The following is a 57,267-nucleotide window of genomic DNA, read 5'->3' as shown; positions in this document are numbered from 1 at the left end:
CTGGCACGCCGTCTCGCCGGTGTGCCGAACGCGCCGCGCGGCTTGATCCGGATGCTCGCCCGCGACGAGGCGATCGACGTCGCCGGACCGGTGCTGACCTCCTCGGAGCGGCTCGCGGAGGAGACCCTGGTCGAGACCGCCAGCACGGCGAGCCAAGCGCATCTGCTCGCCATCTCGAAGCGCGCCGTGGTCAGCGAGGCGGTGTCCGACGTGCTGGTGACGCGCGGCGACCGCGACGTCGCTTTGTCGACGATCGCCAACCGCGGCGCCCGCTTCTCCGACGCCGGCCACGGCGTCCTGGTCGAGCGGTCCAAGGACGACGATGCGCTCGCCGTCGGCGTGTTCGCGCGCCACGACATCCCGCGCCAGCATCTCCTGAAGCTCCTCGCGGTCGCCTCCGACAACGTCCGTCGCACCCTCGAGTCGGTCGAGGGGCAGTCCGGCAAGGTGGTCCGCGAGATGCTGTCCGAGGTGGCCGGCCTGGTGCAGGCCTCGGTGCGGCGGCTCTCGCCCGACTACTCGGAGGCACGCCTCCACGTCGCCGAGCTGCGCCGGCTCGGCGCGCTCGACGAGGCGAAGATCCGCGAATTCGCGGCGACCGGCCGCTTCGACGAGACGACCATCGCGCTCGCCGAGATGTCCGACCTGCCGATCGACGCCTGCGAGCGCGCCATGGTGCAGCCGCGGCCCGAGCTCGTGATCCTGCTCGCGAAGGCGATCGGCCTGTCGTGGAACACCACCAAGACGATCCTGCGCCTGCGCGACGGCGCCGCCCACGACAGGTCCGGCGAGGCGCTCACCGCCTTTACCAAGCTGCGGCCGGAGACCGCCCGCAAGGCGGTTCAATTCCTCCGTCTGCGGGGGCGCGCCGGACAGGCCAAGGCGGACACGGTGCCGCGGCGTCGGTTCGAGTCGGGATCCTGAGATGCAGATCGGACGACCCGCCATGGAACCTCCGTCCCGGCGAGGTTTCCTTAAGCCTCCTCGGTTATTCTGGACGGCGAGGAGCTGGGTCGGGATGCGTCGATTGATCGGATCGGGAGCGTTGGACGGACGTCGCCGCGAGTCGCTGCCGCCCGACATTCACGCGGAGCTCGTCGCCGGCCTCTTCAAGCCGTTGCCGTCGCTGGTCATCGGCTGGGGCTGCAGCATCGCGATCGTCATCCTGATCGCCCTGCGTGGCGAGAGCGTCTGGCTCGTCGGCCTCGCCGTCGGGCTCGTCGTCGCCGCGCTGGCGCGCCTGTGGCTCGTGATCGCCTATCGCCGGCGGCCGATCGGAGCGCACACCGATCGGGCCACGGTCCGGCGCTGGGAGCGATTGTGGACGGCCGGCGCCTGGGCCTTCGCCGCGGTGCTCGGGGCTTCGTGCCTCGCCGCCGTCCTGATCACGACCGACCCGGCCGTCCATCTGCTGATCGTCGGCTCGACCATCGGCTACACGGCGGGGGCGACCGCGCACAACGCCCCGCGTCCGCGGATCGCGATCGTCCAGGCCGCACTGACGCTGGGGCCGGTCGCGCTCGGGGCGCTTCTGCACGGCGGCACCGTCCACCACGTCTTCGCCGTCGTCACGCTGCTCTACCTCGCCGCCGCCGCCGACCTCGCCGTCACGCTCGGCCGCCGCAGCCTGCGCGATCGCCTCGCCCATCGCGAGAAGGCCGCGCTCGCCCGGTCGCTGGCCGAGCAGAACATGCGGTTCGAGGCGGCGCTGAGCAACATGTCGCACGGGCTGTGCATGTTCGATCGCCGCGGCCGGCTGGTGGTCAGCAACTCGCGTCTGTGCGAGATCTACGGATTGCCGGACGGGTCGTTCCGGCCCGGACTGTCGGTTCGTGACATGCTCCTGCGCAGCATCGCGGCGGGCAACCATCCCGAAGGTGACGCGGCCGAGATGGCAGCCTTCTTCGAGAGCCGGCTCGCCGGCGGCGTGCCGAGCAGCTCGACCATGACACTCGCCGACGGTCGGACCATCCAGCTGTCCCAGTGGCCGATCGCCGACGGCGGCGCCGTGGTGCTGTTCGAGGACGTCACCGAGCGCGAGCGCGCCGTCGCGCGCGCCGAGTGGCTCGCCACCCACGACGAGATGACGGGCCTGCCCAACCGCGCCCTGTTCGGTCGCACGCTCGACGACGCCATCGCGGTGGCCCGCACGGCGCGCCGGCGCTTCGCCGTGATGTTCGTCGATCTCGACCGCTTCAAGTACATCAACGACACGCTCGGCCACGCGGCCGGCGATCTTCTGTTGCAGGAGGTCGCGGCCCGGCTCGCCGGCTGCATCGGGCCGGAGGACGTGGTGTCGCGTCTCGGCGGAGACGAGTTCCTGCTGCTGGTCAACAGCGTCACCGAATCCGAGGCGGTGGAGGCGATCGCCCGCCGCATTCTCGCCGCCGTCGCCGAGCCGATCGTCGTACTCGGCCAGGAGTGCCGCGTGACGGCCAGCATCGGGGCGGCGTTCTATCCGACCGACGGCCACGACGGCGACACCCTGACCCGCAACGCCGACGCCGCCATGTATCTCGCCAAGGACGAGGGCCGCGGCTGCGTGCGGCTGTTCTCGCCCGTGATCGAGCGGCGCTCCTTCGAGCGGCTGGTGCTGGAGACCGGGCTGCGCGGCGCGCTCGAGCGCGACGAGCTCGTGCTGCACTATCAGCCCAAGCGCCGCATCGCGACCGGCGAGATTTCCGGCCTCGAGGCGCTGGTGCGCTGGAGCCATCCGGCGCTCGGCCTCGTCTCGCCGGCCCGCTTCGTGCCGCTCGCCGAGGAGACCGGGCTGATCGTGCCGATCGGCCGCTGGGTGCTGGCCACCGCCTGTGCCGAGGCGATGGCGTGGCAGCGCCGCGGATTCCCGCCGATGCCGGTCGCCGTCAACCTGTCGCCGCGCCAGTTCGCCGACGGCTCGCTGCTCGCCGACATCGAGGCGGCGCTCTCCGGTTCCGGGCTCGCCCCGGAGCTCCTCGAGCTCGAGATCACCGAGAGCATGGTGGTCGAGAATCTCGCCAGCACCCTGCCGCTCCTCACCGCGCTGCGCGAGCGCGGTGTCCGGCTCGCGATCGACGACTTCGGCACCGGCTACTCGTCGATGGCGCTGGTCCGCCAGCTGCCGGTCGACACGCTCAAGATCGACCGCTCCTTCATCCGCGACGTCTTGGCCAATCCGGAGGACACGGCGATCGCCGAGGCGATCCTGGCACTCGGCAAGGCGCTCGACCTCACCATCGTGGCGGAGGGCGTCGAGACCGAGGCGCAGGAGTCGTTTCTGCGCGATCACGGCTGCCACGAGATCCAGGGCTTCCTGTTCAGCCGCCCGTTGCCGGCCGAGGATGTCGCCGGCTTCGTGCGGAGCTACGAGCTGTCGCGGCTGAAGGCCGTGGCCGGGGCCGGTGCCGGGGGCGGTGCCGCGAAGGGATCGTCGCGGCGAAGCCGGGCCGACGGCAAGCAGCGCAGCGCCGGCTGAGAGCGGATCATTGCGAGGTCGGCGACCCGGCCGTGCTTTCGCCGTCGCTTTCCCAGACGAAATCCATGCCGTCTTCGCCGATCCGGAACCAGCGTTTTCGATGCGGCGTCTCGAGCCTGTGGAATCCGACGATCACCTCGCCCGTGGTGCGGCTCACCGCCACCACGGCGGCCTTGGCGGCGAGCAAGCCGCAGACCAGCCCGGCGGCGCGGTGATCGTATCCCGATGTGCTGAGCGCGCGGTTCAACGTCGACAGAGCTTCCGCCTCGTCGCAAATGATCGAGGCGTGTCGAAGCTCCGGCGGGAGCGACTCCGGTGGGTGCGGCATCGCGAAGTCTCCGGTCGGCCACCCGTAAACACGGTCTGCGAAGGCTGCCGGGCCGGGTGCGGTGATCGCGGCCAGGACTTCGATGCGTCGGTTCGATGCTTCGACGGGGATTCGACTTCGCGTGCGAAGCAGCGAACACCGGACGAAGCGCGAGAAACTGATCTCGATCAAAAACAGCGCAAAACAGCGATCCTGTCGCCCGCCCGCGACAGGCATGTCCACGCGATGCCGCATCGAAGTACCAGTGCCGTATCGCGATCGCCTCCGCGATCGCCTCCGTGGTCGTCGCCGTGATCGCGCTCTCAGCCGCCGTCCGCCGGATCCCGGTCGGCGCGCGCGACGAGTGCGAGCACCCGATCCACCGATGCGCCGGCCGCGCCCGTGTAGTTCGCCGGATCGCACAGCCGGTCGATGGCGTCGGGATCGAGGTGCTGCGCCACCGTCGCGTTCTCCTTCAGGAGCGCGGCGAGCGGGCGGCGGCTGGCGAGCGCCGCGCGTGACAGATCGGCGACGAGATGATGGGCGTTGCCGCGCCCGAGCGCCGCTGCGAGTCCCATCTGCACGGCCTCGGCGGTGACGAGCCCGTTGGTGATCGCGAGGTTGGCCCGCATGCGCTCGGCGTCGACCGTGAGGCCGCTCACCACGCCGCGGGTGTGGGCCAGGATGCCGGCGGCGAGGCAGAAGATCTCGGGCACCACGATCCACTCGGTCTGCCAGGCGCCGCTCGCCCGCTCGTGGTCCTCGACCATCGCCTCGTAGAGGGTGGCGGCGAGCTGGCGCACCACCGGCACGGCCGCCTGGATCATCACGGAGGACACCGGGTTGCGCTTCTGCGGCATGGTCGAGGACGAGCCGCGGCCGGGCGCGGCGGCCTCCGCCGCCTCGGCGACCTCGGTCTGCATCAGCAGCGTCACGTCGCGGGCGAGCTTGCCGCAGGTGCCGGTGACGAGCGCCAGGAACCCGCCGGCCTCGGCGATGCGGTCGCGCGCCGTGTGCCAGGCGATCTCGGGCGCGGCGAGCCCGAGCTCGCCCATCAGGGCGGCGTGCACGGCCGGCCCCGCGTCGCCGAGCGAGGCGAGGGTGCCGACGGCGCCGCCGAACTGGCCGACCAGGAGCCGCGGCAGGAGCTGCGACAGGCGCTCGCGATCGCGCGTCACGGCGGCGAGCACGCCCGCCATCTTGAAGCCGAACGTCGTCGGGATGGCGTGCTGGAGCTGGCTGCGCGCCGCCATCACGGTGTCGCGATGGACGCCGGCCAGCTCGGCCAGGGCCTCGGCGATGGCGGCGAGGTCGGCGTCGATCAGTGCGAAGGCCTCGCGCATCTGAAGCACGGTCGCCGTGTCCATGATGTCCTGGGTGGTGGCGCCGTAGTGGCACCACTGGCCGAGGCCGTCGCGGCAGAGCGCGGTGAGCTGGGCGACCACCGGCTGGACCGGGGCGCCGATCCGCTCGGTGTCGCGCTTCAGCTTCTCCAGGTCGAGCTCGTCGAGGGCGCAATGGCGCTCGATCTCCGCGGCCGCCGCGGCCGGGATGACGCCGAGCCGCGCCTCGACGCGGGCGAGCGCCGCCTCGATGGCCAGATAGAGGGTCAGCCGGTGCTCGTCGGAGAAGATCCGGCGCATCGCCGGGGTCGCGAAGACGTCGCGCAGGACCATCGAGTCGAGGGCGGTGGCGGGCATCGGGATCCTTCCGGCGGAGCAGGGCGGGCGATCGACGGCGGGCGACTCGCGCGGGCATTCGGGTGGACGGTCGGCGGGCGGTCGCGGGTCCACGGTCGCGCCATGCCGGATAGGCTAGGCTAACAAGAGGTGTAGAGTCGCTCCATGCTCGACGTGTCCGACCTCCGCAGCAAGCCCGCGCCGCTGCCCGCCGTCCCCGATCTGCGGGCCGGGCCGGCGCAGCGTCCGGCGCCGCCGCCCGGCGGCGTCGTCGACGTGGCGCTGCCGGTCGGCGACAACATCGTGCCGCTCCGCCGCCCGTCGCCGGCCGCCGCCGAGCGGGCGGCGTCCCTCGGCCCGATCGACGCCACCCGCCGCCCGGCGCCGCTCGCCGCGGAGCGCCGCCGCGCTCCGATCGTCGCGGCGGCACTGGTCGTCTCGCTCGCCGCCCATACGGGCCTCTATGCGTGGCTCGACCAGCCGGTCGAGCCGCTCGCCAGCATCGGGCTCGAATCGATGTCGGTCGAGCTGGTGCTCGGCGACGATCGCCCCGCCGGGCGGGCCGTCGCGCCGAGTCTCGACGAGGCGGAGCCGTCCGAGGCCGCGACGCCGGCCGGCCCCCCGGACGCGCCCGACAGCGCGGTCGCGGAGCTCTCCGTTCCGGACGTCCCCGTGCCGGACGTCTCCGTTCCGGACGTCTCCGTGCCGGACGCCGAGGCGCCCGCGAAGATCGCGCGTGCGCCGGGGACGGCTCCGCCGGAGGTCGTCCCGTCGTCGGCCGAGCCCGCGACGGCACGGGACGTGCCGGGGCCGGCCGAACCGATCCTCGCTACCGTCGCGCCGGCGGTCGAGACCGTCGCCGCGCCGCAGCCGTCGGCCGTGCCGGACCGTCGCCGGCCGGATCCACCACCGTCGAAGCCGGCCGTCGCGCCGGCCGAACGGCCGCGCAAGCCGGTCGCCCGGCCGGCGACGCCGCGCGGGCGGGACGGCCGGGAGACCCGGGTGGCGGTCGCCGCACCGTCGGCCGGGTCGAGCGGCATCGGCGTCGGCCGCTCCGATGCGCAGTCGAACTATCCTGGCCTCGTGCTCGCGCATCTCGCCCGCTTCAAGCAGTATCCGGCCGAGGCGCGGGCGCAGGCGCGCGGCGGCGTCGCCCGGGTGCGCTTCACGCTCGACGGCGCCGGCCGGGCGACCGGCGTGGCCCTCGTCCAGGGCAGTGGTCACGCCGATCTCGATCAGGAGAGCGTCGCGGTGGTGCGGCGCGCCTCGCCGTTCCCGCCGCCGCCCGGGGGCCGGCCGCAGGCGTTCACGCTGCCGGTCCGCTTCGGCCTGCGTTGATCCGACGGTCCGTTCAGAACGGCGCTCCGGTGGAGCCCGCCCCTCCGGAAAAAATCCACCCGACGAAGAGGAGCCCGCATGGTCTCGATCGTTCCGGTGGCGAGCTGGCTCGCCGCGCTCGTCGTCGCCGCCGCGATGCTGCTGCGCCGCTCGCGGCCGCTCCACGCCGCCGATGTCGCCGACGCGCTGCTGCGCTGGATCCTGGTGTTCCCGGTCGGCCTCATGGGGTTGTGGGCGGCGCTCGGCCACATCGCCTTTCCGGTCCAGGCGGCGGCGTCGATCGGCTGGGCGCCGAGCCCGTTCCAGTACGAGGTCGGCGCCGCCAATCTCGGCCTCGGGCTCGCCGGGCTCTACGCGGCGTTTCGAGGATACGAGGCGCGGCTCGCCGTCGCCCTGATGGTGACGGCGTTCCTGGGCGGGGCGGCGGTCGGCCATGTCCGCGACATCGTCTCGGCCGGCAACTTGGCGCCGGGCAATGCCGGGCCGATCCTCGTCACCGACATCGCCACCCCGGCGGCCCTGCTGCTGCTCCTCGCCGTGGCCCGGCGCCGTGCGTGAAAACCCTTGCTGCGACAGCGGTTACGTATTCGACCGGAGCGCCGCGGCGGAGCCGGCGCCGCGTCCGCTTCAAGACAACCGTCAGACGAACTTGCGACGCGTTTGCAGGATTCGACCGGACGCGGCGATCCCAGCCGGTCGGCACCAGTTTTCGCTTGGCGTTTTCCTGACAATCTCATGTCGAATTCCGGTGCGTGGCACCGGTTAGACGCGTAGATTGGAGTCCTTCTCGGCAGAAGAATTGAGTAGGGGCGGCTCGAAATTAGCTCCGTAGACTGGAATATTTCTCGAGAACACATCAATTAGAACGATTTAAAAGAGCTTTTTTCTTTTGCAATCAAGTCGGGGTTGCCCTATTTCAGAGACCGAGCCCGCGTTCGCTGAACCATCCGTACCGGAAGCCGCGTCCGCCATGATCGTCTGCTCCTGTAATGTCCTGTCGGACCACCAGATCCGCGACGTGGTCGCGGAGCGCGGCACGCGGCTCACCAGCCAGGTCTATGGCTGCCTCGGCTGCAGCGCCCAGTGCGGCCGCTGTGCCCGCACGATCCGCAAGATCATGGACCAGGCGCTGCTCGCCTGCGGCAATCAGTGCGCCTGCTGCCCGGCCCACGAGGCCCATGCCCACCTCCCGGGTGAGGACGCCCATCCGCATGGCGAGGACGGGCACGATCGCGGGCATCACCCCCACGCCCATCCGCACGCCCATCCACACGCGCATCACCACGATCACGCCCATCCGCACCTGCATGCGCATGCTCCGGTCGCGGCGGCGCACGAGCACGACCACCCGGTCCGGCGTGCCGAGTCGGCCGCGCCGCCCGCCACGGCCGATCGCCTCTCGGTGCGTTCGGGCCACGCACAGCTCGTCCATCCGAACCCGGTGCACGGGGCGGCCGACTGACGGCGCGTCGGCATTTTCGGGCGACCAGCTCCCGGTCTTAAGATGGTGATTTGCAAGCCGTTCGCGCCCTTGCTTTGAGGGCCGGGTTCCCCCAGTTTAGAATTGCGCAAAGGAGCGCGACGCGCGGCATGGCGCCGGAGCGCCAGGCAGAATCCCGGCCGCCAGGAACGGAGCACGCAGGATGAAGGGCGACGCCAAAGTCATCGAATACCTGAACAAGGGATTGCGCAGCGAGCTGACGGCGATCAATCAGTATTGGCTCCACTATCGGATGCTCGACAACTGGGGCTTCAAGGATCTCGCCAAGAAGTGGCGCAAGGAAGCGATCGAGGAGATGGAGCACGCCGACAAGTTCGTCGACCGGATCCTCTTCCTCGAAGGCTTCCCGAACCTGCAGGTGCTCGACCCGCTGCAGATCGGCCAGTCCGTCAAGGAGGTTCTGGAAGCCGACCTCTCGGCCGAGCAGGGCGCCCGCGCGCTGTACCAGGAGGCCGCCGCCTACTGCAACTCGGTCAAGGACTTCCCGTCGCGCGACCTGTTCGAGGAGCTGATGGCCGACGAGGAAGGCCACATCGACTTCCTGGAGACCCAGCTCGACCTCGTCGCCAAGATCGGCGTCGAGCTCTACTCGCAGCACCACATCGGCGAGCTCGACGAGGACTGAGCCGCCGCCGTCGACCCGCGTCGTCTCTCGATCCGAGGCGCTCGCGCGACCGACCCGCCGTCTCGCGATATGGCCGGGCCTCGCTCGGCCATATTGCGTTTCGAGGGCCCGCTCGATGGCGTGGTCGGCGGTGTGAACACACCGGACACAATCCTCGCGTCGCGCGGGCGACCGAGCGGTTCTGCGTGTCGCCCGGTCGCAACGCAGGGCGGTCGATTCGTCGCCCGTCCGAAGGATGGCCCCGGGCCTGTCGTAATTGTAATGACGATCTTACGGACCGTCGGCTCTAGAATTGCCCGAAACGCAGCCGACCAAGACGGCAGACGGGCGGCAGCTCACCGGGCGCCGGTGGCGATCGCACGACCGGCGCACCCACCGAGACGATGAGTAGCATGGACCACGGCGCAGTGATCGACACCGGACGGCCCGGCTCCGGACGGGCCGGGCGTGTCGGCGCGCTCGCGCGTGCCCTCGCCGGCGTGCTCGTCACGGCGCCGCTGCTCGCCGGCTGCTTCGTCGACACCGAGAAGCCCGAGCTCGCCCTCGACATCCCGAACCAGTACAAGGAAGGCCGTGGCGCCGCCGAGACCGGCCCGGCGCTCGACTGGTGGCGCGGCTTCAAGTCGGGCGAGCTGACCGTGCTGATGGAGGAGGCGCAGACCTCCAATCTCGACATCGCCGCCGCGGTCGCTCGCATCATGCAGGCCGACGCGCAGGCGCGAGTCAGCGGCTCGGCGCTGCTGCCGAGCCTCACCGGCAACGGCCAGGCGACCCGCACCCGCACCTCGGCCGCCTCGTCGTCGGCCGGCATCGCCAGCGAGCGCTCCTCCTACTCGACCTATCTGACGGCGAGCTACGAGCTCGACTTCTGGGGCAAGAACCGCGCGACCCTTCTGGCCGCCCAGGAGAACGCGGTGGCGACGCGGTTCGACCGCGACACCGTCGCGCTCACCGCGATGGCGAATGTCGCGACCAACTACTTCCAGCTCCTCGCCGCCCAGGACCGGCTGCGCATCGCCAAGAACAACCTCGCCGCGGCGACCCGCATCCTCGGCCTGATCAAGGAGCGCTTCGCCGCCGGCACGGCCAACAGCCTCGACGTCTCGCAGCAGGAATCGCTCGTCGCGACGGTTCGCGCGAACCTGCCGGCCTACGAGATCACCATCCGGCAGAGCGCCGCGACGCTCGCCGTGCTGGTCGGGCGCACGCCGGAGCACTTCGCCGTCAAGGGCGGCTCGCTCGACACGGTCGCGGTGCCGCGCATCCCGCCCGGCCTGCCGTCCGATCTGATCAACCAGCGGCCCGACATCCGCGCCGCCGAGGCGAGTCTCGTCTCCGCCAACCATTCGGTCGAGGCGGCGCGTGCCAGCTTCTTCCCGTCGATCGGCCTCACGGCGCAGAACGGCGTGCAGAGCGCCGCGCTCGCGAGCCTGTTCGGGCCGGGCGCCTGGTTCTACACCGCGACCGCCTCGATCACCCAGCCGATCTTCGACGGCGGCAACCTGCAGGGTCAGCTCGAGCAGACCCAGGGGCGCCAGCTCGAGCTCTTGCAGACCTACCGGCAGTCGGTGATCAACGGCTTCGCCGACGTCGAGCGCGCCTTGATCTCGCTGCGTCAGCAGACCGAGCGTGAGCGCCTGCAGGCGCAGGCCGTGCGGGCCGCGCGCGAGGCGTTCGACATTTCCGAATCGCGGCTGCGCGAGGGCATCGTCGACTACGTCACGGTGCTCAACACGCAGCAGACCCTGTTCACGGCCCAGGACACGCTCGTCCAGGTGCGCCTGGCCCGGATGCTGGCCGCCGTGAGCCTGTACCAAGCGCTGGGCGGCGGCTGGCCGCCGCGCATCGGAGGCAACCGCGCGTGAAGAGCGCAACCGACGAGAGGACCGACGGCGCGGCATCGTCACCGCCGCCGCCGCGACCGCGCCGACGCGGCCGCACGGTCCTCGGCTATCTGATCACCCTCGCCGTGATGGCGGGCGTCACCTGGCTGATCGTGACGCAGTCCGGCTTCAAGCCGGGCGGCGGCGAGGGCGCACCGCCCGGTCCGCCCGGCATGATGCGGGGCGGGGCCGGCGGCCCGGGCGGCCGCATGGGCCGCGACATGGCCGTGCCGGTGCTCGCCGCCACGGCGAAGACCGCCGACGTGCCGGTCTATTTCGACGGGGTCGGGACCACGCGCGCCCTCAACATCGTCACGGTGCGCAGCCAGGTCGACGGCAAGCTCCTGAAGCTCAACTTCAAGGAGGGCCAGGACGTCGCGCGTGGCTTCGTGCTCGCCGAGATCGACCCTACCATCTACCAGGCCCAGTACGACCAGGCGGTCGCCAAGAAGGCGCAGGACGAGGCACAGCTCGCCAATGCGAGGCTCGATCTGGAACGCTACGTGCGGCTCGCCCAGTCGAACGCCGCGACCAAGCAGCAGGCCGACACCCAGCGCGCCACGGTCGCCCAGCTCGAGGCGCAGGTGAACGCCGACCAGGCCGCGATCGACAACGCGAAGGCCTATCTCGACTACACCAAGGTGGTGGCGCCGATCGCCGGGCGCACCGGCATAAGGCTCGTCGACGTCGGCAATCTGGTGAAGGCGACCGATACCACCGGCATCGTCGTGATCACCCAGGTGCGGCCGATCTCGGTGATCTTCACGCTGCCCCAGCAGCAGCTCGCCGCCGTCAACAAGGCGTTCGCCGGCGGACGGCTGGAGACGCTGGCGCTCGGCACCGACAACCGCACCGTGCTCGATCGCGGCTTTCTCCAGGTGATCGACAATCAGGTCGATTCCACCACCGGCACCGTCAAGCTGCGCGCCGAGTTCCCGAATGCCGACCTGCAGCTCTGGCCGGGCCAGTTCGTCAACATCAAGCTTCTGGTCGACACCCTGAAGCAGGTCGTGACGGTGCCGACCGCGGCGGTCCAGCGCGGCCCGAACGGCACCTTCGCCTACGTGGTGAAGCCCGGCGACACGGTCACCGTGACGCCCGTCACGGTGACTCAGCAGGACGACACGACCGCGGTGATCGCGAGCGGCGTCGCGGCCGGCGATCGCGTCGTGACGACCGGCTTCGCCCAGCTCGCCGACGGCAAGCGCGTCACCGTGACGTCGGCCGAGGGCGGCGCGGCGCCGGCCGCGAGCCAGCCGGGCACCGGTGCTCCGGCGGGCGGTCCTCCGGCCGGACGTCGCCGTCCCGAGGGCGGTGCCCCGCAGGCGGGCGGGCCCGGCGCGGGCCAGGGTCGGGGTCAGGGTCAGGGTCAGGGTCAGGGCGCCGGCGTCGGTCCGGCCCGAGATTCACGCGACGAGGGCGGGCGCGCCGGCGAGGAGCGGCCGCGGCGGACCGAGGGAGCCGGCGGGAGCACGGTGCGATGAGCGTCTCCGCGCCGTTCATCCGGCGGCCGATCGCCACCTCGCTGCTCGGCTTCGCCGTGATGCTCGGCGGTTTCCTCGGCTACTGGCTGTTGCCGGTGGCCTCGCTGCCGCAGGTCGACTTCCCCACCGTGCAGGTGACGACCCGGCTGCCCGGCGCCTCCGCCGACACCATGGCGGCACTGGTGACGGCGCCGCTCGAACGCCAGTTCGGTCAGATCCCGGCGCTCGACCAGATGGTGTCGTCGAGCTCCTACGGGGTCAGCCAGATCACGCTGCAGTTCGACCTCAACCGCGACATCGACGCCGCCGCCCAGGACGTCCAGGCGGCCATCAACGCGGCCGGCTCGACGCTGCCGCGCAACCTGCCTTACCCGCCGGCCTACTCGAAGGTGAACCCGGCCGACGCGCCGATCGTGACGATCGCGCTCACCTCGCCGACCATCCCGCTGCGGCAGATGAGCGACCTCGCCGACACCATGATCGCCCAGCGCCTCTCCGAGGTGAGCGGCGTCGGCCGCGTCTCGGTGCAGGGCAATCTCAAGCCCGCGGTGCGCATCCAGGCCGATCTCGCCCGGCTCGCCGCCTACGGCATCGCGCTCGAGGATCTGCGGGCGACCATCATCAACGCCAACGTGGCGGGGCCGAAGGGCTCGCTCGACGGCGCGCACCAGTCCTACACGATCGCGGCCAACGACCAGCTCGAGGCCGCCGAGGCCTACCGGGCCCAGATCATCGCCTGGCGCAACGGCGCACCGGTGCTGCTGCGCGACGTCGCCGACGTCGTCGACGGGCTGGAGAACAGCAAGGTCGCCGGCTGGTACGACGGCAAGCCCGCGGTCGTCATCGACATCCAGCGCCAGCCCGGCGCCAATGTGATCGAGACGGTCCGCCGCATCATGGCCGAGCTGCCGCGGCTGCGCAGCGCCATGCCGGTCGGCGTCGACCTTCAGGTGGTGTCGGACCGCACCGACACGATCCGCGCCTCGGTGCGCGACGTGCAGTTCACCCTGGTGCTCGCCATCGGCCTCGTCGTGCTGGTGGTGCTGTTGTTCCTGCGCAGCGTGCGGGCGACCGTGATCGCCGGCGTCGCGCTGCCCCTGTCGCTGGTCGCCACCTTCGGGGTGATGTGGTTCTGCGGCTTCAGCCTCAACAATCTCTCGCTGATGGCGCTGACCATCGGCACCGGCTTCGTCATCGACGACGTCATCGTGATGATCGAGAACATCGTCCGCCACGTCGAGGACGGCGAGGATCCGTTGCAGGCGGCGCTCGACGGCGCGCGCGAGATCGGCTTCACCGTGATCTCGCTGACCGTGTCGCTGATCGCCGTGTTCATCCCGCTGTTGTTCATGACCGGGATCGTCGGGCGCATGTTTCGCGAATTCGCCCTCACCCTCACGATCGCGGTCGTCGTCTCGGCCGTGGTGTCGCTGACCTTGACCCCGATGATGTGCGCGCGGCTCCTGCGCCGCGCCGACACCGGCACGGGCGGCGGCGCCGTCGGGCGCGCCTTCAACCGGCTCGTCGAGGCGAGCATCGAGGGCTACCGCAAGAGCCTCGACTGGGTGCTGGAGCGTCAGGTGGCGACACTCGTCGTCACGGCCGTCACGCTCGCCGCCACGGTGTGGCTCTACATCGTGATCCCCAAGGGCTTCCTGCCGCTGCAGGACACCAGCATGATCACGGCCGTCGTCGAGGCCGGACCCGAGGTGTCGTTTTCCGAGATGCAGCGCCTGCAGGACCAGGTGGTGACGGCGATCCGCCGCGACGGCGACGTCACCGGCGTCGTCTCGGTGGTCGGCGTCTCGACCATGAACCCGACCCCGAACGCCGGCCGCATCGCCGTGATGCTGAAGCCGCGCGGCGAGCGGAGCGATTTCGTCGACGCGATCGTCGATCGGCTGAAGCGCGAGGTCGCGCCGATCCCCGGCGTGGTCGTCTACTTCCAGCCCGTGCAGGACATCCAGATCGGCACGCGGGCGAGCCGCGCCCAGTATCAGTACACGCTGACCGGCGTCGACTCGGCCGACGTGTCGGGCTGGGCCGACAAGCTGGTCGCGCGGCTCCGCGAGGACCACCGCGTGCAGGACGTCGCCTCCGAGGCGCAGGACGGCGGCCTCAGGCTGTTCGTGCGCATCGACCGCGAGGCGGCCGGCCGGCTCGGCGTGCCGATGCAGTCGATCAACGACACGCTCTACGACGCGTTCGGCCAGCGCCAGATCTCGACCATCTACGGCCAGGCGAACCAGTACCGGGTGATCCTCGAGGCCAAGCCCGAGTACCAGACCGACCCCTCGACGCTCTCCAAGCTGTTCCTGCCGGTCGGCTCGACCGCCGCGACCACGTCGGTCACGAGCTCGACCTCGGCGACCTCGACGGCGCCGTCGATCTCGACCAACCTGGTGCCGCTCTCCGCGGTCGCGACGCTGGAGCGCACCACGGCGCCGCTCGCCATCATGCACGAGGCGCAGTTCCCGGCGGCCACCATCAGCTTCAACCTCGCCGCCGGCGCCTCGCTGTCGGACGCCGTCGCGGCCGTCACGGCGGCCGAGCGGGCGATCGGCATGCCGGCCTCGATCACGGGCGGCTATTCGGGCGACGCGGCGGAGTTCTCAAAGTCGCTCGCCGGCGAGCCGTGGCTGATCCTCGCTGCCGTGGTCGCGATCTACATCGTGCTGGGCGTGCTCTACGAGAGCTACATCCACCCGCTGACCATCCTCTCGACGTTGCCCTCCGCCGGCGTCGGCGCGCTGCTCGCCCTGATGCTGTTCGGACAGGATCTCTCGGTCATCGCACTGATCGGCATCATCCTGCTGATGGGCATCGTCAAGAAGAACGCCATCATGATGATTGATTTCGCGCTCGACGCCGAGCGCGGCGAGGGCTTGTCGCCACGCGACGCGATCGTCAAGGCGTGCCTGCTGCGCTTCCGCCCGATCATGATGACGACGCTCGCGGCGCTGTTCGGCGCGCTGCCGCTGGCGGTGGAGAGCGGCACCGGCTCGGAGCTGCGCTTCCCGCTCGGCATCACCATCATCGGCGGCCTGCTGCTGAGCCAGATCCTCACGCTCTACACGACGCCCGTGATCTACCTGTGGATGGAACGCCTGCGCGCCCGCATCGCCGGTCCGGCGGCGGTTCGTCCGGCGGAGTAGGGGCGATGGCGAGGCGGCACGTCGGCGCGGCCCTTGGTTCACCTCTCCCCGGCGGGGAGAGGTCGGATCTCGCGCGACCGCGCGAGATCCGGGTGAGGGGGTGCCGAGACCTCCATCGGCTCCGTAAACCCTCACCCCGGTCGTCCGCTGCGCGGACGCCCGACCCTCTCCCTCAGGGAGAGGGTAAGAGGGCGCCGCCATGAACTTCTCCGGCCCTTTCATCGCTCGGCCGATCGCGACGACGCTGCTCGCCGTCGGGCTGTTTCTGATCGGCCTCGTCGCCTACGACAACCTGCCGGTGGCGAGCCTGCCGGCCGTCGATCTGCCGACCATCCGGGTGTCGGCGAGCCGGCCCGGCGCCGACCCGATGATCATGGCGGCGACCGTCGCGGCGCCGCTCGAGCGGCGCATCGGCGAGATTCCCGGCGTCACCGAGCTGACCTCGACCTCGTCGCTCGGCTCGACCTCGATCGTCGCCCAGTTCGACCTGTCGCGGAACGTCGACGGCGCGGCGCGCGACGTCCAGGCAGCCATCAACGCCGCCCTCTCCGATCTGCCCGGCGACCTGCCGGCGCGGCCGACCTTCCGCAAGATGAACCCGGCGGCGGCGCCCGCCCTCATCTTGGCGCTGACCTCCAGGACGATGCGGCCGAGCGCCGTCTACGACGTCGCCGACACGGTGATCGCCCAGCGCATCGCCCAGGTCGACGGTGTCGCCGAGGTCTCGGTCTCGGGTGCCGAGCAGCCGGCGATCCGGGTGCGGGTCGATCCCGGCGCGATCGCCGCCATGGGGCTGGCGCTCGAGGACGTGCGCAAGGCGATCGTCGACGCCAACGCGACCGGCCCGCTCGGCACCTTCGACGGCGAGCGGCTCGGCGAGACGATCGGCACCAACGGTCAGCTCCGCGCCGTGCGCGACTACGAGAACATCGTGGTCCGCTCGAAGGACGGCGCCGTGGTGCGGCTCGGCGCGATCGCCACCGTGGACGAGAGCACCCGCAACAGCCGCTCGGCCGCCTGGTTCAACCGCGATCCCTCGGTGCTGCTGATCATCACCAAGCAGGCCGACGCCAACGTGATCACGATGGTAGACCGCATCCGGGCGCTGATCCCCGAGCTCCAGCGCTGGATTCCCGCCGATCTCGAGATCTCGGTCCTGACCGACCGCACCGAGACGATCCGGGCGAGCGTGCAGCACATGAAGTTCACGCTCGCGGCGACCATCGTGCTGGTGATGCTGGTCGTCTACGTGTTCCTGCGCCAGGGCGCCGCGACCGTCGCGGCCGGCATCACGGTGCCGCTGTCGCTCGCCGGCACCTGCGCCGTGATGTGGGCGCTCGGCTACTCGATCAACAATCTCTCGCTGATGGCCCTGATCGTCTCGGTCGGCTTCGTCGTCGACGACGCCATCGTGATGATCGAGAACGCCTTCCGCAACCTGGAGAAGGGGCTCTCGCCCTTGCAGGCGGCGCGCGAGGGCGCCCGCCAGATCGGGTTCACGGTGATCTCGATCAGCCTGTCGTTGATCGCCGCCTTCATCCCGATCCTGTTCATGGGCGGCATCGTCGGGCGGTTCCTGCGCGAGTTCTCGATGACGCTCGCCGCGGCCATCGTGGTCTCGACCATCGTGTCGCTGTCGGTCACGCCGATGATCTGCGCGCATTTCGTCAAGCGCGCGCCCGGCCACGCCGGGCGGTTCGACCGCATCGTCGACGGCGTCCTCGGCGCGCTGGTGCGGGCCTATGCCAAGAGCCTCGACGTGGTGCTGCGCCATCGCTTCATGGCGGTGCTGTCGCTCCTCCTCACCATCGGCCTCACCGTCTATCTCTACGTCGTCACGCCGAAGGGATTCATCCCGCAGGACGACACCAACCTGATCTTCGGCGGCGTGGTCGCGGCGACCGACGTCTCCTATCAGGAGATGCTGCAGCTCCAGCAGCGGGCGACCGAGCTCGTGCTGTCCGACCCTGCCGTGTCCGGCGTCGGCTCCTCGGTCGGCGGCTCCGGCTGGAGCGGCTCGGTCAACAACGGCCGCCTGTTCATCAGCCTGAAGCCGCTCGCCGAGCGCGGCGTGACGGCGCAGCGCGTCGTCGACCGCCTGCGCGGGCGGCTGATGGGCATCCCTGGCGTGCGGGTGTTCATGTTCCCGGCCTCCGACGTGCGGGTCGGCGGCCGTTCCAGCCGCTCGCAGTATCAGTTCACGCTGTGGAGCCCGAACTTCGACGAGCTGCAGGCCTGGGTGCCGAAGGTGCAGGAGCGCATCGGCAAGGTGCCGGGCGTCATCGACGTGTCGACCGACCGCGAGCAGGGCGGCCTGCAGGCCGACGTGGTGATCGACCGCGTCGCCGCGGCGCGTCTCGGCGTCGACGTGCAGGAGATCAGCGACGCGCTCAACAACGCCTTCTCCCAGCGTCAGGTCTCGACCATCTTCACCCAGCGCAACCAGTACCGGGTGGTGCTGGAGATCGATCCGCGCTGGCAGCGCGACCCGTCGGACCTCGACCGCGTCTACGTGCAGGCCAGCAAGGGAACCCAGGTGCCGCTCTCGGCGGTGGCGCGCTTCGAGCGTGGGCTGGCGCCGCTCGTCATCAACCATCAGGGGCCGTTCCCGGCCGTCACCATCACCTACAACCTGACCGGCGACATGCCGCTCGCCACCGCGACGGCCGAGATCCGCAAGGCCGTCGACGAGATGCACCTGCCGGACTCGATCCGCGCCGACTTCGCCGGCGACGCCAAGAATTTCGCCCAGAGCGCCGGCGCCCAGCCGATCCTGCTGCTCGCCGCGCTGCTCGCCGTCTACATCGTGCTCGGCGTGCTCTACGAGAGCCTCGCCCACCCGCTGACCATCATCTCGACGCTGCCCTCGGCCGGGCTCGGCGCGCTTCTGGCGCTCAACATGTTCAAGGCCGAGCTGACCGTGATCGCCTTCATCGGGATCATCCTCTTGATCGGCATCGTCAAGAAGAACGGCATCATGCTGGTCGACTTCGCGCTGGAGGCCGAACGCTCGCGTGGGCTCACCCCGGCGCAGGCCGTGCACGAGGCCTGCGTGGTGCGGTTCCGGCCGATCCTGATGACCACGTTCGCGGCGCTGCTCGGGGCGCTGCCGCTGGTGCTCGCCACCGGCCCCGGCTCGGAGCTGCGCCGCCCGCTCGGCATCACCATCATGGGCGGGCTGGTCGTGTCGCAGGTTCTGACCCTGTACACGACGCCGGTGATCTATCTGCTGCTCGACCGGCTGCACCGGCGCTGGTGGGGCAGGGGGCAGGCGGGCCGTGATGCGATCCGCGACGCGGACCGCAGCGGCCGCCCGGGTGCCACCATCCGTCCGGACGACACGGCCCGGCCGGCGCCGGCCGAGTAGCCGCGCACGCGACGCAAGACGAGGCCGGCCCGCGTCGCGTCGGCCGCGCCTCGTCTCGCCGTGCCTCGTGCGTCCCGTTACTCCGCCGCCTCGGTGATGTTGTCGCGCGGCGGCTTGTGGTGCGGCTGGTTGAAGTGCGGCTTGCGCTTCTCCAGGAACGCCGCCATGCCCTCGCGCTGGCCGTCGGTGCCGAACAGGGCATGGAAGGCGCGGCGCTCGAAGCGCAGGCCTTCGGCGAGCGGCAGCTCGTGGGCGCGCTGGACCAGCTCCTTGGCCGTCATCGCGGTCGGCAGCGACATCGCGGCGATCGTCTCGGCCGCCTGCATGGCCACCGTCATCAGGTCGGCGAGCGGCACGACCCGCGAGACCAGGCCGCAACGCTCGGCCTCCTCGGCGTCCATCATGCGGCCGGTGAGCACCAGGTCCATCGCCTTGGCCTTGCCGACGGCGCGCGTCAGGCGCTGGGTGCCGCCCAGCCCCGGCACGATGCCGAGCGTGATCTCGGGCTGGCCGAATTTCGCGTTGTCGGCCGCGATCACGAGGTCGCACTGCATGGCGAGCTCGCACCCGCCGCCGAGCGCGAAGCCGGCGACGGCCGCGATGGTCGGCTTGCGCGAGCGCGCCGGGCTGTCCCAGTTTGCCATGTAGTTCGAGCTGAAATTGTCGATGAAGGAACGCGGCGCCATCTCCTTGATGTCGGCGCCGGCCGCGAAGGCGCGTTCGGACCCGGTGATGACGACGCAGCCGATGTTCTCGTCCTTGTCGAATGCCGCGAACGCCGCCCTCAGTTCTTCCGCCAGGGTCGAGTTCAGCGCGTTCAGCGCCTTCGGCCGGTTCAGCCGGATGACGCCCACGCGCCCCACGGTTTCGACGATCAGGGTCTCGTAGGTCATGGTTCACATCCTTTTTGGACCGAGCCGGGGGTGCTCGGGCGCCGGGTCGAAGCGCGTCGCGGGGGTTCTGCAGCCGCGCGAGGGGCGGATAGGAAGGATATAGCCCGAACGTGCTGCGTTGCAGCAGGGGTAACGCACCAGACCCTCTCAGGCAATCACGATTCGCTTAAGATCGTGTGATCGTGAGGGTTCCGCGAGGCGTCGCAAAGCACAAAAGAGATGCTGCAGCGCATAACCGGGTCGGCAATTCAGCGCCTCTCGCGTATCCGCCCGACGAATACTTGGTAACCGTACCTATGTCGCGTTTCGCGACCCTGGACGGAGAAGGCAACCACGGCGTGAGCGGGCGAGGTCCAACCCGGGTTTAGGCCGGCCGGGCGGCCCCGCACCGCCGCGGCTGTCCGGCTCGCGACCGAAGACGTCGAAAGGGCGGAAGAGACGTGCTACAGGCGGCGCGTTCAGAGGTGCCGGGGAGCTCATGTCCGCCGTTTCCGTTACCGCCGTCGGCAAGGATGCCCGTGCCGACGCGCTCGTCTCGTCCTACGAACGCGCCGGCTACGCTCGCGTCGAGCCGGCCGTCCTGCAGCCGGCCGAGCCGTTCCTGGCGCTGTCCGGCGAGGACATTCGCCGCCGCATGTACCTGATCCCGGACGCCGGCGGCGACGACCTGTGCCTGCGCCCCGACCTCACGATTCCGGTGGCGCTCGACTATCTCGCCTCGCCGCAGGCCGGCCGGCCGGCGCGCTTCAGCTATCTCGGGCCGGTGTTCCGCCAGCGCCCCGGGGCGTCGGGCGAATTCTGGCAGGCCGGCATCGAATCCTTCGGCGGGGCCGACAAGACCGCCGCCGATGCCGAGGCGCTGGCGCTGGCGCTCGAGGCGACCGCGCTCTACGGCGTCGCGGCGCCCGACATCCGCATGGGCGACGTCGGCCTGTTCGCCGCGCTGATCGAGGCGCTCGACCTCGCACCGGTGTGGCGCCGGCGGCTCGCCAAGGACTTCAACCGCAAGACCGTGCTGGCCGAGGATCTGCATCGCCTCGCGGTCACCGGCCAAAACGGCTCGCCCGAGTACCAGGGCGTGCTCGCCGCGCTCTCCAATGCCGATCCGAAGGCGGCGCGCGCGCTCGTCGCCGATCTCCTGTCGATCGCCGGCATCACCACGGTCGGCGGCCGCTCGGTCGCCGAGATCGCGGCGCGCTTCCTGGAGCAGGCCGAGCTCGGCGCCGGCGCGGCGCTGCCGGCCGAGACCTCGCAGCTCATCGCGCGGTTCTTCGCCGTCGCGGGCGACCCCGCCGCCGCGGCCGCGGCGCTGCGCGGCTTCGCCGCCGACGCGAAGCTCGACCTCGCCGCGGCGCTCGACACCTTCGAGGCGCGCAACGCGCGGCTCGCGAACAAGGGCATCGACACGGCGCGCATCCGCTTCGCCACCTCGTTCGGCCGCGGCCTCGACTACTATACGGGCGTCGTCTTCGAGCTGCACGACCCGACCGGGCGCATCGACGGCCAGCTCGTCGCGGGGGGGCGCTACGACGGCCTCTTCGCCCGGCTGGGCCATGCCGATCCGATCCCGGCGGTCGGCTTCTCGGCGTGGATCGAGCGGCTTTTCGCGCTCGGCGCGGCGCCTTGGGCATCAGGTTCGGGAGCTGCGCGATGAGCGCCTTCGTCATCGCCGTGCCGGCCAAGGGCCGGCTGCAGGAGAATGCCGAGACCTACTTCGCCCGCGCCGGGCTCAAGCTCGTCAAGCCGCGCGGCGCCCGCGAGTATCGCGGCACGGTCGCCGGCCTGCCCGAGATCGAGGTGGCGTTCCTCTCGGCCTCCGAGATCGCCCAGCAGCTCAGCCAGGGCGCCGTGCATTTCGGCATCACGGGCGAGGATCTGATCCGCGAATCGATCCCGCACGCCGACGACAAGGTCGTGCTGCTGCACGGGCTCGGCTTCGGCCACGCGACCGTGGTGGTCGCCGTGCCGCAGGCCTGGATCGACGTGCGCAGCATGGCCGATCTCGACGACGTCGCGACCGCGTTCCGGCTGGAGAACGACCGCCGCATGCGGGTCGCGACCAAATACGTGAACCTGACCCGCGCCTTCTTCGCCCAGCACGGCATCATCGACTACCGCATCGTCGAGAGCGCCGGCGCGACCGAAGGCGCCCCCGCCGCCGGCACGGCCGAGCTGATCGTCGACATCACCACCACGGGCACGACGCTCGCCGCCAACGCCCTGAAGATCGTCGAGGACGGGATCATGCTGCGCTCGCAGGCGAACCTGGTCGCGGCGCGGCGGGCCGACTGGACGCCGGCGGCGCGCGAGATCGCGCGCGTGATGCTCGACCGCATCGCCGCGACGGATCGGGCCGCGAGCTTCCGCGAGATGCGCACCCGCTTCCCCGCCTGCGACGAGACCCTGCTGAGCGAGGCGCGGGAGAAATACGGCGTCGAGGCGCCGTTCGGGGGCCCGACCTCGTCCGGCATGCTCACCCTCCACTGCCCGCCCGACCAGGTCCACGCGCTGGCCACCTTCCTGCGCGCGCACGGCGCGGCGAGCGTGGTGGTCGGCCCGCTCGACTACGTCTTCGCCTGCGAGAACCCGCTGTTCGACCGCCTCGAGGCGGCGCTGTAGGGCGGGGCGCCGCGACAACGCGGCCTTGCGCTGCCGAGCGTTCCAGCCACTCGGCCCGTCAGCCCTGGGACTGCCTTTTGACGCACGCTATGGTCGAGCGGGGCTCCGAGAGACGCCGATGTCGACACCGCCGGCCGCCAGCCTGACTTTGGACAAAGAGACCGAGGCGCGCTTGCTGCATCTCGCGGAAGCGCGGCGGCAGTCGGCCGATGCTCTCGTGCGCGAAGCGATCGAGCAGTATGTCGACCGAGAGGAACGGCGCCACCGGCTGCGCCTCGATGCCCTCGCCGCCTGGACCGAATATCGAGCGACCGGCCAGCACGTCACCGCTGACGAAGCCGACCTGTGGCTCGCGCGATTGGAAGCCGGCGAGGATACGGAGCCGCCGCTCCCCCACTCATGACCGATGATTCCGCTCGTCTGGACACCGGCGGCACTGCGAGACGTCGAGCGTCTTCACGCGTTCCTCGCGCCGAAGAACCGTGAGGCCGCGCGACATGCCGTGCGAGCGATTCGCGAGGGCGTGAGAGCACTCCGTGCTCATCCTGAAATCGGTCGACCCGTCGCCTTCATGCCACCCGAGTTCCGCGAACGGTTCGTCCCGTTCGGCAACAGCGGATATGTCGTGCTGTAACGTTACGACGGCGGGCAAGCCGTTATCCTGGCTGTGCGCCACGGCCGGGAAGCCGGGTATTGACCCGCCCTGCGGCCACGCCTCACCGTCATGGCCAAAGGACATGCGGGCGGGTCGTCGGTGCTCGCCCGCGATGAAGCAATAATCCTCGGACCGGCCTCACACCGTCCCCGGTCCGGTCTCGCCGGGCACGCCGTCGCGTCGCTTTCGGAACACCACGAAATGCGACATCGTGAAGTTCACGACGAAGCTCACCAGGATGGCGCAGGCCTTGGCGAACCACACCGGCATCACCTGCGCGACCAGCACCAGCGTCGCCGTGTTGGCGATCGCGCCGAGCACGCCCGACGCCGCGAAGGCGCCGTAGTCGCGCAGCCGCAGCGTGCGCCCGGACTCCTCGGCGAACGTGAAGGTCGAGTTGAGCACATACGAGCCGGTGACCCCGACCACCCAGCCCATCAGGTTGGCGGCGATCAGCATCAGGTCGTCGGCGTCGCCGCAGCCGCACACGCCGGCCGCCGTCTCGAACGCCCGCACGCTGGCGGCCGCCGATTGCAGCCCCATGAGCGCGACGAAGAAGACGCTGGCGTCGACCACGGTGTTGACGACGCCGACCACGGCGAAGCTCGCCGCCTTGCGGAGCACGCCGGCGCGCCGCCGCACCGCCGGGGCGGCACGCGGAAACAAGGCTTCGATCCGGCTCGGCTCCATCGTCTCTCCGCCCATCCGCCCGTCGCGCTTCGCCGACGCCATGCCTTCGCCTCACCATGCGCCTTACCATGCCGGCAGGCTCGATCGACGACGGTGGCGCGACAGCATCGGTCGCATCGTCTATAAGGCGCGGCGACGCAACCCCGAAACCGCAACCCCGAACCGCAACTTCGAAACCGCAACCCGAACCCAGCCCCGACACCATCCCATGCACCATGACGGGCCGATGACCCCCGGTGAGCCGGCATTGCGGCAGGATGCGGGCGGCCGCAACCGCGCTTCGGCGGCCGAGCGTGCGGCCGCCGGCCTGTCGATCGTCATGCCGGTCTACAACGAGGCCGGCGGGCTCGCCGCCCTTCACGCCCGCATCGTCGGCGTCGCCCGCGCCCTGAAGGCGCGCTGGGGGCTCGCCTGCGAGGTCGTCTATGTCGACGACGGCAGCCGCGACCGCTCGCTGGCGATCGCGTCGACGCTGCCGGCCGACGGGCTCGACGTGCAGGTGATCGCGCTGTCGCGCAACTTCGGCAAGGAGGCGGCGCTGCTCGCCGGGCTCGAGCATGCCCGCCTCGGCGCCGTGCTGTTCATGGATTCGGACGGTCAGCATCCGCCCGCCATGGTCGAGCGCCTCGCCGGCCACTGGATCGACGACGGCTACGACGTGATCTACACGGCCAAGGCGCACCGCAAGGCGGAGTCGTTCCTGCGCCGCTCGTTCGGACGCGCCTTCTACACGCTGATCAACTGGGGCTCGCGCCACAAGATCCCCGAGGATGCCGGCGATTTCCGTCTGTTGTCGCCGCGCGCCGCGTCGGCGTTGCGCCAGCTGCCCGAGCGCAACCGCTTCTTCAAGGGGCTGGCGAGTTGGATCGGATTCCGCCAGCTGCGCATCGATTACGAGCCGGCCGCGCGCGAGCACGGCACGTCGAGCTGGAACTTCGGCGCGCTGCTCGGCCTGTCGATCGAGGGGCTCACGGCCTTCTCGGTGGCGCCGCTGCGCATCGCCAGCCTGCTCGGCCTGCTGCTCGCCGCGACCGCGCTGCTGTTCGGCGTCTACATCCTCACCGAGGTGCTGGTGTTCGGCACCGACGTGCCCGGCTATCCGTCGCTGGTGGTCGGCCTGATGGTGATCGGCGGCGTGCAGCTGATCATGATCGGCGTGATGGGCGAGTACATCGCCAAGATTCTGTCCGAGACCAAGGGGCGCCCCGTGTATTTCGTCGCCGAGCACAGCCTGACGCGGGCCACGTCCGACGCCGCCGCGGCGGCCCGGACCGCCCCGCCGACGATCAGCACGACGACCAGCTCGACGACCAGCACGGCCGCCGATTCGGAGCGCCGCGCGTGACCGCTCTTCCGCCGCGCCGCCTGATCCTGTGTGCCGACGACTTCGGCCTCGCGCCCGGCATCGACGACGCGATTCTCGACCTGATCGGCCGCGGCCGCCTCAACGCGACGAGCGTGATGGTGCTGCCGCCGACCTTCTCCCAGGCCGAGGCGAAGCGGCTCGCGGCGGTGGCGGAGGGCCGCGCCCAGATCGGCCTGCATCTGACGCTGACGGCGCCGTTCAGGCCGCTGACCTTCGGCTACGCGCCGCTGGCGCGCGACGGCAGCTTCCTGCCGGTCGGCAAGCTGCTCGCCGCCTCCTTCGTGACGCCGTTCGATCGCGACGCCGTCGCCCGCGAGATCACGGCGCAGCTCGAGGCCTTCGTGCGCGCCTTCGGCCGGCCGCCCGATTATGTCGACGGCCATCAGCACGTTCATCTGCTGCCCGGAATCCGGGAGGCGCTGCTCGACGTCGTGCCGCGGACCGCCCCGGGCGCCTGGGTGCGCCAGTGCGGCCAGGTGACGGCGACGCTCAAGCGGCTCGGCGATCCCAAGAGCCTGCTGCTCGACCGGATGAGCGGCGCCTTCCGCCGCCTCGCGGCGGAGCGCGGCGTGACGACCAACCCGGCCTTCGCCGGCACCTACACGTTCAAGCCCGAGGTCGACTACGCCGCCCTGTTCCCGGCCTTCCTGAAGGATCTGCCGGACGGCAGCGTGGTGATGTGCCACCCCGGCACGGTCGACGGCGAGCTGAAGCGCCTCGACCCGCTCACCGGCCTGCGCGAGGCCGAGTTCGCCTATCTGGGCGGCGACGCTTTTCCGAAGGTGCTGGCGGCGGCCGGATTCACCCTCTCCTGAACCGCTGTCATGCCGGGGCGCGGCAAGGCCGCGAACCCGAATCCACCCGCGAGTTCGGCGGATACGGCCGGAGCCCGGGGCAGGGGGGTGCGGCAGGCTGCCACGGCCCCTCCCCCACCACCATTCCGCCGTCGTGAGTGCCCCCCATATAGGGGGCGCGCGCCGCGCGGTCGGTCGACCGCAGCCGCCCGCCCGATCGCCGGCCCGGCCGGGACGGCCCATCAGGAGACCCCGATGACTCCGCAGGAACACAAGCTCGTCGCCGACCTGTTCGAGCGTCTCGCCACCCTCGAGAAGGAGCCGCGCGACCCCGACGCCGAGCGCGCCATCCGCGAGGGCCTCGCCCGCGCGCCGAACGCGCTCTATGCGCTCGTGCAGACGACGCTCCTCCAGGACGAGGCGCTGCGCCAGGCCCAGGCCCGCATCGACGAGCTGGAGGCGGCGCTCGCCCCGCCCCCGCCGCAGCAGCAGGGCGGCTTCCTCGACAATCTGCGCAGCGCCATGTTCGGCAGCGGCCAGCCCCAGCCGGGCCCGGGCCGCGGCTCGGTGCCGTCGGTCCGCCAGGGCGAGCCCGGCGGCGATCCGCGCTGGGGCGCCGGCCCGGGTGGCGCGCCGATGGGTGGCGCGCCGGGCGGCTTCGGCCAAGGTCAGTTCGGCGGGCCGGGCTTCGGCAACCCGGCTCTCGGCAACTCGGCTCTCGGCAACCCGGCTCTTGGCAACCCGGCCTTCGGCAATCAGGGTTACGGCGCGCCGCCCCAGGCCGGCGCCTTCGGCGGGCGCGGCGGGTCGTTCCTCGGCACCGCGGCGGCGGCCGCGGTCGGGGTGATCGGCGGTTCGCTGCTGATGGACAGCCTGCGCAGCATGGGCCACGCGGCCGGCGGCGGCGCGCCGGGGGGCAGCCAGGCGGCGCTCGACACCGGCAGCGGCGGCGGCACGCCCTGGGGCGGCGGTGGCGGCGGCGATCTCTCACGGGAGGCCGGCCTCGGCGACATCGGTGGCCGCGGCGCCGGCGACGGGGGCGCCATCCGGCAGGCCGGCGCCTTCGAGGATCCGAGCGGCTGGGACGACGCCGACGACGGCTACGACGTCGATTCGGGCGATTTCGGCGGCGACGACTCCGACTTCGCCTGACGATCCCGACGACGGCCGCGCCGGCCGGCCGTCACCGACGCTGCGCCTTCGCGAGCTCCCGCTCGGCGAGCGGGAGCCACGTGGCCTGATCGGCCGACAGCTTCCGCTGGGCGTCGAGCTCGCGTAGGATCGACACCACGGCGCGGTAGCGCTCGGCCGGCTGGTCGCCGGCGCTGGCGAGCCGCCATTGCAGCACGGCGAGCTCCCACCGCGCCGTCGCATGGCCCGGCTCGGCCGCGACGATCGCCTCGGTGCCGGCGAGCGCCGCGCGCCAGCTCGCCACCGCCTCCGACGACTTCCCGGCGGCAGCCAGTGCGTCGCCGATCTTGCTCTGCGTCACCGCGACCTCGCGGCGCATCGCGAGCCCGGGCTGGGCGGCGGCGAGCCGCTCGCGCACCGCCAGCGCCGTGCGGTAGGCGGCGAGCGCCGGGTCCGCCATCCCCTTCGCCAGCAGCACGTCGCCGATGCGCTCTTGCGACACCGGCAGATCACGCGGCCAGCGCGCGCCGCGCGGGTCATCTCCGGCGAGTGCTTCGCGCAGCACCAGGCTCGCCCGATAGGCGGCGAGCGCGTCGTCATAGGCGCGCTGGCTCTTGAGCACGTCGCCGATGCGCTCGTAGGAGACCGACAGGCCGCGGCGCGCCGCCGCGTCGGCTCGGTCGGCGACCGCGAGCTGCAGCGCGAGGCCGGCCCGATAAGTCCCGAGCGCGTCCTCGGCCGCGCCTTGGGCGAGTTGGATGTCGCCGATCTTGTTGTAGAGGACCGCGAGGCTCTGCTGCCAATCCGGCCCGGCACCGGGATCGACGGCGGCGAGCCGCAGCGACAACGCCGTGCGGAACCCCTTCAGCGCCTCGTCGGGGGCGCCGCGCACGACCAGCACGTCGGCGATGCGCTCGTAGGCGAGCGACAGATCCCGGCGTGCCGCCGGGCTGGTCGGATCGAGCGCCAGCAGCGTCTCGCGGATCGCATGGGCGGCCCGGAAGCTCTTCAGCGCGTCGTCTGCGAGCCCCTTGGCGAGCAGCGCATCCCCGAGTGCGGTCGCGGCGCGCGAGAGATCGCGCTGCCGCTCGGCGCTCGCCGGATCGGTGGCGGCGAGCCGCTCGGCGGCGGCGAAGCCCGCCCGTGCGTTCGTCAGGGCGCGATCGGCGTCGCCCGCGGCAAGGCGCAGCCGCGCCGCGTCGAGCGAGGCGGCGACGATCTCGCGCTGCACCGGCGCGTCCATGCCGGCCGGGAAGACGAGGCCGTCGAGCAGCGCCTCGGCGGACGCGGTGCGGCGGCGCGCCGGATCGGCGACGCCGAGCGCCGCGAGCCGCTGCTCGAAGGCGAGCAGCATCACGGCCCGGCGCAGTTTTTCACGCGGCTCGTCGCCTTTGGCGGCGAGGTCGCCCAGAACCCTCTCGGCCGACTCGGCGAAGGACGCCACGACGCGCGGCGGGACGCCGAGGCGGTCGGCCATGTCGATCATCCGCACGCTCGCGGCCGTGCCGGTCGCGAGCGTCGCGTCGAACAGCGCCGGATCGTTCGGCAGCACGAGCTTCCACGCCGCCACGCCGGCGCCGACGACGAGCGCCAGCACGGCGGCGGTGACGAGCCAGCGGCGCCGCCGCCGGCGGCCGCGCATCGCCCGCTCGGCCGGCCCGCGAAACTCCTCGAAGGACAGCGAGAGCAGCGCCGCGGCGAGCCGGGCGATCACCTCGGCGCGCGGCGCCGCGCCGATTCGGGCGTCGACGACCAGCGGCGCGATCGCGCTCTCGTCCTCGTCGCCGACCGTGCCGTCGACCCGGATGCGTCGCCGCAGCGCGGGTGGGGCGAGGTCGCGGATGTCGGTCTCCAGGACGCCGCCGACGAGCACGGCGATGATGCGGTCGCCGCGCCCGAGGCCCTTGAAGCGTCGCACCGCCTCGTTCACGGCCGGGTCGGCGGCGGCCGCCGGCGAGCACAGCACGACGAGGAAGCGCGCGTCGATCAGGGCCGCGACCATGTCGTCCGGCAACGTCGGCACGGCCGGCTCGGCAGCGGCGGCGCTGGCGGCCGCCGGGGGCGCGGCCTCTGGAGGCTCGGTGGCGGGCGGCGCGGCCGTCTTCTCATCCGGTTTCGCCGCGGTGGTCGTATTCCCGTCGGGCTCGGCCGGCGCAGCGGCCGGTGTGGCCGGGGCGGCGGGCAGCGGAGCGAAAAAGCGCACGAGCGGGCCGATCGTCTTCGGCACCGGCCCGTGCGGCGTGTCGCGGCCGACCAGCGCCCACGGCACCCGCAGGTCCGAAAGGCCGCCTTCGATCGCCTTGCCCCATGCCTCGTCGGCCGGCGCATGCACCAGGAACGCACGGTACTTCGGGTGGACAGCCTGCCCCACGATCCCCTCCCCCGGTGGCTTCGACGACGTCGTCGCCCCCTGCGACACAACCGCCGCCTCGGTTCGGGCGCGACGGTATGGCCATGACTTCGGCCTGCGTATGTCGCTGCCGTGCCCCGCCGGACGCAGGAACGCGCCCGATTCGCGCAATGTCGAATCGGACGCGCCCCGCGCCAGTAAATCAACAGGGGTGGACGGATGTTCGTGACGGTGCGGGCGGTCCCTCCGGGGTGGGTGCCGTCCGGCGGACGGCACGCAAGAGTCGTCACGTCACGTGACGTCACGTGACGTCACGTGACGGCGGCCGGCCGGCCGCCGGTCGCACGATACAGCCTTCAGAGCACGACGACCTTGGTGCCGATCTTCACCCGCTCGTAGAGGTCCATGACGTCCTCGTTGCGCATGCGGATGCAGCCGGACGACACCTGGGTGCCGATCGTCCAGGGCTCGTTGGAGCCGTGGATGCGATAGAGCGTGTCGCCGAGATAGAGGGCGCGGGCGCCGAGCGGATTTTCCGGGCCGCCGGCCATGAAGGTCGGCAGGCCGGGCTGCCGGCGCAGCATCTCCTCGGGCGGCCGCCAATCCGGCCATTCCTTCTTGCCCGTGATGGTGTGGGCGCCCGCCCAGGTGAAGCCCGGGCGGCCGACGCCGACGCCGTAGCGCCGCGCCCGGCCGGGGCCCTCGACCAGGTAGAGATAGAAGTTGCGGGTGTCGACCACGATGGTGCCCGGGGCCTCGCCACCGTCATAGGCGACCACCTGCGGGCGGAAACGCGGATCGACCGCGGTGCGGCTGAACTCGCTCGGGTCGATGCCGGCATAGCGGCCGCCGCCGTACTGGGTCGGATCCTGTGCCTGGACGCCGCGGCCGCGCAGCTCGGACGACTCGCCGCCGCCGAAGATCGCCTCGATGAAGCCGCCGCCGAGCCCACCGCGCCGCACCGGCGCCTGCACGGCGGTCTGCGGCACCATGTAGACGCGTCCGGAGACGGTGTGGGGGCCCGACACATAGGTCTGGGCGAGGGCCGGCGGACCCGACAGCGCGGTCGCGGCCAGGGCGCAAAGGAGAACGCGGGACATGACGGGGCTCTGCACTCGTTACACGATGAACGGTTCGGACACCAAGACGTGGTGCATTTCGAGTAAAAGTCCGAAATGGACACCAAGTCGTAAAAACGAGCCGGCCTGGATTTACTGTAACGGTATGGTCGATCGAATTCGAACGACTATGGTGTCGGAACCGTAAACAGCGGATTGTCGTGGTTAACGAAGCGTCTATTCGAAAAATTCATGGTGAATGCATCGTAAAGGGTGGCGCGGCGGCTTGGTCGGCCGACCTCCGACAGACACGCACACGCCGTCCAGCGCCCGAGAAAACCCGGTGCGCTGCGCGTGAACCGGTCGTTAAAGAATGCTCCGCTAGAACGGTAAAGTACGCCTCGAATTACCGAAGCCTCCATGCAACCGCGCAAGCTCTTCCGCATCGAGCAGGTCCGCCCCGTCGAGGAGATCGCATTGGGTCTCGTCGGGTCTGACGACGCCGTCATGCCCGCCTCGGCGAACGACGCTGACGCCGCGTTGCGCCATCTCGAGGTGATCACCGAGATTCGCGGCGTGCGCGCCCTGATCGAGGGCCGCGCCGCCGAGGCGCAGCAGACGCTGGAGAAGTTCCAGGCGCAGTTCAACGAGTTCCACAAGCTCAAGGCCGAGCTCGACGTGATCAGCAATGCGATCGTCGAGACCAAGCGCGAGCTCGCCACCATCCACGTCACCGGCTTCAACGGTCACGAGATGTCGCGGGTGGCGAACGAGCTCGACGCCGTCGTCGACGACACCGAGCGGGCCACCGAGGCGATCCTGAGCGCCGTCGAGGACATCGACAGCCGCGCCGACACACTCGCCGGCGCGCTCACCGACGAGACCCACAAGGCGACCGCGCGCGAGATCCAGGACTGCGTGATCCGCATCTTCGAGTCCTGCAACTTCCAGGATCTCACCGGCCAGCGGATCAGCAAGGTGGTGGCGGCCCTCAAGTTCATCGAGGAGCACATCCGCCGCATGGAAGAGATCTGGGGCGGTATCGAGTCCTTCGGCGAATACGTGCCCGAGGTGGCGGCCCCCGAAGTGTCCGAGGAGGAGAAGCTCCTCAACGGCCCCAAGCTCGAGGGCGACGCGGGCCACGTCTCCCAGAACGACATCGACGCCCTGTTCGACTGAGTCGGTTCGACCGAGCCTGCTCGGCGCGGCGGGCGCCCGTCGGAGCGCCGCGTCGCCTGCGATCCCAGCGATCTCCCGTGATCTTCCGTCCTCTCTTGCGAGCCGTCGTGCTCGCCGGGCGGTCGCGTTCGTGCTACCCGTGGATGAAAGGATCGGCTTCATAACGATCCATCACACGGGAGGATGTCCATGAACGCTCGCCGGCGTGCGCTCGCCTTTCTGTCTCGCGTCTTGTCGTCTCGCGTCTTGTCGTCTCGAGTCGTCTCGTCTCGAGTCTCGTCGTCTCGTGTTCTGTCGTTCGGCGTCGCCCTTCTCGCATTTGCAGCAATCGTTCCGAACGGTTCCGCCGCGGCGCAGGATTATCCGGCGCGGCCGGTGCGCATGATCGTGCCGTTCGGCGCCGGCGGTCCGGCCGACGTGTTCGCCCGGGTTCTGGCGCAGCATCTCTCCGAGACGACCAGGCAGTCCTTCGTGGTGGAGAACCGGCCCGGCGCCGGCGCCATCATCGGCACCGACATGGTCGCGAAGTCGCCGGCCGACGGCTACACGCTGCTCGTCATGTCGAACACCCACACGACCAACGAGTCGCTGATTCCGAACAAGCCGTTCGAGCTGATGCGCGACTTCGTCGCGGTGGCGCCGATCAACTCGTCCGATCTCTTGATGGTGGTGAACAACGCCGTGCCGGCCAAGACGCTCTCCGAGTTCGTCGCGCTCGCCACGCAGAAGCCCGGCGGCCTGAACTACGCCTCCTCGGGACCGGGCACGCCGTATCACATGGCCGGCGAGCTTTTCAAAGCGATGAGCGGCACCGACATCGTGCATGTGCCGCACAAGGCGTCGGGCGAGGCCCGCAACGCCGTGATGGGCGGCCACGTCCAGATGATGTTCGACGCCATCACGACGATGCGCAGCAACGCCGAGGCCGGCCAGGTGCGCGCGCTCGCCACCACGGGCACGACGCGCTCGGCCCTGATGCCGAACGTGCCGACCGTCGCCGAGGCCGGCGTGCCGGGCTACGAGGCGACGATCTGGCTCGGCGTGATGGCGCCGGCCGGCACGCCCGCAACGATCGTCGATCAGCTCAACGGCGCGATCCGGGCCGTGATCGCCAAGCCCGAGATCCGCGAGGCGTGGAGCCGCCAGGGCGCCGTGCCGATGGACATGGACCCGAAGGTATTCGACGCCTATCTGCGCGCCGACATCGAGAAGTGGGCCAGGATCGTCAAGCTCGCCGGCCTCGGCGCCAAGACGGAGTGATTTCGGCGGACCAACGGAGCCGACGTGATCACGTCGGCTGGTGGTGGCTGCGCGGGTCGCTCTGATCACTGGCGTGATCGTGCGTGGCTACCCCCCTCCCTGTCCCTCCCCCACAAGGGGGGGAGGGAATGCTGGAGGCGCGAACGCAGAGCCAGCGGACCCGCTCTCGCTCGACGGCTCGACTGGAAGCTTGGAGTTAGCCCCAATGTGCTCCCTCCCCCCTTGTGGGGGAGGGATGGGGAGGGGGGGAGCCGAGCCCGATGGAGGTCATGATGCGACGCGGAGCCGAAACACCCCTGATCGCACCGTAACTCTTACCCCACCCGCTTCATCATCGGCGTGTCGGCGCCGGGCGGGAGCCGCTCAGCGATCGCGGCCGGAACGGCGGCGGGCAGCACGGGCACGTAGCCGCGCTCGGCGAAGAAGGCGGCCTCGCCGCCGGCCGCCACCCACAGGGCGCGGCAGCCGAGCGCCACGGTCTCGCCCTCCAGCGCCTCGGCGATGGCGCCGCCGAGGCCGCGATGGCGCAGCACCGGCAAAGTGACGATGCGCAGGAGCCCGTCGTCGCCGTGAACCTCGATGCCGCCGAAGCCGACCGGGACGTCGTTCTCCTCGAAACGCCAGAAGTACCGTCCCGGCGCCGCGACGTCGTCGTGCGGCAGGCCGGCGCCCTTGAGCGCGGTCTTCAGCCCGTCGCGCTCGAACGGAGCGAGCGGCAGCCAGAGGAGCTTGGGATGCCCGGCATTCATGCGGGCCTCGTGGTCATCAAGGGTGGCGGGTCAGCGGGCGGCGGGAGCGGGGCGGGGGGCGCGGGCCGTGGTGCCCTCGGCGCCGCAGCGGACCAGGATCATGGTGCCGTAGCGGCCGGCGACCTCCGGATCGACCCATTTCATGATCAGCACGCGGCCGTCGAACGACACCACCTCGCGGTCGTCGGCGTCGGGGGCGGCCGGGCTCGGGCCGACATAGGTCTTTCCGTCCGGTCCCGCCTTGAGCAGCATGTCCTGCACCTGCGGGCTGTCGTGGCCGAGCATCGACACGCCGGTCGAGGAGCGGTTGATGACGAAGGGCAGCTTGCACTGGCCGCGGGCTGCCGCCTCGGTGCGGGCGCGATCCTCCGGGCGGTGATAGGCGGCCATGCCCCAGCGCCCGACGATCTCGTCCGGCCGGATGCTGGACGGCGGCGCCGCCGCCATCGGGGCAGGGCCCGGTTCCGGCGCCGACCCGCCGCCCGAGAACGACGGCAGCGTGCTCGCGCAGCCCGCGAGCGACGTCAGCGCGGCGGCAGCCGTCAATACGCGCGCGGCGCCCCGGAACGAACCCAGCATGACGATCTCCGACATCGATGCCCCACTCTGATCGGCGGCAGGGTTTCACGCAAGTGTGATTCAAAGGTCCGTCGCCGGCATACCGGCGCACCCGCGCGCGTCGGGCAGGCGGACGAAGGCTCCCACCATGACGGCGGGAGATGGGCGTTTCGATGACGTGGCGCCACGACCCGACGTTCACCGGGCAGGTTGACCGGTCTCGATCGGCGGGCCCGCGGGGCGCGCGCCTTGCCGCGGGTTGTCGGACGGTCGTGCGCCCGCTAAGACACCGGCGTGGGGGCCGTCCGGCCGCTGGGCCAGCCGGTCCAGCCCGATCGCATTAACCGCGCCGGCAGCCGCAACGCCCTGGAACCGGTTTCGTTCCGGACGGCGCCTTGACAGGCGGAAGCCCCCTCCCTATCTCCGGGCCGGCGCTGGCACTCTCGATACCGGAGTGCCAGTCGACAATCCCGAGTTTCTCAACGAAACCCCAGCCACCCCAAGGTGGCGACGAGGATAGACAGTCCATGGCGAAGACCACGTTCCGCCCGCTGCACGATCGCGTCGTCGTGAAGCGCATCGAGGCCGAAGAGAAGACCGCCGGCGGCATCATCATCCCGGACACCGCCAAGGAGAAGCCGAGCCAGGGCGAGATCATCGCCGTCGGCCCGGGCGGCCGCGACGAGGCCGGCAAGCTGGTCCCGCTCGACCTCAAGGTCGGCGACCGCGTCCTGTTCGGCAAGTGGTCGGGCACCGAGGTGAAGCTCGACGGCGAGGATCTCCTGATCATGAAGGAGTCCGACATCATGGGCGTGATCGGCTGATCACCGTGATCGGCTGATCACGACGCCTTCCCGCCGGCCGCGCGGGGCGCGCGAGCGCGCCGCCCCGGGAGGTTCGGCATATTCCGACTGACCCCAATTCGGAGCAATCGACATGGCTGCCAAGGACGTCCGCTTTTCCTCCGACGCGCGCGACAAGATGCTGCGCGGCGTCGACCTGCTCGCCAACGCCGTGAAGGTGACGCTCGGCCCGAAGGGCCGCAACGTCGTCATCGAGAAGAGCTTCGGCGCCCCGCGCATCACCAAGGACGGCGTGACGGTCGCCAAGGAGATCGAGCTCGAGGACAAGTTCGAGAACATGGGCGCCCAGATGGTGCGCGAAGTGGCCTCGAAGACCAACGATCTCGCCGGTGACGGCACCACGACGGCCACGGTTCTCGCCCAGGCGATCGTCCGCGAGGGCGCCAAGTCGGTGGCCGCCGGCATGAACCCGATGGACCTCAAGCGCGGCATCGAGATCGCCGTGCAGGCGGTCGTGAAGGACATCGAGAAGCGCGCCAAGAAGGTCGGCTCGTCGGCCGAGGTCGCGCAGGTCGGCACCATCTCGGCCAACGGCGACAAGGGCGTGGGCGAGATGATCGCCGGCGCCATGCAGAAGGTCGGCAACGAGGGCGTCATCACGGTCGAGGAGGCCAAGGCGCTCGAGACCGAGCTCGAGGTCGTCGAGGGCATGCAGTTCGACCGCGGCTACCTCTCGCCGTACTTCATCACCAACGCCGAGAAGATGACGGCCGATCTCGAGGACGCCTACGTGCTCCTCCACGAGAAGAAGCTGTCGGGCCTGCAGGCCATGCTGCCGGTGCTCGAGGCGGTGGTGCAGTCGGGCAAGCCGCTCGTCATCATCGCCGAGGACGTCGAGGGCGAGGCGCTCGCCACCCTGGTCGTCAACAAGCTGCGCGGCGGCCTCAAGGTCGCGGCCGTGAAGGCGCCGGGCTTCGGTGATCGCCGCAAGGCGATGCTCGAGGACATCGCGATCCTCACCGGCGGCCAGGTGATCTCCGAAGACCTCGGCATCAAGCTCGAGAACGTCACCGTGCAGATGCTCGGTCGGGCCAAGAAGGTTCTGATCGAGAAGGAGAAGACCACGATCGTCGACGGTGCCGGCAAGAAGGCCGACATCGAGGCGCGGGTCGGCCAGATCAAGGCGCAGGTCGAGGAGACCACCTCGGACTACGACCGCGAGAAGCTCCAGGAGCGCCTGGCGAAGCTCGCCGGCGGCGTCGCGGTGATCCGTGTCGGTGGCGCCACCGAGATCGAGGTGAAGGAGAAGAAGGACCGCGTCGAGGACGCCCTCAACGCGACCCGCGCGGCCGTCGAGGAAGGCATCGTCCCGGGCGGCGGCGTCGCGCTGCTGCGCGCCAAGGCCTCGGTCGGCAAGCTGAAGAACGACAATGCCGACGTCCAGGCCGGCATCAACATCGTGCTGAAGGCGCTCGAGGCCCCGATCCGTCAGATCGCGGACAACGCCGGCGTCGAGGGCTCGATCGTGGTCGGCAAGATCCTCGAGAACAAGTCGGAGACCTTCGGCTTCGACGCGCAGACCGAGCAGTATGTCGACATGGTCGAGGCCGGCATCATCGATCCGGCCAAGGTGGTGCGCACCGCGCTGCAGGACGCGGCCTCGGTCGCCGGCCTGCTCGTCACCACCGAGGCGATGGTCGCCGAGCTGCCAAAGGACAAGCCGGCCCCGGCGATGCCGCACGGCGGCGGCATGGGCGGCATGGACTTCTGATCGGCCGCTTCTGATCATCAGACGACGAAGGGCCGCCGAGAGGCGGCCCTTTTTCTATTCGCGCGACGCCGATTGCGGATCGCTGCGGGGCGCTCGTGTCCCGGACGCGCCGCGCCGCGAGTCGGGCCACGCGGAGCCTGGAGCGAATGGCCCCGGGCACGCGCCCCGCATCCTCACCCGAACGGATTCTTGGTCGCGAGCTGGGCGTTCGCCTCGATGGCCGGCGACAGGTCGGACAGCTGCTCCTTCGTGACGCTGCCGGAGACGAGCTTCATCTGCTCGGTCCAGAACCTGCCCTGCGCCATGCAGGAGTCGATGTTGGGCTGGCCGTCGTCGGCGAACCAGGTCCAGCGCGGCGCCGCGGCCTCGATCAAGGGCGGCGGCACCTTGGTGGCGTCGGAGACGATCTTGATCACCTCCGGATCCTTGGCGGCGGCGGCCTTGTTGTAGAGCCGGCCCGCATGGGTGTGCGCCATGGCGAAGCGCACCGCGGCCGACTTGTTGGCCTGCAGGTACTTCTGCGACATCGCCCAGCAGGCGAGCTGGGTGTTCGGCTCGATGTCGTAACCGGAGAAGACCAGCTTGCCGAAGTTGTTCTTCTCGACCAGGAAGCCGAGCGGCACCGGCACGTTGGCGGCGTCGGCCTGGCCGGCGCCGATCGCCTTGACGATGTCCGGATAGGCGAGCCCGCTCGACCAGTCCACGTCGGTGCGCGGATCGAGGCCGGCGCGCTGCACGCCGAGCCCGATCAGATACTGGTCGATGCCGCCCGGCGCCTGGATCGCGACCTTCTTGCCCTTCAGCAGCGCCATCTTGTTCGGCGCCGTCATGCCGGCCTTCACCATGTCGTTCGACGCCGCGATGGTCATCGAGCCGGAGCCGGGCTTCTCGGAGCCGCGGTCGAGGATCAGCTTGAACGGGGCGCCCTTCGACACGGTGTTGAACAGGCCGGCATTGAGCGTCGCGACCGTGGCGTCGAGCTCGCCGGCGATCAGCGCCGGCATCGCCAGCACGCCGTCGGCGAAGTAGCGGATCTCGACGTCGAGGCCGACCTTGTCGAAGAATCCCTTCGCCTGGGCGACGAAGATCGGCCCGGAGGAGATCAGCGGCACGACGCCGATGCGGATCTTCGCCCGCTCCTGCGACCGGGCGACATAAGGCATCGCGATCGTCGCCGCGGCGGCGGCCGCGGCGGTCGTGGACAGAAAGCGTCGGCGATCGAGGGAGCGGGTCATGGGCGCCTCCGGGGGTGGGACAACGGCATCGAGGTGATGCGGGGCGGGAAATGCAAGAGCGATGCCGCGGGGAAACGACGGCGAGGGGGTCGGTTGCCGTATCTGCAGTCTTTGTATGAAGTGTGCACCACGGTCGGCGCGGGCGGCAAGGCCGTCGCGTCCGGCCGCGGCTGCGGCGTTTCGCCCGTCGGCTCGGTCGGGTGACGAGGCGGCCTCCTGCACGGCGACGGGCTCATTCGCCGTGCCCGGCACGCGTCTCGTTCTCGAACGTCGCCAACAGCTTGCGTAGCAGGCGCGCGAGCGTCTCCTGCTCGGCCGCGGTGAGCCGGTCGGCGATGTCGCGCGAGTGCGCCGCATGCGCGGCCATCGCCTTGCCGGCGAGCGTCGCGCCGCGCCGCGTCAACGCGACGCGTGTCGCGCGGCGGTCGTCGGGATCGGGACGCCGCACCGCGAGACCCGCCTTCTCGACGCGGTCGATGCGGTTGGTCATCGCGCCGGACGACAGGAGACAGGCGTCGTAGAGCGCCGTCGGCCGCACGCCGTTCGGCGCGCCGGAGCGTCGGATCGTCACGAGAAGATCGAACACGTCCCAGGTCAGGCCGAACGGCTTCAGCCAGCCGTCGACCGCCTCGCGCAGATGAGCGGAGAGCCGCAGGATGCGACCGAGCGTCGCGAGATAGTGCACGTCGATATCGGGATGCGAGGCGTTCCACTCGGCGATGAAGCGGTCCATCGCGTCGCCGAAGATCGCTGCATCGCGGGACGATCCCGCGGCGCGGGACGAAACTGCATCGGATCGCGGCACCGGCTGCCTCCGCAAATATCTTGACATAAAGATAATCACGTCGGAGGCTTCGACGCAACGGACCAGCCGGCCCGTGGGTCCGGTTCGAGCCTCGAGCCCCGGAGGGGAACGCCATGTCGCCAGCGCAGGCTGCCGCCTCCACGGCCGCGACCTCCGCGCCGCACGCAACCGCGGCGCAAGGGTCGGCGCCGCGAGCGTCCGCGACGACGATCGCGATCGAGGGCATCGGGCTCATCTTTCCGTCGAAGAGCGGCGAGCCGACCGTCGCGCTCGCCGACGTGAGCTGCCGCTTCGCGCCCGGCAAGGTGACGGCGATCATCGGCCCGAGCGGCTGCGGCAAGAGCACGCTCCTGCAGATCGTCCGCGGCTTCCTCGCGCCGACCCGCGGCAAGCTGCGCTTCGTGAGGCTCGGCGGCGACACCGACGCGACCGCGCAAGACGCGGGCACGAGCCCGGACGTCGCGCCGCCCCAGGATGTCGCGCCGCCCCACATGGCGACCGTCTGGCAGGCCTTCAATCTGTTTCCTTGGCGCACCATCGTCGACAACGTCGCGTTCGGCCTCGAGGTCGCCGGCGTGCCGAAGGCCGAGCGCCTCGCCCGGGCCAAGAAGACGCTCGCCGCCGTCGATCTGACGGGGTTCGAGCAGAAATATCCGCGGCAGCTCTCCGGCGGCATGCGCCAGCGCGTCGGCATCGCCCGCGCGCTGGTGATGGAGCCCGAGCTCTTGCTGCTCGACGAGCCGTTCGGCGCGCTCGACGCACAGACGCGGCTGGTGCTGCAGGAGCAGCTCGCGACTCTGGTCGAGCGCAGCGGCACCACGGCGATCCTGGTCACCCACTCGATCGAGGAGGCGATCCTGCTCGCCGACACGATCCTGGTGATGACGGCGCGGCCGGGCCGCATCGCGGCCGAGATCCAGAACGATCTGCCGCGTCCGCGCAGCATGGCGACGACGCACGACCCGCGCTTCTCGGCGCTGTTCGACAGGATCTACGGGCTGCTGCGCCAGGAGGTCATCCGCGCCATGGCGACCGAGGGAGGCGAAGCGTGAGCCCCGACACCACGGCCGGACCGCTGGCGAGCCCGGACACCGCGCCGGCAGAGAGCTCCCGCAGCCTCCTCACCCGCCTCGGCGAGCCGAAGGCGCTGAGCTGGATCGCGGTCGCGGTGGTGATCCTCGCCTGGGAGCTCGCCTGCATCGTCCTGGCGCTCAACCCCATCTACCTGCCGCGGCCGAGCCGCATCGTCGTCGCGCTGCTCGACATGTTCCGCAACGGCGGCCTGACGACCGATCTGATCGCGACGCTGTCGCGCATCTTCGGCGGCTTCTTCATCGCGCTCGCCCTCGGCGTCGCGCTCGGCGTCTGGATGGCCGTGTCGGTGCGGGTGCGGGCGATCGCCGACAATTTCATCGCCGCGCTCTATCCGCTGCCCAAGGTGACGCTGATCCCGCTGCTGATCATCTGGCTCGGCACCGGCGGCCCGTTCATGCTGACGATCAGCATGCTCGGCGCCTTCTTTCCGATCGTGATCAACACCGTGCTGGGCATCAGCCAGTGCGACCAGGGCCTCGTGCTCGCCGCCCGCGATCTCGGCGCGTCGCGTCGCCAGATCATCCGCATGGTGCTCCTGCCGAGCGCCATCCCGTCGATCTTCGCCGGCATAAGGCTCGGGCTCGGCGTGTCGATCATCCTGGTCGTCGCCGCCGAGATGGTGGTCGGCAAGGTCGGGCTCGGCGCGCGCCTCTATCTCGCCGGCCAGGTGCTGGAGACCGAGCAGGTGTTCGCCGTGCTGATCGTGCTCGCCACGCTCGGCATCGTCGTCACCAAGATCCAGGACGCCATCGACGTCCGCCTCGGCCACTGGCGCGTCAACTGATCCCGCTCACGTCCTTCCCGCCGCACCAATATCAACGCACCGGAGACGTCCCATGACCTTCGAGCTGAAGTCGATCCATCCCGATCCGTCGCAGGCGCACAAGATGCCCTATGCGCCGGCCGTCCACATCGTCGGGGCCTGCGACCTGATGTTCATCTCGGGGGCGACCGCCTCGGCCCTCTATCACGACCATCCACATCGCGACGAGGAGCACGTGCATCCGCATGCGATCGAGGAGCAGACCAAGAACGCCATGGAGGCGATCAAGTCGATCCTCGACGAGGTGGGCGCGAGCTGGAAGGACGTCGTCAAGGTGACCAAGTACCTGACCGACATCCGCGACGGCGACGGCATGCACCGCGCCATGCGGCCCTATTTCGGCGACTGGCGTCCTGCCAGCACGATGGTGTGCATCAACCAGCTCTCGTCGCCCGGCGCCCGGGTCGAGCTCGACATGATCGTCGCGCTGCCGAGGAAGGGGTGACGTCGCGGCTCGCACTCCCCTTTCACCTCTCCCCTGCGGGGAGAGGTCGGATCTCGCGCGCATGCGCGAGATCCGGGTGAGGGGGGTGCCGAGGCCAGCCAACCGGCGCCGTAAACCCTCACCCCGGTCGCGCGCTTCGCTCGCGCCCGACCCTCTCCCTCAGGGAGAGGGTGATCTACCCCGCCAGGGCGATGCGCTGATGGCCGGGCTTGCCGTGCAGGAAGCCGTTGGAGAAGACGGCGTTCGGCATCAGGGCGGCGACCCGCGCCTCGCCCTCGGCGGCCGAAATCGTGCCGTCGAGCACGTCGCGGAAGGCCTGCGCCAGCGCGACCATGTCGCAGGTGTGCGGCGACAGGCGGAACGACCCGACGCCGCATTGGGCGAGCACGGCGACGTCGCCGATCAGGTTGACGACCGTGTCGCTCATCGTCTGCACGCCGTTCACGGCGAGGAAGCGGCGGCCCTCCAGCGTATCGACCTCGAGCCCGTCCGGATCCTTGTTGCAGACGAATTGGCAGGAGTCCTTGGCGAGCTGGTGGATGCGGGCGTGGTAGCAGCGCGCCGAGATGGCGAGCGGCGCCCGGCCGAACGCCCACGCCTCCAGCGTCGCCGTCCTCGCCTTCACGGCGAGCGCCGCCATCGCGGTCATCGGCAGCTCGGGCGGCAGGCAGATATGCACGGCCCCCTGCTTCTCCATGAAGGCGACCGTGCCCTCGTTGTAGACGTTGATCAGCGGGCCGATCACGTGCGGCCGGCCGCCGAGCGGGCCGAGCGCCGAGACGTCGCTCGCCTCCACCAGCACGCCGGGGATCGCCAAGAGATCGTTGATCATCTTGCGCTCGCGCGGCAGCGTCGGCAGCGCCAGCGAGGAGAGGATCACGGTCTTGCCGCCGCGCTGCAGGCGCTCGATCACGGCCGGCATGTCGTCCTGATAGAACGGCAGGCGCTTCGAGCACACCACCTCGCCGACGCAGACACGCTCCACCGGCGCCTCGTCGGCGACCCGGAAGTGATAGTCGCGCCACTGCTCGGGCGACCAGTTGAACAGCACGGCTCCGAGCGTGAGGGTGCTGCGTGCGGCGTCCGCGCCGTTGGTCGTCATGAGAATTACCGCCACGTCTTCTGATAGGCGCCGCGCGTCGTCGAGGCGCCCTCGGAGAGCGCCGTCAGGGCACGCGCATTGATCGGCAGGCCGCGGGCATGTTGGTCGAGCGCGCCGCGCAGCGCCCGCACCACCGCATCCGTGTAGCTGCGGCTGCGCTGCCGGCCCTCGATCTTCAGCGCCGTCACGCCGGCCTCGTGGAGCGGCGGGATCAGCAGGCTGGCGTCGAGGCTCGCCGGATCCTCGAAGATGTGCGAGGTCTCGCCGTTCGCCGTGAAGCGGCCCTTGCACAGCGTCGGATACGGCATCGGCTGGCCGCCCGGCACCGTGTTGATCATGAATTCGCCCAGCCGCGAAACGAAGTTGCCCTTCTCCTGCGCATAGGTGACGTGGCTCGGCGGCGAGCAGACCCCGTTCATGTTGGGCGAGCAGCCGGTGGCGTAGGAGGAGAGCGAGCAGCGCCCCTCCGCCATCACGCACAGGCCGCCGAACACGAACACCTCGGTCTCGCAGGGGATTTCCTTGTTGAGGACGGCGATCTCCTGGACGGTCAGAACCCGCGGCAGCACGACGCGCCGCACGCCGAAGCGCTCGACGAAGAAGCCGATCGCCTCCGGATTGGCGGCGGCCGCCTGCACCGAGAGATGCAGGCGCAGGTTCGGGTGCTTCTCGGCGGCATAGTCGAGCAGGCCGATGTCGGCGACGATCGCGGCGTCGCCGCCCACCTGCGCGATCGTGTCGATCGCGCGATGCCACGCCTCGGGCTGGCCGGCGCGCGGGAACGTGTTGACGGCGATCAGCACCTTGACGCCGCGCTTGTGCGCGTAGGCGATGCCGTCCGCCATCTCGGCGTAGCTGAAGTTGAGTCCCGGGAAGTTACGCGCGTTGGTGTCGTCGGCGAAGCCGCAATAGACCGAGTCGGCGCCCGCCTCGATGGCGGCCCGCATGGCGGCCGGCGTGCCGGCCGGGCAGACCAGCTCGAGCTTGCCCTTCGGCGTCCAGGTGTCGTGGGACATCGAGCCGGCCGTCTCGGCGCCCGCTGCCTTGGGGGCGCCGGGCCGTTCGGCTGCCAGAATGGGGGTCATGAGCCGCTCCGTGGGCGGGCGAAGGCGATGCCGGTGATGCGCTCGGCGACCGAGGCGGCGAGGCGGCCGACCTGCTCGGCCGGCGAGGCGAGAGGCCCGAGAACCGCGGCGGCTTCGGCCACGAGATCGATCTCGGCGTCGTCGAGCGCGTTGCGCAGCGCCACCACGGCCGACATGTCGCCTTCCACGGTGAGGTCGCGCGAGAAGAACAGGGCGTCGCCGTCATAGGCGCCGTGAATGAGCCCGACCAGCGCGCCGAGCGGCCCGGCGATGCGGGCGTCGGCCTCCGGCGCCTCGCCTTGGCGCACGACCAGGATCTCGGGATCCTCGGCGCGCGGCGTCATCACGACGACGAAGGGGAGGTCGGTCGGCTCGATGATGAAGCGCTTCCCCGCCTGATCGCCGAGACGGGCGAACATGCCGGGATGCCGCCTGGCGGCCGATTTGACGACGAGATCGAGGGCGGCCGCGAGCGGGGCGAGCGGCAGCGGCCGCAGGCCGAACGCGAGAACCCCCGGGAGCTCGGGGATGGTGGCTGAGTTGCTCGACATGGAAGGGCTTGGTTACCCCGCCGGGGCGGCTAGGGCTTTGTTCTATGTCAAGGACGCACGACACTGCGCGGCCCTTGATCCCGTCCCTTCCGGAGACGAGCCGTGCCGATCCGAGACTTTCCGCCGTTCCGCGACCTTCGCGAGTTCGTCCGTCATCTCGACGCGGCGGGCGACGTCGCCCGCGTCGCCGAGCCGGTCGACCTCGTTCACGACATGGCGGAGGTGCATCGCCGGGTGATCGCCCGCGACGGCCCGGCGCTGGTGTTCGAGCGCCCGCGCGACGCGAGCGGCCGCATCCTGCCCGTGCCGGTGATCGCCAACCTGTTCGGCACCCGCGAGCGGGTCGCCGCCGGACTCGGCATTCGCCCCGAGCGGTTGGCCGAGCTCGGCGAGGCGCTCGCCTCCCTGCGCGAGCCGCAGCCGGTCGACGGGCTGCGCGACGCGCTCGCCCGTCTGCCGATTCTGCGCGCGGCGATGCGCACCCGGGCCGAGACGGTGGACCGCCCGGTGGTGCAGGAGGAGGTCCGCACCGGCCGCGACGTCGATCTCGGGACGCTTCCGGTGCAGACCTGCTGGCCCGGCGAGGCCGGCCCGCTGATCACCTGGGGCGTGGTGACGACCCGGCCGCCCGACAGCGAGACGGTCGCCGGCTACAATCTCGGCATCTACCGGATGCAGGTGCTCGGGCCGGATCGCGTCATCATGCGCTGGCTGCACCATCGCGGTGGCGCGAAGCATCACGCCCAATGGGCCGCGCAGGGCAAGGACACGCCGGTCGCGGTCGCCATCGGCACGGATCCCGCGACCATGCTGGCCGCCGTTCTGCCCCTGCCCGAGGCGCTGTCCGAGGTGCGGTTCTCCGGGCTCCTGCGCGGCGCCCGGCCGCGATTGGCGAAGGCCCGCACCGTGCCGCTGCTGGTGCCGGCCGATTCGGAGATCGTGCTGGAGGGCTTCGTGTCGGCGACCGAGACGGCGCCGGAGGGCCCGTTCGGCGATCACACCGGCTATTACAACGCGGTCGAGCCGTTTCCGGTGATGCGCGTCACCGCGATCACGACGCGGCGCGACCCGACCTATCTCTCCACCTTCACGGGGCGCGCGCCGGACGAGCCGGCCGTGCTCGGCGCCACCTTCAACGAGCTGTTCCTGCCGATCGTCAAGCGGGCGTTCCCGGAGATCGTCGACGTCTGGCTGCCGCCGCACGCCTGCTCGTACCGGATGGCGATCATCGCCATCAAGAAGCGCTATCCCGGCCACGCCCGGCGCATCATGATGGGCCTGTGGGGCATGCTGCCGCAGTTCACCTACACCAAGCTGATCGTGGTGGTGGACGACGACGTCGATCCGAGGAGCTGGGACGACGTCGCCTGGGCGATCGCGACGCGCTTCGACGCCTCGCGCGACCTCGTGGTGATCGACCGCACGCCGATCGACTATCTCGACTTCGCCTCGCCGCTGTCCGGCCTCGGCGGCAAGCTCGGCATCGACGCGACCAACAAGATCGGCACCGAGACCAGCCGCGAATGGGGCGCGGTGCTGAAGGCGACGCCCGAGGTCACGGCGCGCGTCGATGCGCTGTGGTCGAAGCTGGGGTTGTGATTATCGTCTTCACCACCCCCTGGAGGGGCGAGGTCGGCTGCCTCCTTGTCGAGCCGCAGCGCATCGAGACCCTCTCCCTGAGGGAGAGGGTCGACGCGCGAAGCGCGTCGGGGTGAGGGTTTACGGAGCCGATGGAGACCTCGGCAGTAGCTCACCCGGATCTCGCGCTGTTGCGCGAGATCCGACCTCTCCCCGCCGGGGAGAGGTGAAAGGACTGCGCCTCAATTCCCCTGCTTGCGGAAGCGCAGCTCGGCCGGGCCGCCGGAGAGCACCAGGGCGTCGCCGACCATCCTCCAGTGGGTCGCCTGCTCGAGCGCGGCGATCATCGCCGCGTCGGCCTGGGCGCGCTCGGGCGGACAGGTGCGGGCGGCGCGCTCCCCGGTCAGCACCGTGACGGTATCGCCGGCGACGACGAGGCGCGCCTTCACGGCGTCGCACCACAGCTCGATCTCGGCGAGACCGTTGTCGGCGATGTCGAGGATCGGCACCTTCTTGGAGCCCTTCATCGGATCGGCGTCCATGCGCAGCTCCTGCCCGTAAGGAAAGGCGCCCTGCGCCTGCGCGCCCTCGGTCGCGCCCCAGATCACGCCGCCGCACGTCATGCCGCCCCACACGGTGAGCGCGAGGGACAGCCGCAGGACGAAAGAGCCGCGAAAGATCATGAGGTCACTCCGGTTCGAGAGCAGGATCGAGGAAGATATCGAGACCGCGATCGAGACCGCGATCGAGGACGGTATCGCGGCCGCGGCGCGGCGCAGCCGCGGCCGGCCGCCGGGCCGGCCGGGCCCGTCGCGCCGCGCCGGGTCGCCGGGTGCCTTGTTCTTGCCGGCTGGCCGTGGTTGTGGTCAAGCGTCGGCGGCCGATCACCGCCGACCTCGCCGTTTCCCCTGGAGGATTTCATGCGTGCGCTCGCCGCCGTCGCCGCCGCGTCCCTGACGCTCGCCCTTTCCGGCCCCGCCTTCCCGCAGGCCAAGGGCACGCGACCGGCGCCCGCGCCGACGTCGCCGGCCGAGACGGTGCGCTACATCACGATCTTCGGCGAGCTCATGGGATCGCTGTCGAGCGACGCGATCTGGCGCGAGGTGCGCCAGGGCAACCGCGTCGTCTCGGCCGAGCTCGACCTCTGCCACTCGGTGACCCCCGGCTCGATCCGCAAGGATCGCTTCAAGATCGCGCTCAAGCCGGAGGGCGGCAAGCTGGTCGGCAGCGGCAGGAGCGAGCCGGAGGGCGTGCCCGTGACGGTCAGCCTGACCCGCAAGCAGACGAACGACACGTTTTCGCTCGAGGGCACCATCACGCGCGACGGCAAGACGCAGCCGGCGGCGGCGACCGACCTGTCCGACATGAGCGAGCAGGAGTTCAAGGACCAGCAGGCCAGCGAGGAGGAGATCGTCACCTCGCCCGCGACCTTCGCCGACGTGTCACCCGTGGCGGTCGCCGTGAAGGTGTCGCGCGACGGCCTCGTCGATCTGGTGAAGAGCCTGCGCGGCCAGGGCGTGCGGGTCGACTATGCGAGCCTGGTGCAGACCTGCACGGATCTGCGCAGCGGCCACCAGACGGTGCGGCTGGAGACGGCGCCGGAGCGTGCCGCCGCGCTGGTCGCGCGGCTGCAAGGCATGCCGGGCGTGATCACGGCCGGCTGGACCACGGGCGCCTACGGGATCGAGCGCGCCGTGCGGGTCGATGCGGCCGCGTTCATGGACGGCGGCGCCCTCAAGATCGATGCGCTGAGCGAGAAGCTGTCGGCCGCCGTGGCGGCGGCACTCTCCGCGAAGCCGGTGTCGGCGCGCTGGGACGAGGTGACGCGCGAGGTGACCATCACGCTCGAGCGCCCCGACCAGGCGGCGCGCGGCCTCGATCTGTCCGAGGTGATCGAGGTGACCCTGCTGGTCGGTCCGGAGAAGCCCACCGGCGGCGACGGGCTGGTGATCTGGCTCGGCGAATCCTCGATCGAGCCGGCCGACAAGGCGGCAGGCGCCCAGCTCGCCTTCACGGCCGGTTATCACGGCCAGGAGGAGGAGAGCGCCGCGGTCGAGACCGAAGCGCTGCTCGCGACCCTCGCCCGCGACCTGAAAGGCCGCGTCTGGGACGCCGAGAACCAGAGCTGGAAGTGAGGCTCTTCACCTCTCGCTGAAGCGTGCACTGTAGAACGCGTCATTCCGGGGCGGCGCGCAGCGCCGAGCCCGGAATCCATATCCCCGGCGCCGGTGGCTCACGACAGACCGGGGGCAAGGATCCCGGGCTCCGCGCTGTCACGCGGCCCCGGAACGACCGAGGATCTGGCGACGCGCTCACGGCAGGCGAGGGACGCGAGGGCTGCCACCTCGCCCCGTCAGCTTCCGTACAGCCAGTTGGGCAGCCACAGCACGATATCGGGCCACATGTAGATGATCACCATGCACAGGATCACCACGCCCATGTAGGGCATCATGCCGGCGAAGATCTGGTTGATGGTGACGTGCGGCGGCGCGACGCCCTTCAGGTAGAAGGCCGACATGGCGACCGGCGGCGACAGGAAGGCGGCCTGCAGGTTGACGAAGACGAGCACGCCCCACAGGACGGGATCGATGCCGAAGTGCTTCAGCAGCGGCAGGAAGATCGGCACGAAGATGATGATGATCTCGGTCCATTCCAGCGGCCAGCCGAGAATGAAGATGATCGCCTGCGACAGCAGCATGAACTGGGTGGGCGTCATGTCGAGCGACAGCACCCATCGCTCCAGCAGCGCCTGGCCGCCGAGCACCGCGAACACGGCCGAGAACAGGGCCGAGCCGATGAACAGCCAGCACACCATCGCGGTCGTCTTGGCGGTGAGGAACACCGCCTCGGTGGTGCGCTTCCAGTCGAGCGTGCGGGCGAGCAGCGCCAGCAGGAAGGCCCCGAAGGCGCCGACCGCGGCCGACTCGGTCGCCGTGGTGATGCCGAGCAGGATGACGAGCAGCACGGTCGTGCTCAGCACCCCGATCGGCAGCACCGAGGTGGCGAGCAGCTTGAGGAGCGAGAACCGCTCGGCCTCCATGCGCCAGTAGTAGCGCATCAGCATCGCCGCGAGCAGCGCGCAGATCACGCCGTAGGTCACGTAGAAGCCGGTGCCCGGTCCGCTATCCGCCGCCTCCTCGACCGGGGCGGCACCACCGAGCGGCTGCAGGCCGAGCGCCTCGATCTCCTCGGCCGGTGCGCGGTGGACGACGACGTACCACCAGACGAGGCCCATCACCGCGACGCACAGGGCGAGCGGCACCAGCGCGATCAGGAAGTTGCCGAGCAGCGTGCCGTAGCGGACCGGCACCCCGTCCTCCGTCTTGACCGCCAGAGCCCGGGCCGGGGAGGCGAGCGCGGTGACGAAGGTCTTCAGCATGTTGGGCGAGTAGGCGACGCGCAGCCGGTCGACCCATTGCGGCACCGGCACGCGCGTCTGCTCGGGCGGCAGCGGCGGCGCCAGCGACGGCTGGATCAGGGCCCGGCCGACGATGTAGGCGATGTAGAGGCTCGCCAGGAAGAAGCCCGGGAACATCGCCGCGGCGTAGAGCTTCACCACCGACTGCCCGGCGACCGCCGCGTAGACGATGATCATCACCGAGGGTGGAATGAGAATGCCGAGCGTGCCGCCGGCCGTGATGACGCCGGCGGCGAGCTTGACGTCGTAGCCGGCGCGCAGCATCGGGCCGAGCGCGATCACGCCCATCAGCACGACGACGGCGCCGACCAGGCCCGAGGCCAGCCCCCAGAAGGCGCAGACGATCAGGGTCGCGACCGCCAGCGACGCCGGCAGCCGGCTGAACGAGAGCTGCACGCTGTAGAACATCTTGTCGACCAGCGCGCCGCGCTCCATCACGTAGCCCATCAGCACGAAGAGCGGGATGGAGATCAGAACGTCGTTGGTCATCGCGCCGTAGGCGCGCTGGACCATCAGGTCGAAGACGCGGTTGTCCCACCAGAACTGGCTCGGATCGTAGAAGGCGTAGAAGCCGAAGAAGATGCCGAGCCCCATCAGCGTGAAAGCGGTGGGGAAGCCCATCATGATGGCGATCACGATGAGCCCGAGCATCAGGAGCCCGAGAGCGGGATCGCTCATGTGTTCACGTCTCCCCCCATGCCGCGCTGGCGCACGGTCTCTTCCATCTTGTGCGTGCGGGCGATCGCCGCGTCGCGGTCGGCGGCGTCGATGTATTCGCTCTTGGCGAGCTGCTCCTCGACGACGTCGAGCTCGTCGACGTCCTTCAGGCGCGGCGGCCAGGTTCCCGTCCTGAGGCAGACGACGCAGCGGAGCATCTCGGCGAGCCCCTGCATCATCACGAGGACGCCGGCGATCGGGATCACGGTCTTGAACGGATAGACGGGCGGCCCGTCGGCCGTGACGTTCGAGTGCTCGAGAATGCGCCACGAATCCTGGGCGTAGTGATATCCGGCATAGATCAGCGCGGCGATGCCGGGGAAAAAGAACAGGATGTAGAGGGCGAGGTCGAGCCCGGCCTGGGTGCGCGGCCGCATCGAGCCGTAGAGGAAGTCGCCGCGGACATGCGCGTTCTGGGCGAGCGCATAGGCGCCGCACAGCATGAACACGGTGCCGTAGAGCATGTTGTTGAGATCGAAGATCCAGGCGGTCGGGGCGTTGAGGGCATAGCGCTTGACCACCTCGATCACGACGACCGCCATCAGCACGATGATCAGCCAGGCCGCGGTCTTGCCGACGATCGTGCTGATCAGGTCGGCGATGTAGAGGACGCGCTGGATCGGCTTCGCACGCCGAATGGCCCGGGTGGACGCTTGCATCGACATGGGCGGGGACGCTCGGCGCGGGGGGCGATCGGGGCGCGTGGGCCGTCCGGCGCGCCGCGGACGGGACGTCGTCTGACGGTCGGACGCGTCGCCGCGTTCGGCAACGGCGTGGCGGACGGGACCGGAGCGACCTTCGCGACGGCGAGGACCGCTCCGGTATGGGCGTGATCAGGTCGGCTGCTTGGCGACGCCGGCGGCGCCGAAATAGTGATCGAACGCCATCTTGCGGCTCACCACCGTGTCGTTCTCCCACTGCGTGGCGCGCTGGGCGAACTGCCGCTGCGACTCGAGGATCTCCTTGAACATCGCGTTGTCGGCCGCCTTCTTCTTCACGACGTCGTCGTAGACCTCGAGCTGCCGCTTCAGCACGGCGTCGGGCGTCTTGTAGAAGCGGACCTTGTCCTTCTGCTGCATCTCGACATAGTCCTTGGAGTAGCGGTCGACCGCCTTCCACGACATGTCGGCCGACGCGGCTTCGACCGCGTTGGCGATGATGGCCCGCATCTTCTCCGGCAGCGCGTCGTACTTGGTCTTGTTGAACAAGATCTCGAACTGCTCGGCGTTCTGGTGGTAGCTCTGCAGCATGCAGACCTTGGAGACGTCCGGGAAGCCGAGCACGCGATCCGAGGAGGCGTTGTTGAACTCGGCGGCGTCGAGGAGGCCGCGGTCCATCGCCGAGACGATCTCGCCGCCCGGCAGCGCGTTGACGGCGGCGCCGAGGCCCGTGAACACGTCGATCGAGATGCCGACGGTCCGGTACTTGAGGCCCTTCATGTCGTCGACCTTGGTGATCGGCTTCTTGAACCAACCGAGCGGTTGGGTCGGCATCGGGCCGTAGGGGAACGACACGACGTTGGCGCCGATCGAGTCGTAGAGCTTGGCGAGCAGCTCCTTGCCGCCGCCGTACTTGTGCCAGGCGAGCAGCATGTTGGCGTCCATCGCGTAGCCCGGGCCGGAGCCCCAGAGCGCGAGCGCGGTCTGCTTGCCGTAGTGATAGACCATGACGCCGTGACCGCCGTCGAGCGTGCCCTTCGACACCGCCTCGAGCAGGCCGAAGGCGGGCACCACGGCGCCCGCCGGCAGCACCTCGATCTTCAGGTCGCCGCCGGTCATGTCGTTGACCTTCTTGGCGAAGTCGAGGGCGTATTCGTGGAAGATGTCCTTCGACGGCCAGGTGCTCTGCCAGCGCATGGTGATCGGGCCGCTCGACTGGGCGACGGCCGGGGCCGCGACCGTCGCGGCAGCGCCGGCCGCGCCGGCGGTCAGCAGGAACTTGCGCCGCGTCGCGGCTTTCGCCGTGGTCGCCGGGGTCTGAGCGGGCGACGTGCGGACGGACGGGTGGCGGGAATCCGGGCGGGACATGTCTGCGTTTCCTCCAAAAAATCGTTGGCGAACGGCCTCGTTTTCGGGCCGTTTGGAGCGTGGACCGCTCGTGCTCCGGCAGGCGGGTGCTGCCGGTTGGGCGGCAGTGTGGCCGGTTCCCGCCGCAACCTCAAGGGCGAAGGCATCGAACTTTAGGTGAAATTCCGGATCGCCGGCGCCCGCCCGGGGCAGGCCGCGGCGGCGGCCTCCGGGACGTGAAAACGCCCGCTTTCGCCGCGATTGAAGCGGCGTTTCGCCGCCCGCCCCGCGGGCCGCGCCGCCGCCAGTGGAGCGCCCCTTGTCCCGCCTGACATCGTCTCTCGCCGTCGTGTGGCGCCTCGCCGCACCTTACTTCCGCTCGGAGGACCGCTGGGCGGGCCGCGGCCTGCTCGCCGCCGTGATCGTCATCGAGCTCGCCATCGTCGCCATCACGGTGATGATCAACCAGTGGAACAACCGCTTCTACAACGCCTTGCAGGAGCGCAGCTGGGACGCCTTCGTGTCCGAGCTCCTGTTCTTCTGCGCGCTCGCCGCGGCCTACATCGTGCTCGCCGTCTACCAGCTCTACCTGAACCAGTGGCTGCAGATCCGCTGGCGGCGCTGGATGACCGGGCAGTATCTGTCGCAGTGGCTCGCCCACGGCAACCACTACCGCATGCAGCTGCTCGGCGACGCGGCCGACAATCCCGATCAGCGCATCGCCGAGGACATCAACCAGTTCATCGACCGCGGCCTGACCATCGGGCTCGGGCTGCTCAACGCGGTCGTCACCCTGGTCTCCTTCGTCGCCATCCTGTGGGGCCTGTCGGCGCAGGCGCCGCTGCATCTCGGCGGGCGCATCTGGGACATTCCGGGCTATCTGGTCTGGGCCGCGCTCCTCTGGGCGATCGTCGGCACCGCGCTCACCCATCTGATCGGTCGGCCGCTGATCCCGCTGAACTTCCGGCAGCAGCGCTACGAGGCCGACTTCCGCTTCAGCCTCGTGCGGGTGCGCGAGAACGGCGAGCAGATCGCGCTGCTCGGCGGCGAGAGCGCCGAGAAGGCCCGGCTACTCGACCGCTTCGGCGCCCTGATGGGCAACTGGTTCGCCATCATGACGCGGCAGAAGAAGCTCACCTTCTTCACGGCCGGCTACGGTCAGGTCTCGACCGTGTTCCCGTTCGTCGTCGTGTCGCCGGCCTATTTCGCCGGTGCCGTCAATCTCGGCGGGCTGATGCAGACGGCGTCCGCCTTCGGCAGCGTTCAGACGGCACTGTCGTTCTTCATCACCTCCTACCGGTCGATCGCCGAGTGGAAGGCCGTGGTCGACCGCCTCGACGGCTTCGACGCCGCGATCGCGGCGGGGCGGGCCGCGACGCAGGCGCCCGAGACCGTCGCGGTGACGCGGCGGCCGGACGCGGACGCGATCGCGGCCACGGCGCTCGACGTGCGGTTGCCGAACGGTCGGTCGTTGGTGACGGCCGCCGACTTCGAGCTTCCGGCCGGCGCCCGCGTGCTGGTCGCCGGCCCGTCGGGCTCGGGCAAGTCGACCCTGTTCCGGGCACTGGCCGGGATCTGGCCGTTCGGCGACGGCGACATCGCGGTGCCGGCCGACAAGTCCGTGATGGTGCTGCCGCAGAAGCCCTATCTGCCGATCGGCCCGCTCGCCGCCGCGGTGTGCTACCCGGCGCTCCCCGACGCTTTCTCACGCGAGCGAATCGGCGCGGTGCTGACGTCCGTCGGTCTCGGGGCTCTGGTTCCGCGGCTCGACGAGGACGCCCATTGGGCCCGCATGCTGTCGCTCGGCGAGCAGCAACGCCTCGCCATCGCCCGCGCCGTCCTGCACGCGCCCGACTATCTGTTCCTCGACGAGGCGACCGCCTCGCTCGACGAACCTTCCGAGGCCGCCCTGTATCGGCTGTTGCGCGAAGCGCTGCCCGGCACGGCGCTGATCTCGATCGGGCATCGCTCGACGCTGGACGCCCTGCACGAGCGCCGCCTGGTGCTGGAGCGCGACGGCGACCGCCACACGATCCGCGAGCGGGATCCGGCGCCGGCGCCGTGAAGCCAGGCTTCAAAAAAAGGGCGGCGCCGTAGCGCCGCCCCGAGGCATTCGATGGAGGAAGAGACGCTTACTTCAGGTTGCTGCCATAGGTCAGGTCGGCCTTCAGCGACACCACGTAGGCCTGGCCGCACCACTTGGAGCCGTAGGCGTTGCCCAGGGCACCGTTCACGCCCGGGACGAAGGCGCCCGGATCGAACGTGGCGTTGAAGTCGCTGGTGATGGCGTTGCACTCGCCCTGGCTCAGGTCGGTGTCGTAGTAGCGCACATCGACCGTGAAGACGTTCCAGGTGAGGGCGAGGCCGACGTTCCAGGTGTTGTAGTCGGGAAGCCGGATGTTGCCGTAGAACGCATCGGTGCGGCCCAGGAAGTAATGGCCGAACTCGCCCGAGGCGTAGAGACCGAAGCCGGTCGGCAGCCAGTTCGACGGGGCCGTAAGCTTGAGATTGCCGGACACATACTGGGCATCGAAGCCGAAGTTCAGCCAGTTGTCGTCGTAGAAGTAGCCGGCGCCGACCGCGATGTTGTCGTTGACGGTCCAGGTCGCCTTCGCGAAGTACTCGAGGAAGCTCAGATCCTTCTTGATGACGTTGTTGGCCGTGTTCGGAAGGATGTTGCCGTTGAGGGCGCACTCGCCCGGGACGGCCGCATTGTAGCACTCGCCCTTCGGATAGTAGTAGTACCAGACGCCGAAGTCGAACGCGACCGGACCGAAGGTCGGCCGGATGCCGCCGTAGATGTCGATCTCGGCCGTCGGGCGGTTCGAGAAGTCGATGCTCCAGCCGCCGAGGCCCGCATACAGCTGCAGGTTCGGATTGACGTTGTAGCGCGGCTCGAAATACGCGTTGACGGACGGGCCGTTGTTGGACTGCGAGATGCCGCGGAAGATGTAGTTCGAGTAGACGCCGGCGCCGAAGGCGATGTCCCACGGATTGGTGACGACCGGCGCGGCGATCTTCGGCGCCTTGACGGGCATATCGGCGGCGAGCGCCGAGCCGGTCAGGCCGAGAGCGGCGATCGTTGCCAGAGCGATCTTCTTCATGTCGAGCCCCCTATCCCCTTGCGAGACGCACCGGGCTGCTGCGCTCGCTTGAACCCCCACTCCACTGCCCCGTCCTTCCCCAAGGCGGAAGCAGATCGTGATTTATAAACTCACACGGGATGGTCGCGCGGCAAGGTAAATCGCGTGGCAATTGCCGCATAATTAGGCAATCAAATACGGTTCATGACAGGCGTTGCCGTTTTGCCACAATGCGGCCGCAGAACCTGCCCGCGCGGAGGAATTTGGTAGTCCGTTCAGCCAGGCAGGCTGCCTATGACGAATCAGCGCGCGGGCCGGACGGCGGCGGAATCGTGTCGGCACGCGCGGTCCGGCGAATCGCGAAAGGGCCGCCCGAAAGGGGCGGCCCTTTGAACGCGGCGGCAGGTAATCCGCTCAGGCGAGGAGCTGATAGGCCGGGACGGTGAGGAAGTCCTCGAACTCCGGCGCCAGGGAGAGCCGGCGGAACAGATCGATCGCCTCGGGGAAGCGGCCGGCGTCGTAGGCCTCGGCCCCGAGCTCGCCCCGCACCCGCTCCATCTCCTCGGCCAGCGCCTTGTCGAAGAACTCCGGCGTCACCGTCACGCCGTTCTCCAGCACGGCGCCGTACTGCAGCCACTGCCAGATCTGCGCCCGCGAGATCTCGGCGGTCGCGGCGTCCTCCATCAGGTTGTAGATCGGCACCGCGCCGCGGCCGCGCAGCCACGCCTCGATGTACTGCACGCCGACCCGGATGTTGAGGCGGAAGCCCTCCTCGGTCTTGGTGCCCTCGTGGATGCGCAGCAGATCGGCTTGGCCGACCTCGACGTCGTCGCGCTGGCGGTCGACCTGGTTGGGCTGTGGCATCAGCCGGTCGAACACCTCCTTGGCGACCGGTACCAGGTCCGGATGGGCGACCCAGGTGCCGTCGTGGCCGTCGTTGACCTCGCGCTCCTTGTCGGCCCTCACCTTGGCGAAGGCCGCTTCGTTGGCCGCGGGGTCGCCCTTGATCGGGATCTGGGCCGCCATGCCCCCCATCGCGAAGGCGCCGCGGCGGTGGCAGGTCTTGATCAGGAGGAGCGCATAGGCGCCGAGGAACGCCTTGCCCATCACCACCTGGCCGCGGTCCGGCAGCACGTAGTCCGGGCGCTTCGCCAGCTTCTTGATGAAGGAGAAGATGTAGTCCCAGCGCCCGGCATTCAGGCCGGCGGCGTGGTCGCGCAGCTCGTAGAGGATCTCGTCCATCTCGAAGCCGGCCGGCAGCGTCTCGATCAGCACCGTCGCCTTGATGGTGCCCTTCGGGATGCCGAGCTTCTCCTGGGCGTAGACGAACACGTCGTTCCACAGCCGCGCCTCGAGATGCGACTCGAGCTTGGGGATGTAGAAGTACGGTCCCGAGCCCTTGGCGAGCAGCGCCTTGGCGTTGTGGAAGAAGTAGAGGCCGAAGTCGAACAGCGATCCCGAAAGCGGCTCGCCGTCGACCGTCACGTGCTCCTCGAGCAGATGCCAGCCGCGCGGCCGGATGATCAGCACCGCGGGGGTCTCGCCGATCGCGTAGCGCTTGCCCGAGGTCTCGTCGGTGAAGTCGATCTTGCCGTCCCAGCGGTCGCGCAGGTTGAGCTGGCCCTCGATGCAGTTCGACCAGGTCGGCGAGTTGGCGTCCTCGAAGTCGGCCATGAAATGCGTCGCGCCCGAGTTGAGCGCGTTGACGATCATCTTGCGGTCGACCGGGCCCGTGATCTCGACCCGGCGGTCCTGCAGGTCGGCCGGGATCGGTCCGACCTTCCAGTCGCCGGCGCGGATCTCCGCGGTCTCGGGCAGAAAGTCGGGCAGCTCGCCGGCGTCGAAGCGCGCCTGGCGCTCGGCCCGCGCCGCGAGCAGCTCGCGGCGGCGGCCGTCGAAGCGGCGATGCAGCTCGGCCACGAAGGCGAGCGCACCGGGCGACAGGATCTCCGGATAGCGCGGCCCCATGCGGCCCTTCACGACGACGCCCGGAACGGCGCCGCCGCGCGCCCGCGGCCGCTCGGCCCGCGGCTTCTTCTCGGACGGACGCAGCGCCGAGGCGGGCCGCGGCGCCGGCTTGAGCGCGGCGGCCGCCGCGTCGGCGACGGTCGCCACGACGCGCCGGACCGCGCGCTTGACCCGGCCGGCGGCACGCTCGCGGGCGATGTCGAGGTTCGACATCGGCGCCGGCGCCGCGGCGGCGGGCTTCTTCGCGGCCGGGGCCTTGGGGGCCGCCGCCTTCGGGGCAGGGGTCTTCGAAGCGGGCGCCTTCGCCACCGGCTTGGCGGTCGGCTTCGCCGACGGCGTGGTCGCGGGCTTGCCGACGGACCTCGGCGCCGGCTTCGCCGCCGCGGCCGGTGTCTTCGACGACCTCGCGGGCGCCTTGGCGGCGCCCTTCGGGGCCGCCTTGACGACGGCCTTGGCGGCCTTCGTCGCGGGCTTCGTCGCCTTCGCAGGCTTCGAACCCTTCGCGGGCTTCGCCGCCGCGCGCGTCGCGGCGCGCGCGGCCGGCTTGGGGGCTTTCGCCGGCTTGACGGCCTTGGCGGTCTTGGCCGACGTCGCCGGCTTCGACGGCTTGACGGGCTTTGCCGGCTTGGCGGCCGTCGCAGCCGGCTTCATCGGCTTGGTTGCCTTGGCCGGCTTCGCCGGCTTGGT

General features: G+C 70.4%; 46 protein-coding genes and 1 pseudogene (1 of these 47 running past the window's edge). 28 read left to right on the top strand and 19 right to left on the bottom strand.

The genetic code is table 11. From position 1 onward, the window contains the following. Both ACFSOX_RS13930 and ACFSOX_RS13925 read left to right on the top strand, forming a co-directional pair. Nucleotides 1-924: the 3' portion of a DUF2336 domain-containing protein gene (locus tag ACFSOX_RS13930; protein ID WP_378478415.1), read on the top strand. 201 nt of this gene lie to the left of the window's left edge; 924 of the gene's 1,125 nt are visible here — the last part of the coding sequence; the start codon falls outside the window, past its left edge; its stop codon occupies nt 922-924. A gap of 121 nt (nt 925-1,045) precedes the next feature. After that, nucleotides 1,046-3,454 (top strand): putative bifunctional diguanylate cyclase/phosphodiesterase, encoded by a 2,409-nt coding sequence (locus ACFSOX_RS13925; RefSeq protein WP_378478414.1) that lies wholly within the window; start codon nt 1,046-1,048, stop codon nt 3,452-3,454. Between the two features lie 7 nt (nt 3,455-3,461). On the opposite strand, the gene ACFSOX_RS13920 is transcribed toward ACFSOX_RS13925, so the two are convergent. Beyond that, nucleotides 3,462-4,004 carry a hypothetical protein gene (locus ACFSOX_RS13920; RefSeq protein WP_378478413.1) on the bottom strand — a complete coding sequence of 181 codons (543 nt, stop codon included), beginning with the start codon at nt 4,002-4,004 and terminating at the stop codon, nt 3,462-3,464. 80 nt (nt 4,005-4,084) lie between these two features. Then, on the bottom strand, nt 4,085-5,461 hold the full coding sequence (pcaB, locus tag ACFSOX_RS13915) for a 3-carboxy-cis,cis-muconate cycloisomerase (protein ID WP_378478412.1): 1,377 nt from the start codon (nt 5,459-5,461) through the stop codon (nt 4,085-4,087). A gap of 144 nt (nt 5,462-5,605) precedes the next feature. On the opposite strand from pcaB, the gene ACFSOX_RS13910 reads away from it, so the two are divergent. From ACFSOX_RS13910 to ACFSOX_RS13875, 8 genes are all read left to right on the top strand, one after another. Further along, nucleotides 5,606-6,778: an energy transducer TonB gene (locus ACFSOX_RS13910; protein WP_378478411.1), complete on the top strand. Its 1,173-nt coding sequence runs from the start codon at nt 5,606-5,608 to the stop codon at nt 6,776-6,778. Nucleotides 6,779-6,856: 78 nt separating this feature from the next. After that, nucleotides 6,857-7,336 carry a DUF6790 family protein gene (locus ACFSOX_RS13905; protein ID WP_378478410.1) on the top strand — a complete coding sequence of 160 codons (480 nt, stop codon included), beginning with the start codon at nt 6,857-6,859 and terminating at the stop codon, nt 7,334-7,336. Between the two features lie 412 nt (nt 7,337-7,748). Further along, complete coding sequence (locus tag ACFSOX_RS13900) at nt 7,749-8,240, top strand: (2Fe-2S)-binding protein (protein ID WP_378478409.1); 492 nt, start codon at nt 7,749-7,751, stop codon at nt 8,238-8,240. Nucleotides 8,241-8,421: 181 nt separating this feature from the next. Then, the gene (bfr, locus tag ACFSOX_RS13895; protein ID WP_378478408.1) at nt 8,422-8,904 is read left to right on the top strand and encodes a bacterioferritin; all 483 of its coding nucleotides are present in this window, start codon (nt 8,422-8,424) and stop codon (nt 8,902-8,904) included. A gap of 392 nt (nt 8,905-9,296) precedes the next feature. Continuing rightward, the gene (locus ACFSOX_RS13890; protein WP_378478407.1) at nt 9,297-10,769 is read left to right on the top strand and encodes an efflux transporter outer membrane subunit; all 1,473 of its coding nucleotides are present in this window, start codon (nt 9,297-9,299) and stop codon (nt 10,767-10,769) included. Between the two features lie 107 nt (nt 10,770-10,876). After that, nucleotides 10,877-12,271, top strand: a complete 1,395-nt coding sequence (locus ACFSOX_RS13885; RefSeq protein ID WP_378478438.1) for an efflux RND transporter periplasmic adaptor subunit — start codon at nt 10,877-10,879, stop codon at nt 12,269-12,271. Continuing rightward, the gene (locus ACFSOX_RS13880) at nt 12,268-15,426 is read left to right on the top strand and encodes an efflux RND transporter permease subunit (protein WP_378478406.1); all 3,159 of its coding nucleotides are present in this window, start codon (nt 12,268-12,270) and stop codon (nt 15,424-15,426) included. The genes ACFSOX_RS13885 and ACFSOX_RS13880 overlap by 4 nt, the downstream gene beginning before the upstream one ends. Before the next feature lie 199 nt (nt 15,427-15,625). Beyond that, nucleotides 15,626-18,793: an efflux RND transporter permease subunit gene (locus ACFSOX_RS13875; RefSeq protein ID WP_378478405.1), complete on the top strand. Its 3,168-nt coding sequence runs from the start codon at nt 15,626-15,628 to the stop codon at nt 18,791-18,793. A gap of 77 nt (nt 18,794-18,870) precedes the next feature. Here the strand turns inward: ACFSOX_RS13875 and ACFSOX_RS13870 are convergent, their stop codons facing one another. Further along, entirely contained in the window at nt 18,871-19,686 is an 816-nt protein-coding gene (locus tag ACFSOX_RS13870) for an enoyl-CoA hydratase (protein WP_378478404.1), read from the bottom strand. 478 nt (nt 19,687-20,164) lie between these two features. On the opposite strand from ACFSOX_RS13870, the gene ACFSOX_RS13865 reads away from it, so the two are divergent. From ACFSOX_RS13865 to ACFSOX_RS13850, 4 genes are all read left to right on the top strand, one after another. Further along, on the top strand, nt 20,165-21,340 hold the full coding sequence (locus tag ACFSOX_RS13865) for an ATP phosphoribosyltransferase regulatory subunit (protein ID WP_378478403.1): 1,176 nt from the start codon (nt 20,165-20,167) through the stop codon (nt 21,338-21,340). Next, nucleotides 21,337-22,305 carry an ATP phosphoribosyltransferase gene (gene hisG, locus ACFSOX_RS13860; protein WP_378478402.1) on the top strand — a complete coding sequence of 323 codons (969 nt, stop codon included), beginning with the start codon at nt 21,337-21,339 and terminating at the stop codon, nt 22,303-22,305. The genes ACFSOX_RS13865 and hisG overlap by 4 nt, the downstream gene beginning before the upstream one ends. A gap of 118 nt (nt 22,306-22,423) precedes the next feature. Then, nucleotides 22,424-22,708, top strand: coding sequence for a CopG family ribbon-helix-helix protein (locus tag ACFSOX_RS13855; protein ID WP_378478401.1), 285 nt, complete (start codon nt 22,424-22,426; stop codon nt 22,706-22,708). A gap of 3 nt (nt 22,709-22,711) precedes the next feature. After that, the gene (locus tag ACFSOX_RS13850; RefSeq protein WP_378478400.1) at nt 22,712-22,939 is read left to right on the top strand and encodes a type II toxin-antitoxin system RelE/ParE family toxin; all 228 of its coding nucleotides are present in this window, start codon (nt 22,712-22,714) and stop codon (nt 22,937-22,939) included. 159 nt (nt 22,940-23,098) lie between these two features. On the opposite strand, the gene ACFSOX_RS13845 is transcribed toward ACFSOX_RS13850, so the two are convergent. After that, entirely contained in the window at nt 23,099-23,692 is a 594-nt protein-coding gene (locus ACFSOX_RS13845; RefSeq protein ID WP_378478399.1) for a GtrA family protein, read from the bottom strand. Nucleotides 23,693-23,876: 184 nt separating this feature from the next. On the opposite strand from ACFSOX_RS13845, the gene ACFSOX_RS13840 reads away from it, so the two are divergent. From ACFSOX_RS13840 to ACFSOX_RS13830, 3 genes are all read left to right on the top strand, one after another. Next, nucleotides 23,877-24,995, top strand: a complete 1,119-nt coding sequence (locus tag ACFSOX_RS13840) for a glycosyltransferase family 2 protein (protein ID WP_378478398.1) — start codon at nt 23,877-23,879, stop codon at nt 24,993-24,995. Beyond that, nucleotides 24,992-25,831, top strand: coding sequence for a ChbG/HpnK family deacetylase (locus tag ACFSOX_RS13835; protein WP_378478397.1), 840 nt, complete (start codon nt 24,992-24,994; stop codon nt 25,829-25,831). Before ACFSOX_RS13840 ends, ACFSOX_RS13835 begins: the two co-directional genes overlap by 4 nt. 234 nt (nt 25,832-26,065) lie before the next feature. After that, a complete protein-coding gene (locus ACFSOX_RS13830; RefSeq protein WP_378478396.1) occupies nt 26,066-26,962 on the top strand; it encodes a DUF2076 domain-containing protein in 897 nt (298 codons plus the stop codon). 31 nt (nt 26,963-26,993) lie between these two features. Here the strand turns inward: ACFSOX_RS13830 and ACFSOX_RS13825 are convergent, their stop codons facing one another. Both ACFSOX_RS13825 and ACFSOX_RS13820 read right to left on the bottom strand, forming a co-directional pair. After that, nucleotides 26,994-29,312, bottom strand: a complete 2,319-nt coding sequence (locus ACFSOX_RS13825) for a tetratricopeptide repeat protein (RefSeq protein ID WP_378478395.1) — start codon at nt 29,310-29,312, stop codon at nt 26,994-26,996. 335 nt (nt 29,313-29,647) lie between these two features. After that, the gene (locus tag ACFSOX_RS13820) at nt 29,648-30,391 is read right to left on the bottom strand and encodes a L,D-transpeptidase (RefSeq protein WP_378478394.1); all 744 of its coding nucleotides are present in this window, start codon (nt 30,389-30,391) and stop codon (nt 29,648-29,650) included. 378 nt (nt 30,392-30,769) lie between these two features. Here ACFSOX_RS13820 and ACFSOX_RS13815 point away from each other — a divergent pair, with 378 nt between their 5' ends. Both ACFSOX_RS13815 and ACFSOX_RS13810 read left to right on the top strand, forming a co-directional pair. After that, nucleotides 30,770-31,528 (top strand): chemotaxis protein, encoded by a 759-nt coding sequence (locus ACFSOX_RS13815; RefSeq protein WP_378478393.1) that lies wholly within the window; start codon nt 30,770-30,772, stop codon nt 31,526-31,528. Nucleotides 31,529-31,903: 375 nt separating this feature from the next. Then, nucleotides 31,904-32,788, top strand: a complete 885-nt coding sequence (locus ACFSOX_RS13810; RefSeq protein WP_378478392.1) for a tripartite tricarboxylate transporter substrate binding protein — start codon at nt 31,904-31,906, stop codon at nt 32,786-32,788. Between the two features lie 314 nt (nt 32,789-33,102). On the opposite strand, the gene ACFSOX_RS13805 is transcribed toward ACFSOX_RS13810, so the two are convergent. Further along, complete coding sequence (locus ACFSOX_RS13805; protein ID WP_378478391.1) at nt 33,103-33,537, bottom strand: GNAT family N-acetyltransferase; 435 nt, start codon at nt 33,535-33,537, stop codon at nt 33,103-33,105. 30 nt (nt 33,538-33,567) lie between these two features. Next, entirely contained in the window at nt 33,568-34,116 is a 549-nt protein-coding gene (locus ACFSOX_RS13800) for a hypothetical protein (RefSeq protein ID WP_378478390.1), read from the bottom strand. Nucleotides 34,117-34,622: 506 nt separating this feature from the next. Here ACFSOX_RS13800 and groES point away from each other — a divergent pair. Beyond that, nucleotides 34,623-34,919, top strand: coding sequence for a co-chaperone GroES (gene groES / locus ACFSOX_RS13795; RefSeq protein ID WP_111357443.1), 297 nt, complete (start codon nt 34,623-34,625; stop codon nt 34,917-34,919). 112 nt (nt 34,920-35,031) lie between these two features. Beyond that, on the top strand, nt 35,032-36,669 hold the full coding sequence (gene groL / locus ACFSOX_RS13790) for a chaperonin GroEL (RefSeq protein ID WP_378478389.1): 1,638 nt from the start codon (nt 35,032-35,034) through the stop codon (nt 36,667-36,669). A 173-nt stretch (nt 36,670-36,842) separates the two neighbouring features. On the opposite strand, the gene ACFSOX_RS13785 is transcribed toward groL, so the two are convergent. Beyond that, a complete protein-coding gene (locus tag ACFSOX_RS13785; RefSeq protein ID WP_378478388.1) occupies nt 36,843-37,904 on the bottom strand; it encodes an ABC transporter substrate-binding protein in 1,062 nt (353 codons plus the stop codon). Nucleotides 37,905-38,136: 232 nt separating this feature from the next. After that, the gene (locus tag ACFSOX_RS13780) at nt 38,137-38,637 is read right to left on the bottom strand and encodes a MarR family winged helix-turn-helix transcriptional regulator (protein ID WP_378478387.1); all 501 of its coding nucleotides are present in this window, start codon (nt 38,635-38,637) and stop codon (nt 38,137-38,139) included. A gap of 185 nt (nt 38,638-38,822) precedes the next feature. Between ACFSOX_RS13780 and ACFSOX_RS13775 the strand changes: the two genes are divergently transcribed. Genes ACFSOX_RS13775 through ACFSOX_RS13765 form a run of 3 tightly spaced genes read left to right on the top strand, consistent with a single transcriptional unit; the run spans nt 38,823 to nt 41,072 of the window. Beyond that, a complete protein-coding gene (locus ACFSOX_RS13775; RefSeq protein WP_378478386.1) occupies nt 38,823-39,761 on the top strand; it encodes an ABC transporter ATP-binding protein in 939 nt (312 codons plus the stop codon). After that, nucleotides 39,758-40,588, top strand: coding sequence for an ABC transporter permease (locus tag ACFSOX_RS13770; RefSeq protein WP_378478385.1), 831 nt, complete (start codon nt 39,758-39,760; stop codon nt 40,586-40,588). The genes ACFSOX_RS13775 and ACFSOX_RS13770 overlap by 4 nt, the downstream gene beginning before the upstream one ends. Nucleotides 40,589-40,640: 52 nt before the next feature. Beyond that, nucleotides 40,641-41,072 carry a RidA family protein gene (locus ACFSOX_RS13765; protein WP_378478384.1) on the top strand — a complete coding sequence of 144 codons (432 nt, stop codon included), beginning with the start codon at nt 40,641-40,643 and terminating at the stop codon, nt 41,070-41,072. 175 nt (nt 41,073-41,247) lie between these two features. On the opposite strand, the gene ubiV is transcribed toward ACFSOX_RS13765, so the two are convergent. The 3 genes from ubiV to ubiT form a co-directional block, all read right to left on the bottom strand. Beyond that, nucleotides 41,248-42,174: a ubiquinone anaerobic biosynthesis protein UbiV gene (ubiV, locus tag ACFSOX_RS13760; protein WP_378478383.1), complete on the bottom strand. Its 927-nt coding sequence runs from the start codon at nt 42,172-42,174 to the stop codon at nt 41,248-41,250. Nucleotides 42,175-42,179: 5 nt separating this feature from the next. Next, entirely contained in the window at nt 42,180-43,190 is a 1,011-nt protein-coding gene (gene ubiU, locus ACFSOX_RS13755; RefSeq protein ID WP_378478437.1) for a ubiquinone anaerobic biosynthesis protein UbiU, read from the bottom strand. A 65-nt stretch (nt 43,191-43,255) separates the two neighbouring features. Continuing rightward, the gene (ubiT, locus tag ACFSOX_RS13750) at nt 43,256-43,810 is read right to left on the bottom strand and encodes a ubiquinone anaerobic biosynthesis accessory factor UbiT (RefSeq protein ID WP_378478382.1); all 555 of its coding nucleotides are present in this window, start codon (nt 43,808-43,810) and stop codon (nt 43,256-43,258) included. A gap of 102 nt (nt 43,811-43,912) precedes the next feature. Here ubiT and ACFSOX_RS13745 point away from each other — a divergent pair, with 102 nt between their 5' ends. After that, entirely contained in the window at nt 43,913-45,409 is a 1,497-nt protein-coding gene (locus ACFSOX_RS13745; RefSeq protein ID WP_378478381.1) for a UbiD family decarboxylase, read from the top strand. Nucleotides 45,410-45,630: 221 nt separating this feature from the next. Here the strand turns inward: ACFSOX_RS13745 and ACFSOX_RS13740 are convergent, their stop codons facing one another. Further along, a complete protein-coding gene (locus tag ACFSOX_RS13740) occupies nt 45,631-46,071 on the bottom strand; it encodes an META domain-containing protein (protein ID WP_378478380.1) in 441 nt (146 codons plus the stop codon). 237 nt (nt 46,072-46,308) lie between these two features. Between ACFSOX_RS13740 and ACFSOX_RS13735 the strand changes: the two genes are divergently transcribed. Beyond that, nucleotides 46,309-47,523, top strand: a complete 1,215-nt coding sequence (locus ACFSOX_RS13735) for a hypothetical protein (RefSeq protein ID WP_378478379.1) — start codon at nt 46,309-46,311, stop codon at nt 47,521-47,523. A 218-nt stretch (nt 47,524-47,741) separates the two neighbouring features. Here the strand turns inward: ACFSOX_RS13735 and ACFSOX_RS13730 are convergent, their stop codons facing one another. The 3 genes from ACFSOX_RS13730 to ACFSOX_RS13720 all read right to left on the bottom strand — a co-directional run bounded on the left by ACFSOX_RS13730 (nt 47,742) and on the right by ACFSOX_RS13720 (nt 51,550). Further along, entirely contained in the window at nt 47,742-49,484 is a 1,743-nt protein-coding gene (locus ACFSOX_RS13730) for a TRAP transporter large permease (RefSeq protein WP_378478378.1), read from the bottom strand. Next, a complete protein-coding gene (locus tag ACFSOX_RS13725) occupies nt 49,481-50,182 on the bottom strand; it encodes a TRAP transporter small permease subunit (protein ID WP_378478436.1) in 702 nt (233 codons plus the stop codon). Before ACFSOX_RS13725 ends, ACFSOX_RS13730 begins: the two co-directional genes overlap by 4 nt. A 174-nt stretch (nt 50,183-50,356) precedes the next feature. Next, nucleotides 50,357-51,550 (bottom strand): TRAP transporter substrate-binding protein, encoded by a 1,194-nt coding sequence (locus ACFSOX_RS13720; protein ID WP_378478377.1) that lies wholly within the window; start codon nt 51,548-51,550, stop codon nt 50,357-50,359. A gap of 298 nt (nt 51,551-51,848) precedes the next feature. Here ACFSOX_RS13720 and ACFSOX_RS13715 point away from each other — a divergent pair, with 298 nt between their 5' ends. Next, nucleotides 51,849-53,594: an ABC transporter ATP-binding protein/permease gene (locus ACFSOX_RS13715; RefSeq protein ID WP_378478376.1), complete on the top strand. Its 1,746-nt coding sequence runs from the start codon at nt 51,849-51,851 to the stop codon at nt 53,592-53,594. A gap of 67 nt (nt 53,595-53,661) precedes the next feature. Here the strand turns inward: ACFSOX_RS13715 and ACFSOX_RS13710 are convergent, their stop codons facing one another. Together ACFSOX_RS13710 and aceB are read right to left on the bottom strand one after the other, a co-directional pair. Further along, nucleotides 53,662-54,633, bottom strand: a complete 972-nt coding sequence (locus tag ACFSOX_RS13710) for a TorF family putative porin (protein WP_378478375.1) — start codon at nt 54,631-54,633, stop codon at nt 53,662-53,664. Between the two features lie 393 nt (nt 54,634-55,026). After that, a complete protein-coding gene (gene aceB / locus ACFSOX_RS13705) occupies nt 55,027-56,793 on the bottom strand; it encodes a malate synthase A (protein WP_378478374.1) in 1,767 nt (588 codons plus the stop codon). Between aceB and ACFSOX_RS13700 the strand changes: the two are divergent. Further along, nucleotides 56,747-57,267, top strand: a pseudogene (locus tag ACFSOX_RS13700) (hypothetical protein); the annotation flags it as partial. The gene aceB and the pseudogene ACFSOX_RS13700 overlap by 47 nt on opposite strands.

Source organism: Rhodoplanes azumiensis, assembly GCF_042682915.1.
GTDB classification, from domain to species: domain Bacteria; phylum Pseudomonadota; class Alphaproteobacteria; order Rhizobiales; family Xanthobacteraceae; genus Rhodoplanes; species Rhodoplanes azumiensis.
Note: the sequence above shows the minus strand (reverse complement) of the source record. Positions and strands in the feature narration are given on the sequence as shown.

Bases quoted from the DNA above. Each gene is read 5' to 3' on its own strand.
- ACFSOX_RS13845 (WP_378478399.1), bottom strand. From the start codon at position 23,692: ATGGCGTCGGCGAAGCGCGACGGGCGGATGGGCGGAGAGACGATGGAG.
- ACFSOX_RS13890 (WP_378478407.1), top strand. From the start codon at position 9,297: ATGGACCACGGCGCAGTGATCGACACCGGACGGCCCGGCTCCGGACGG.
- bfr (WP_378478408.1), top strand. From the start codon at position 8,422: ATGAAGGGCGACGCCAAAGTCATCGAATACCTGAACAAGGGATTGCGC.
- ACFSOX_RS13820 (WP_378478394.1), bottom strand. From the start codon at position 30,391: ATGTCCCGCGTTCTCCTTTGCGCCCTGGCCGCGACCGCGCTGTCGGGT.
- ACFSOX_RS13775 (WP_378478386.1), top strand. From the start codon at position 38,823: ATGTCGCCAGCGCAGGCTGCCGCCTCCACGGCCGCGACCTCCGCGCCG.
- ACFSOX_RS13780 (WP_378478387.1), bottom strand. From the start codon at position 38,637: ATGGACCGCTTCATCGCCGAGTGGAACGCCTCGCATCCCGATATCGAC.
- aceB (WP_378478374.1), bottom strand. From the start codon at position 56,793: ATGTCGAACCTCGACATCGCCCGCGAGCGTGCCGCCGGCCGGGTCAAG.
- ubiV (WP_378478383.1), bottom strand. From the start codon at position 42,174: ATGACGACCAACGGCGCGGACGCCGCACGCAGCACCCTCACGCTCGGA.
- ACFSOX_RS13850 (WP_378478400.1), top strand. From the start codon at position 22,712: ATGATTCCGCTCGTCTGGACACCGGCGGCACTGCGAGACGTCGAGCGT.
- ACFSOX_RS13865 (WP_378478403.1), top strand. From the start codon at position 20,165: ATGTCCGCCGTTTCCGTTACCGCCGTCGGCAAGGATGCCCGTGCCGAC.
- ACFSOX_RS13870 (WP_378478404.1), bottom strand. From the start codon at position 19,686: ATGACCTACGAGACCCTGATCGTCGAAACCGTGGGGCGCGTGGGCGTC.
- ACFSOX_RS13800 (WP_378478390.1), bottom strand. From the start codon at position 34,116: ATGCTGGGTTCGTTCCGGGGCGCCGCGCGCGTATTGACGGCTGCCGCC.
- ACFSOX_RS13765 (WP_378478384.1), top strand. From the start codon at position 40,641: ATGACCTTCGAGCTGAAGTCGATCCATCCCGATCCGTCGCAGGCGCAC.
- ACFSOX_RS13855 (WP_378478401.1), top strand. From the start codon at position 22,424: ATGTCGACACCGCCGGCCGCCAGCCTGACTTTGGACAAAGAGACCGAG.
- ACFSOX_RS13725 (WP_378478436.1), bottom strand. From the start codon at position 50,182: ATGCAAGCGTCCACCCGGGCCATTCGGCGTGCGAAGCCGATCCAGCGC.
- ACFSOX_RS13710 (WP_378478375.1), bottom strand. From the start codon at position 54,633: ATGAAGAAGATCGCTCTGGCAACGATCGCCGCTCTCGGCCTGACCGGC.
- ubiT (WP_378478382.1), bottom strand. From the start codon at position 43,810: ATGTCGAGCAACTCAGCCACCATCCCCGAGCTCCCGGGGGTTCTCGCG.
- groL (WP_378478389.1), top strand. From the start codon at position 35,032: ATGGCTGCCAAGGACGTCCGCTTTTCCTCCGACGCGCGCGACAAGATG.
- ACFSOX_RS13730 (WP_378478378.1), bottom strand. From the start codon at position 49,484: ATGAGCGATCCCGCTCTCGGGCTCCTGATGCTCGGGCTCATCGTGATC.
- hisG (WP_378478402.1), top strand. From the start codon at position 21,337: ATGAGCGCCTTCGTCATCGCCGTGCCGGCCAAGGGCCGGCTGCAGGAG.
- ACFSOX_RS13735 (WP_378478379.1), top strand. From the start codon at position 46,309: ATGCGTGCGCTCGCCGCCGTCGCCGCCGCGTCCCTGACGCTCGCCCTT.
- ACFSOX_RS13880 (WP_378478406.1), top strand. From the start codon at position 12,268: ATGAGCGTCTCCGCGCCGTTCATCCGGCGGCCGATCGCCACCTCGCTG.
- ubiU (WP_378478437.1), bottom strand. From the start codon at position 43,190: ATGTCCCACGACACCTGGACGCCGAAGGGCAAGCTCGAGCTGGTCTGC.
- ACFSOX_RS13720 (WP_378478377.1), bottom strand. From the start codon at position 51,550: ATGTCCCGCCCGGATTCCCGCCACCCGTCCGTCCGCACGTCGCCCGCT.
- ACFSOX_RS13900 (WP_378478409.1), top strand. From the start codon at position 7,749: ATGATCGTCTGCTCCTGTAATGTCCTGTCGGACCACCAGATCCGCGAC.
- ACFSOX_RS13905 (WP_378478410.1), top strand. From the start codon at position 6,857: ATGGTCTCGATCGTTCCGGTGGCGAGCTGGCTCGCCGCGCTCGTCGTC.
- ACFSOX_RS13875 (WP_378478405.1), top strand. From the start codon at position 15,626: ATGAACTTCTCCGGCCCTTTCATCGCTCGGCCGATCGCGACGACGCTG.
- ACFSOX_RS13785 (WP_378478388.1), bottom strand. From the start codon at position 37,904: ATGACCCGCTCCCTCGATCGCCGACGCTTTCTGTCCACGACCGCCGCG.
- ACFSOX_RS13910 (WP_378478411.1), top strand. From the start codon at position 5,606: ATGCTCGACGTGTCCGACCTCCGCAGCAAGCCCGCGCCGCTGCCCGCC.
- ACFSOX_RS13815 (WP_378478393.1), top strand. From the start codon at position 30,770: ATGCAACCGCGCAAGCTCTTCCGCATCGAGCAGGTCCGCCCCGTCGAG.
- ACFSOX_RS13805 (WP_378478391.1), bottom strand. From the start codon at position 33,537: ATGAATGCCGGGCATCCCAAGCTCCTCTGGCTGCCGCTCGCTCCGTTC.
- ACFSOX_RS13885 (WP_378478438.1), top strand. From the start codon at position 10,877: ATGGCGGGCGTCACCTGGCTGATCGTGACGCAGTCCGGCTTCAAGCCG.
- groES (WP_111357443.1), top strand. From the start codon at position 34,623: ATGGCGAAGACCACGTTCCGCCCGCTGCACGATCGCGTCGTCGTGAAG.
- ACFSOX_RS13740 (WP_378478380.1), bottom strand. From the start codon at position 46,071: ATGATCTTTCGCGGCTCTTTCGTCCTGCGGCTGTCCCTCGCGCTCACC.
- pcaB (WP_378478412.1), bottom strand. From the start codon at position 5,461: ATGCCCGCCACCGCCCTCGACTCGATGGTCCTGCGCGACGTCTTCGCG.
- ACFSOX_RS13840 (WP_378478398.1), top strand. From the start codon at position 23,877: ATGACCCCCGGTGAGCCGGCATTGCGGCAGGATGCGGGCGGCCGCAAC.
- ACFSOX_RS13830 (WP_378478396.1), top strand. From the start codon at position 26,066: ATGACTCCGCAGGAACACAAGCTCGTCGCCGACCTGTTCGAGCGTCTC.